This window comes from Corallococcus praedator (assembly GCF_003612125.1).
Classification (GTDB): Bacteria; Myxococcota; Myxococcia; order Myxococcales; family Myxococcaceae; genus Corallococcus; species Corallococcus praedator.
Genome location: NZ_RAWI01000036.1, coordinates 1 through 40,766, shown reverse-complemented (window position 1 = coordinate 40,766; position 40,766 = coordinate 1). Strand labels below are relative to the sequence as shown.

The following is a 40,766-nucleotide window of genomic DNA, read 5'->3' as shown; positions in this document are numbered from 1 at the left end:
CATCACCATTGTCCGCTCCCCACCCTTCCCCACCACACGCACACGGATGCCCGGGACACGTGATCCATCTCGGGCTGGCTCTAATCAAGTCTCGTGCCGTCGCGGGGCCGGAGGGGGCGCCCACCTGAAATCAAGGACTTGGCGCGGGCCTTGGCGGCCAAGTGAGCGCTGGAGGGAACCAGGGTGCCCTGGAGGGTGAAAGGTTTTTCCCGACCTTTTGCCAACCCTCACCCCCATCTTTTCAGGGGGGATACCGGACGTTTCCCGCGACGAAGGTCGCGATCGCATCGGCCACGGCCCGCGGCTGCTCCAGGTGGACGTGGTGGCCGCCCTGGAAAACCTGGGGAGGGCCCACCAGGGTGCGCAACGCGTCCAGGCGCCCCTGGAGGAGGGGCGGGGAAGGGGACAGGCCGTCGCTCCCACGCAGGACCTGGACGGGGCAGGTGACGGCGGCCTCCAGGGCCAGCCACTGGGCCTCGTCGAAGCCCTGGCCGAAGCGGCGGCGGTGGCGCGGATCGAAGGTGAAGGCCTGCTCGCCCTCGGGCGTGGGGTGGGTGCCGTGGCGGGCGAAGAGCAGGGCCGCGTCCGGGGACAGGGTGGGGTTCGCCTGGCGCAGGCGCTCCGCGGCGGCCTCCACGGTGGGGTAGCGCTTGCGGTTGGGTGGGCGGCGCGCGTCGTCCAGGAAGCCGCGCAGCCGCTGCACGGCCCCCTCCGGGGGACCGCCGGAGGGGCCCAGGCTCTCGATGAGGGTCAGGCTCTGGATGCGCTCGTGGCGCGCGGCGGCGTACGCCAGCGCGACGATGCCGCCCAGCGAGTGCCCCACGAGGTGCACGGAGGGCAGGGCCAGCCCGTCCAGGGTGGCCTCCACGTCCAGCAGGTGGTCGCTGAGGTGGTAGGCGGCGCCGGGCCCCACGTGGCCGCTCTCCCCCATGCCCCGGAAGTCGAGCAGCACCGTGCGCCAGTCGTTGGGCAGGTGTTCGCAGAGCGGGTCGAAGCTGTGCGAGTGGTCCAGCCAGCCGTGGAGGAACAGGACGGCGGTCGTTCCGCCCGGGTGGCGCTGGCGCACATGCAGCGGCAGGCCCTCGGCATCCAGGGTGAATGATTCGAAGGGGGCGGTGGGCATGAGGGTTCCTCATGCCCGTGTGTCAGCAACGGGGTGTGGGCCTCAAGGGGCCGCGCGTCCGCCCATGCGAGGTTGCCGAGCCCGTCAAGGCCGGGCGCGGCCGTGCGACAACGCTGGGTCGGCTCGGACCAGGGCGGCACGCATGGCCGCCCGTGGCGCGAACTCAGATGGCGGTGGTGGACGACGCGGCGGGGCGCGGCGGGCCCCCCGAATCCGGACGGCCGAGCACCAGCGCCAGCTGCCGGGCCTGGCTCTCCGTGGCGCAGCGGTACTCCTGGACCTTGCCGTTGGGCCGTTCAATCCGAATCACCCAGACGTCATTCTCCTTGGTCACCACAGGCGCTTGGGACATTGCTTCCCTCCTTGCCCGGACAGAAAGCATCCTTCGTGCCGACACCCAGGCTTGAGCCAAATGCCTGATTTCCGGCCGTCTCCCCGTCTGGCGGCGGAACGAGTGACAAAATTCGTTCAGCGAGCCGACAATTTTCGGGCGTCCGGGTCGCACTCCTTGCGTAGCCCCGCAGGGCAATCCGAAGTCGTTGGAATGACAAACATGCTTCAGGCCGGGTCAGGCCACTCCCAGGCGGAGCGGTAGCCGCCGTCCGTCTGGGTGCCTTCGATGAAGCGCGCGTAGAACGCGTGGCTGCTCAAGGTGGCGGAGTCGCCCACGACGAACAGGTGCCGGCGGGCGCGGGTGAGCGCGACGTTCATGCGACGCAGGTCGTTGAGGAAGCCCAACTGCCCCTCGCTGTTGGAGCGGGTGAGGCTGACCAGGATGGCGTCCTTCTCCCGGCCCTGGAACGCGTCCACGGTGTCCACCTCCACCTCCGGGTGGACGGCCTCCAGCGCCTCGCGAAGCTGGCGGGCCTGGGCGCTGTACGGGGCGATGACGGCCACCTCGCGCGGGGACAGGCCCAGCGCCAGCAACTGGCGCACGCGGGCGACCACGTAGTCCGCTTCACCCGGGTTGAAGAGGCTGTGCGTGGTGGGCTCCACCTCCTCGTCGAAGCCCTTGCCCGCCGTGTCCAGGAAGAGCACCGGCGGGGCGTCCACCTCCGCTCCGGGCGTCAGCACCTCCCCGAGCGTGCGCTCCGCCACGGACGGGTGGGCGCGCAATTCGTCGGCGTACATCTCCCGGGAGGGGAAGGCCATGATGGTGGCGTTCATCCGGTACTGCTCGCGCAGCATGCGCTTCACGTCGTCGCCGTGGTCCTTGAGCAGCCGCTCGAAGAGGCTCACGCCCAGGCCCGCCTTGGACGCCTCCTGCGACAGCACGGTGGGCGGCAACTGCTGCGGATCTCCAGCGAGCACCACCTTCGGCGCGCGCAGGAAGCCCAGCAGGGCCAGGGGTTCGGTGGCCTGCGTGGCTTCGTCCAACAGGGCCCGGTCGAACTCCTCGCCGGCGAGGATGCCGGAGCCCAGGCTCGCGAGCGTGACGCACACCACGTCCGAGCGCGCGAGCACCGCCCTCACGGCCTTCTTCTCCAGCTTGCGCGCCTCATCCATCAGGTCCTTCGCCTCCGCCGTGGAGGAGCGGGCGTTGGAGAAGCGCTCGCGGCTGCGGCCCTGGCTGCGCTGGCGGCGCGCGTAGCCGAACAGGTCGAAGGCTTCATCGAACAGGTCGCGGCTGATGATGCGGTCCGGGTGCTCCTCCACCACGATGTCCAGCGTGTGCTCCTGGAGCCGCGCGGCGACGCGGGCCGGGTGGCCCACGCGGATGGCCCTCAGACCCTTCTCCAGACACAGCTCCAGCAGGTGGTCCACGGCGGCGTTGCTGGCCGCGGTGCACAACAGGCGCTCCCCGCGTGCGACGGCCTGCGCCGCCACCTCCGCCAGCACGGTGGACTTGCCGGTGCCGGGCGGGCCGTGGACCAGGAAGAAGTCCTCCGCGGCCAGCGCGCGCTTCGTGGCGTCGAGCTGCTCCGGGTTGAGCGGGCGGCTCGGCGTGAAGTCCTTCGTGTTGTCGAAGCGCGGGGGCTCGTTGCCCAGCAGCACCTCGCGCTTGTGTCGCTCGGCGCCCTTGTCCAGGGCCTTCACGCGCTGGAGGCCCGCGCGCACGCGCTCATACGTGATGTCGTTGGGGACGACGTCCAGGCGCAAGAGCCCTTCGGAGATGTACGCGGGCGGGTCGCGGTCGAACGCGAGCTGGATGCGGGTGGAGGAGGCGCGCGACACGAGCGCCTTCGCCGGGTCCTTCACCTCCGCGCGGCGGGGGAGCACCGCCACGAAGTCGCCGTTGGACAGGCGCGTGGGCAGGCGCCCCCGGTCCGCGCGGGCGAGCGTGAGGAGGATGCGGCCGCCCAGGCCCACCTCCTCCTCGACGGTCTCCAGGTCCAGCACCGACAGGCCCTGCTCCTCGCGCTCACGCAGGGACAGCCCCTGCGCGAACGCGGCGGTGCGGGCCTTCTCGGCCTCGCGCTCCTGGGCGAGGAGCGAACCGAGCTTGTCGAAGAACGAGACGTCACGGGCCATGGGGCAGGTCATGCCACCACAGGCGCCCCGGCGGCCAGCGTGCCGTCACGGCCCGTGTCGGGCAGGGGCCCCTACTGGCAGGCGTACGTGTACGAGGCGGGGGTGCTCCAGGTGCCGTCCGCGTTGATGAGGCGCACGGTGTAGCCGCTCGTCGGGTAGGTGGTGCCCCAGCAGTCGCGGGCGCGCACGTCGTTGCGGAACGCGGTGCCCAGGCTCCAGTTGCCCACGCGGCGCTGCTTCTCATACGCGGCCACGCGGTCCACGGCCTCCGCCCAGGTGGCGTCCGCGGCGAGCACGTCCCGGCGCTTCTCCAGGAACTTCTGGAGCCAGGCGTTCTCCGTGATGCCGTTGTAGCCAATCACCGGCGCCACCTGCCCGCTGTTGCCCAGGGCCGTGTTGGCGCTGCGGATGATGGCCTTCACGCCGCTCTCGCCGTGGTTGATGGCCGCGTCGTACAGCGCCGCCTTGGTGAGCGCCTGGGTGAAGCCCCAGCGCGTGGCCTCGTTCATGATGGGCGTGTAGTAGAGCGCGTCGCTCACCTGGTCCTGGCACTGCTTGAAGTCCGCCTGCGTCGCGACGGTGTTGAAGCTGGCCGCCCAGTCCGCCGTCCAGTTGCCCACCGCGTCCAGCTCCGCCGTGGAGGCCTGGTCCTGGCCGGTGGACAGGAAGCGGTTGTTGATGACGTTGAGCGCGGACCAGTACTTCGCGAGGCGGTTGCCATTGGCCTCGGTGCGCAGCGCCCGGTAGCACTGCACGACCTGGATGGCGTCGCCGGTGCCGGTGCAGAAGCCCGCGCGCCCGTTGGTGTAGCCGCGCCCGTCCTGGATGTTCTCCGAGTAGGCGTAGTTGAGCGTGGGCGTGTCGTTCTCCCAGATGCTCGTCAGGGCCTCCGCGACCTTCTTCTGGTTCGCGGTGAGGCCGGAGCCGCCCGGGGACGTGGTGCCGCAGCTGTCGGACTGGACCTTCACGTTGGCCGCGGTGAACGACGTGTTGGAGGTGGTGGAGTAGTAGAACGTGTGTGACGCATTCACCGCCACCGTCAGCGCGGAGGTCCGCGTGAAGGTGCACGTGCGGTTCGACTGCGTGTGCGTCCAGCCGGGTTGATCATCGTCACACGTCACGCCCGACGGCACGTCGATGGAGATTTGAGGATTGGCGATGGCCACCGTGCCCGTGTTCTTGAACACGAGCGTGCCCCAGTAGTCCGCGCCCACGTACGTGTTCGTGGTGACCGAGTGCGTGCACGCGCCCAGCGCCTGCTCCACCGCGGCCGGTGCACCTCCGGCGTCGACTTCCTCCGCCGCACCACAGCCGACGGCCAGCGCCGCCAGCCCCGTGAGGACGAACAACCGACGGGCTCCACCCTGTGAACGCTTCGCTTCCATGTGCCTGCTCCCTGTCGTGGACGGTGAAGGCCGGTCGTGAGGCCGCATCCCCGCGAAAGCTGGAATATTGGAATTTACTGCAAAGTCCAAGTCCTCCCTGTGCGCGGGAACGCGAAGGCCGCGCCTACCCTGGCGCAGGCGCCGGAGCGTCCGGCAGCGGCAGCACCCGCCACAGTTGGGGCTTGTCGTACTGGGGCGGAATCATCCCCAGGGGCCAGCCGTCCGCGGTGAGCTCCGCGTACTGGTAGCCGCGTCCCCCGAAGGGGATGCGGGTGCCGGTGCCGGGCAGGCCCACGCCGATGGCCGCGTGCGCCAGCGCATCCGAGTACAGCATCACCGCGTCCACGCCCACCTGCCGCAGCAGCATCAGCGCCAGGACCGCCTTGGAGTCGCAGTCGCCGCGGTCCTGCGCGGGCACCAGCCCCGGCGGGACGATGCCGAACGGTTCGTCCCCGGGCAGCTCGTAGCGGATGCGGCGCACGAAGCCGAGGATGAGCTCGGTGGCCTGCGCCGCGTCCAGGTCGCGCTCGCGGATGGAGACGGCGAAGCGCTCGCCCAGCACGCGCACCGGCTCCGCGTTGCTGTGCATCAGCTCCGCGTAGATGCAGCGCATGTCCGTGCCGCACCCTGGCGGCGCCACGTACGTGAAGCGCTCCGGGCCCATGGAGCGGTAGCGCAGCCGCACGCTGTAGTCGCGGTGCGCCTCTTCCAGCCCGCGCTCCACCGACTCGCCCAGGCCATAGGCCACCAGTTGCCGCGCGGGTGCGAGCCCCTCCACGCGCCAGTCATACGCATGGGCCCGGTCCGGGGGCGTGTCCTCCGGCACCAGCACCGTGCCCAGGTTCAGCGTGGCCTCCACCGGGGCGCCCGTGCCTGCTTCCGTCGGCGCGGGCGCCGCGAGCCGGCCCGCCTTGCGCAGCTCCACGCGCCACACGGCGGTGATCAGCACCGCGCCCACCAGCGCCAACACCCACCATCGGATCCAGGAGCGCGGGGCCATGCGAACTCAGGCGGGCGCGCGCAGCATGCCGGTGGGAAGCTGCGGGAAGGGGATGAGGCCGTTGAGCGTGGCCTGCAGGCCGGGCGCGGTGAGCAGGGCGATGACGAGCAGGAAGGCGCACAGGATGAGCGCCGCGGCGATGTTGCCCTTGCGCACCTCCGCCAGCTCATCGATGCCCGGCGTCATCCGGTCGAACAGCCGCACGCCCAGCGCGAGCACCGCCACGCCCACCGCCAGCGACAGCGCGACGTGCACGAGCGACAGGCCCATCAACTGGAGCACCGCGATGGGCGGCACGGGCGGGTTCTGCACCGCGATGTCCACCGCGTCCCCGGTGGCCTTCAGCGCGTGCTGCACGAGCAGGCCCAGCGACACGAGGCTCGTCGCGTGCACCAGCCCCGCGGCCACGTTGCCCTGGCGCAGCTCCTCCACCGGGTGGCTGTCCAGCAGGCGGCCAAGGCCATGCATTCCCAGGCCGATGCCGAGCGCGGCCACGAGGCCACCGAAGACGACCTTCACGAGTCCGACGACGAAGAGGGTGAGGTCCATGGGGCGTGCGAGGGACTGTAGCGGAAGTCCCCCCCGCCGCCATGCCGGATGCTCACGCGTCGTGCTCGGTGCCCTTCTTCCGGCGGCTGAGCGTCCAGCCAAGGAGGAGCAGCGCCGCCCAGCCCGCGCCTGACGCCGGCCCGCTGCCCACAGAGCACCCCAGGCTGCGCGACATGTCCGACGTCGGGTCGTACTCCACGGCGACGTGGAAGTTGCACAGCGCCGCGTTGCCGGCCCGGTCCAGGGCGGTCACCTGCACCGAGTGCATCCCCGGCGCCAGCGGCGTCCCAAGCTCCGGGGTGTAGAGGATCTCCGCCGGGGACACGGTGTCCTCGGCGGTGGCCAGCGGGTAGTCGGCGCGGGTACCGGACATCACGGCGGTCTTGAGCGTGACGTCCTCCGGGCAGGTGAGGGCGGGCGGCCGGGAGTCGCGCACCTTCACCTGGATTTCACACGCGCGGCTGTTGCCCGCCTCATCGGTGCGGGTGAGCTGCACGCGGGTGATGCCCAGGGGGAACAGGTCGCCGGGCGAGTGCGTGCGGGAGGTGGTCGTCCGCGCGGAGACGTTGTCGCTGGCGTCAGCCTCCGGCCACCACGCGCGCGCGCCGTCAGGCCCTTCGGCCTCCACGCGTACCTCGGACACCTTGCACGCGGCCGCGGGCGGCTGGCCGTCGCGCACGGTGACGGGGAAGGCGCAGGTGGACGTGTTGCCCACGCGGTCGCGGGCCGTCATCGTCACCAGCGTCGTGCCCACGGGCAGGGTGCTGCCGTTCTCCGGGATGACGGAGGTGATGACGTCGCCGCCCGACTCCTCCGTCACCGTGAAGGGCGGGTAGTACACCGTGGCGCCCTGGGACGAACGGGTGTTGACGATGAGCTCCGACGGGCAGCCCTGGATGGTGGGCGGCGTCAGGTCGGCCACGGTGACGTCCATGGCGCACGCGGCGACGCGGCCCTGCGCGTCCTCGGCCTCGTAGTAGACGCCGAAGCCCATGGGCATGGACAGCGGTGTGCCCTCGGGATGGCTGGTGCGCACCGTCAGGGGCGCCTGTCCGCCGGTGAGCGTGGGCACCGGGAGGTGCATCTCCGTGCCCTGCGCATGCGTGGCGGGCACGTCCAGGTGGGCCGGGCAGTCCCGGAAGGCGGGCGCCGTGGCGTCGCGGTCCAGCCGCCACAGCGACAGGCCCTGGAAGTTGCTGTCATCCGGCACCAGCAGCGAGTCCCCGAAGGACACCACCGTCGACGGTGAGTAGGTCCGGCTCGACGGCACGCGGGCCAGGCGGTACGTGCCCTGGGCGGTGCCGTCGGTGCGCCACAACTCCGCGCCCCACTCATTCGGGGCGCGGTAGAAGACGAGCTCATCCCCCCAGGCGGCGAGGAAGCTCGGCACCCTCTGCTGACCCGCGTCCTCCAGCGGGACGACCGTGGTCTGCTCCGCCGTGCCGTCCGTCATCCACAGCTGGCGGCCGGAGCCCGTGCCCTGGGTGAGGTAGTAGACGCGCGCACCCGCACGGACGAGCGTGACCGTCCCGGTGATGTCCCTGGGAAGCGCCTTCACCGGCAGGGTGCCCGCCTCGGTGCCGTCCGTGCGCCAGAGGTCCACCTGCTGGCCGTCCTGCGCGAGGAACAGCAGGGTGTCACCCAGCGCGGTGAACTGGCTCAACGCCGGCTCGAAGCGGCCCGCGACGAGGTCGCTCACCAGGGCGGTGCCCTTCTCCGTCCCGTCCGTCTTCCACAGGGCCCGGCCGTGCTGGACGTCGTCCACGGTGAAGAAGCAGGTGGAGCCCATCGCGGTGATGGCGCTGGGATTCGAGGACCCTACGCCGGGATGGATGTCGCGCACGCGCCAGGTGCCCGCTTCGGTGCCATCCGTGCGCCACAGCTCGCGGCCCTCGGGACCGGCGGCGCTGAAGAGCATGGCGTCGCCACACCGCCCCAGGATGGAAGGGAAGGAACCCTGGGGGCCGGGCAGCACGTCCTTGATGCGCACGGTGCCCGCTTCGGTGCCGTCCGACTTCCAGAGCTCGCTGTCGCCCTCGCTGCCCTCCGCGACGAACAGCACGGAGTCGCCGAAGGCGACGGGCAGGTTGGGCGAGCGCACGCCGCTGGCCACCCCCGGTTGGATGTCGCGCACGACGTGGGTGCCCTGGGCGGTGCCGTCGCTCGTCCACAACTCGCGGCCGCTGGCCGAGTAGCTCCAGGCGGAGAAGAACAGGCGGCCGGGCACCGCGGCCAACGTCATAGGGTCCATGACGGCGGAGGCCGGCACCAGGTCCTGCACGGAGCGCGTGCCCTGGGCTGTGCCATCCGTCGCCCACAGCGTCAGGGGCCGGTGCTCGTAGGACTCCACGCGCGGGCCGGTGAAGAAATAGAGCTGCCCGTTCAGGAGGGCCCGGGGCTGGGACTCGAAGTTCGTGACCAGGCTGGAGAAGACGTTCTCGTCCGGCAGCTTCGACAGCTGACGCACGCTCACCGAATCCGGGCCGTCACCCGCCGCCAGCGCGGGGCCGCCGACCGCCACCAGTGCCAACGCCGAAAGCCACGCACGACCGCTGACAGTCATCATCCCGACCCCTCCCCGCCACAACGCCCGTGACACCGACTGCTTGGCGACCGCCGTCCGGTGGATCCACGCGGGACCCGCCTGACGTCACCCACACTGGGTGCGCACCGTCCGCACGGTCCGGCGGATCCACAACCCGGGGGCCGGCTGACTGTTCGCAAGCCATCGCTGGGAAGCGGTGTCACACCTGTTTCATGTGTTCACCACCGGCCGGCCGGGCCCGGATTCCCATTCGCTGAGACTGGCAACTGTCGCGCCCTGGAATCCCCCGGTAGAGTCCGCTCTGACGCATGGCGTCGTGCGTCTTCGGGTACGAGACAAGGTGCACCATGAGACAGCTTCAGGTCCGAGGCCTCTTCGAAGGGTATGGCATCGCGCCGGGCACCTGGGACGAGCTGTTGGGCACCGGGGAGTCACCGCGCGAGGACGTGCTGCGGCTGTTGGAGCGACTGGGTGCGCGCACTCCGGCGGAGTTCTCGCGGATGCAGGCGCTGGCGGAGCGGGCGCTGATGAACCAGGGCGTGACGTTCTCCGTGTACGCGGATCAGCGGGGCACGGAGCGCATCTTCCCCTTCTGCCTCATCCCCCGGCTGGTGTCGGCCTCCGACTGGGAGCACGTGGAGCGCGGGCTGGAGCAGCGCGTGCGCGCGCTGGGCCTGTTCCTGGATGACATCTACGGCGAGCAGCGCATCTTCGCCGGGCGGCCGGAGCTGCGGGACATGGTGCTGGGCACGCCGCAGTACCTGCCGAAGCTGCGGGGCGTGCGGCCCGCGGGCGGGGTGCGCATCCACATCGCGGGCATCGACCTCATCCGCGACGGGCAGGGCACCTTCCGGGTGCTGGAGGACAACCTGCGCACGCCCTCGGGCGTGTCGTACGTGCTGGAGGGCCGCGTGCTCTCCAAGCGCGTGCTGCCGGAGGTGCTGGAGCGCACGCGGGTGCGGCGCGTGGACCACTACCCGGCGAAGCTCGCGGAGACGCTGCGCGCGTCGTCCCCGGAGGACCCGGAGCGCTCCATCGCGGTGGTGCTGACGCCGGGCCCGTACAACTCCGCCTACTTCGAGCACAGCTTCCTCGCGCGCACCATGGGCGTGGAGCTGGTGCACGGCGCGGACCTCTTCGTGGACGACGACCGCGTCTGGCTGCGCACCACGCGCGGGCCCAAGCGCGTGCACGTCATCTACCGGAGAATCGACGACGCCTTCATCGACCCGGAGGCCTTCCGGCCCGACAGCATGCTGGGCGTGAGGGGCCTCTTGCGCGCCTGGGCGGCGGGCAACGTGGCGCTGGCCAACGCGCCGGGCAACGGCGTGGCGGATGACAAGGCGGTGTACGCGTTCGTGCCGGAGTTCATCCGCTTCTACCTGAACGAGACGCCCATCCTGGAGCAGGTGCCCACGTACGTGTGCGCGCGGGAGGCCGACCGCCGCTACGTGCTGGACCACCTGGAGGAGCTGGTGGTGAAGGCGGTGGACGAGGCGGGCGGCTACGGCATGTTGATGGGACCGCAGTCCACGAAGGAGGAGCGGGAGGACTTCCGCCAGCGCATCCTCGCGCAGCCCCGGCGCTACATCGCGCAGCCGCGCGTGGAGCTGTCCACCTGTCCCACGTGGGACGCGGCCTCCGGGACGGTCGTCGCCCGGCGGGTGGACCTGCGTCCGTACATCCTCACCACGCCGCAGGGTCCGTGGGTGCTGCCGGGCGGCTTGAGCCGCGTGGCGCTGCGCGCGGGCTCCTACGTGGTCAACTCCAGCCAGGGTGGCGGTTCCAAGGACACCTGGGTCCAGAAGGAGGATGCATGATTGCCCGCATCGCGGAGCACTGCTTCTGGTTGGGGCGCTACCTGGAGCGGCTGGAGAGCGTCGCGCGGGTGTTGCAGATGACGGATCAGCTCGCGCTGGACGCGGACCTGCCGGCGGACCAGTGCTGGGTGCCGGCGCTGGCCATCTTCGGGGAGCGGTCCACCTTCGCGGGGAAGCACGGCGTGAAGGCCGAGTCCGACGGCGAGGCGGTGCAGCACTTCCTCACCTGGGAGCAGGACAACGGCTCCAGCCTCGTGCACACGGTGCTGGCGGCGCGCGACAACGCGCGCACCATCCGCGAGGTGGTCAGCCGCGAGTGCTGGGAGGTGACGAACGAGCTGTACCACTTCCTCACCGGCGAGACGGGCCGGGCGGAGTACGCCGCGTCGCGCTTCGGCTTCTACCAGCACATCCGGCGCATGGTGCAGCTGTGCCTGGGCCTGCTGGACAGCACCATGCTGCACGACACGCCCCAGGAGTTCGTCTGGCTGGGCGTGATGCTGGAGCGGGCGGGGCAGACGTCGCGCCTGCTGGACGTGCACCACCACGTCTTCAGCGAGATGAAGCACGGGCACCGGGTGGTGGAGACGGCGCTGTGGCTGTCGCTGTTGCGCGCGTGCTCCGGCTTCGAGCCCTTCATGAAGAGCCACCAGGGCCGGGTGACAGGGGACGCGGTGGCGGCGTTCCTGCTGTTCGAGCCGCGCTTCCCGCGCTCGGTGCGCTTCTGCCTGGAGTCCGCGTACCGCTATCTGGGGCACCTGTGCCCGGTGGTGGCGAAGGGGCAGCCAGGAGAGGAGTGCCTGTCCCGGCTGGTGCCCCTGGTGGAGCAGCTGACGCCCCAGTCCCTGACGGACGAGGGTGACGCGGTGCACGCCCTGCTCACGCGCATGGTGGAGGGCACGGACGCGCTGTGCACGCTGATCTCCCGCGATTTTTTCGGACGGGCCCCCGTGCAGGTGGGCACCCAGGAGATGGCCGGGTAGAGTCCGCGCCCATGTTGAACCTGCTCGCGCTGTCCTTCGAGGGAGAGCTCGCCCCCGGTCTGGACCTGCGCTGCCTTGCCCCCGGACGCAAGCCGCCGGACGGCTGGGGCGTGGGCTACTACCCGGGTGGCGAGTTCGCGGCCACGGTGTTGAAGGAAGCCGCGCCCCAACTGCACAGCACCCGCAGCGAGCTGGTGCGCACGTGGGATCCGCTGGAGTCCTCGCTGATGCTGCTGCACCTGCGCACGGCGACGTGGGGGCCCATCACGGAGGCCAACACGCAGCCGTTCTGCCGCAGCGCCTGGGGCCGGGACTGGCTGCTCGCGCACAGCGGCAGCCTGGAGCAGCGGCTGAAGATGCCCGTCGGCGCGCGCTTTGAACCGGTGGGCTCCACGGACTCGGAGACGCTGTTCTGCCGCTTCCTGGACTGGATGCAGGACCAGGGCTGGCGAAGCCTGGGAGAGGTGGACGCGTTCCGGCTGCGCGCGTGGCTGGAGGAGCTGAACCAGCTGGGGCCGTTGACGCTGGTGGTGTCGGACGGCCGGGACCTGCTGCTGTACGCGGACTGCACCGGCGCGACGCAGGGCTGGGTGTGGCAGGTGTCGCCGCCCTACGAGCGGCTGGTGCTGGGCGACGAGGACGTGGAGTTGGATCTCACGCGCCGCGGGGCCAAGAGCCGCAAGGGCGTCATCGTCGCCACGCAGCCCTTGGACTCGCGCACGGACGTGCCGGCGAACTGGACGCAGCTCACGCCGGGAGGCCTGGTGCTGGTGCGCCAGGGGGCCATCCGCGTGGAGGCGCTGCCGCCGGGGGCGCAGGGCACGGTGGCGCCCGCGATGGCGGCGGAGTTCGAGGCGCGAAGCCGCCTGCGCCGTCCGCCGGAGACGCCGGTGCGGGTGATGGACGTGGTGCACCGCACCGTCTACCGCTACCAGAACCCGGTGGAGCGCAGCTCGCACCTGTTGCGGCTGACGCCCCTGCATGACCGGCTCCAGTCGCTCCTGTCGCACGACGTGACGCTGTCGGCGGGCGTGACGCGCTCGGAGTACGAGGACGTCTTCGGCAACCGGGTGCGCCGGGCGATGGTGGACATGCCCTACACGGAGCTGGTGATGGAGGCCCGCTCGCGCGTGGAGCTGCGCGACACGGATCCATTGGGTTACCGGCCCCTGCACGTGCGCTCGGTGCTGCCGCTGGTGTGGATGCCGTGGCAGGCGAACATGCTCCAGCCGTACCTGCTGCCGCCGGAGCTGCCGGACACGCAACTGGAGGAGCTGTCCGAGTACGCGATGAGCTTCGCGCGTCGCAACGACTTCGACCTCTTGGACACGCTGCTGGACATCAACTACTCCATCTTCAAGGAGTACCAGTACGCGCAGGGCACGACGACGCTGAACACCACGGCCTTCTCCGTGTATTCGGCGCGCAGGGGCGTCTGCCAGGACTTCGCCAACGTGTTCATCTGCCTGGCGCGCCTGTTGGGCGTGCCGGCGCGCTACGTGTGCGGCTACCTCTACACGGGGCCCAAGCACGCGAACACGGCGCAGGCGGAGGCGTCCCACGCGTGGGTGCAGGTGTATCTGCCGGAGGTGGGGTGGAAGGGGTTCGACCCGACCAACGGCATCCTCACGCAGACCGACCACGTGCGCGTGGCGGTGGGCCGGCAGTACTCGGACGCGACGCCGACCACGGGCACCATCTACCTGGGAGGCGGGGGCGAGCAGTTGGAGGTGTGGGTCCGCTGCGAGCCGGTGATGCCCGAAGGACAGTGATGTCTCACCCGTCCCGGGGTCGTGTTTCACGCAGACGGATCCGCGAATCCCTCGGGTCCTGATCCACCGGCGTCAGGGGTTGCCTCCCCCGGTCCTCGTATGGAGACAGGCCGGTTCCTAGACTGTCTTTCCCCCTCAGTTGGAGAAAGACAGACATGGAAGCCAATTCCAGCCCTCCCGCGCGCCGCGTGCGGGTGGAGTCGCCGGAAGCTGTTCCGTTCCTGCTCGTGCCCGAGTCCCTCCTCCCGGAAGTCGACCACCCGTGTCGCATCCCGGTGAAGAACGTGGAGGAGGCGGAGTTCCTGGCGGCGGCGCTCCAGGAGCACTGTGGCGTCTACCTGGGCGCGCGCGCCTCCGAACACCGTGGGCTCGCGGACTGGGCGGACGCCACGCCGGTGGGCGTCTGCGTGGGCGGTCCCTGGAAGAAGGATCCGCCCGCGAACCTCACCGAACTCCTGGGCCGCGTGCCGGTGAAGAACCCCATCTCCGAGGGCCGGCAGTTGTTCGGGGAAGGGGACACGCGGCCGATGGAGCGCACGGACGCGGTGCTCGTCCACAAGCGCGATCCGGCGAACGTGCTGCTCGCCAACGGCTGCCGGGTGGGCGCGCTGCACCAGTTCAACGCGTTCATGGAGTCGCCGGAGTTCCTCTTCGACCATCCCTCCGAGCACGTGCAGGGCATGCTCCTCACGGAGATCGCCCGCCAGGCGAGCCTCGCGAGCATCCACGGGGTGGGGCTGCCGTTCGACTGGGTCACCATCCTGACCCGGCTCACGTTGGAGTTTCAGCGCTTCGTGCGCCTCGACGCACCGCTGGTGATGCGCACCTTCGTCAGCTTCCGGCTGCCGGAGTGGGCGGGGCCGGTGCGGACCGAAGGCCGCAAGGGCCGCATGTGGATCGCCGTGCAGGGCTGGCAGGACGGGGTCTGCTGTTTCTCGGGGCTGCTCGGGGCCGTCAGCAAGGCGGCGTCATGAAGCACCTGCACCGGTGGATGCCCACCCTGCTGATGGTGACGGGGCTGGGGTTGCTCGTCCCGCTGGGCCTCCGGCAGCTTTCGCGCACGCCGGAGGACAGCCGCGTCGTGGCGGGCCTGATGCTCGCGGCCTACGTGGCGTGGATGTTGATTGAGAGCCGGGTGACGCTGCGTGAGACGAGCAAGCCCACCGCCGAGCGCGACGGCTCCACGCTCGAACTCTACGCCGTGGCGCGGCTGACCACGCTGCTGCTCGCGCAGGCGTTCCCCACGTTGGAGGTGGGCCCCGGGATTCGGGCCGGAGGGCTGGTCTGCTTCATCGGCGCGGTGGTGCTGCGGTTGACGGCCATCCGCACGCTGGGGCGGGCCTATTCGCACCGGGTGCGGCTGCCGGATGCGAGCCTGCTCGTCACGGGCGGCGTCTACCGGAAGCTCCGGCACCCGGCGTACACCGGCATGTTGCTGGCGCACGTGGGCTACCTGTTTGTCTTTCCCAGCGTGCCGGCCATCGCCGCGTTCACGGTGCTCTTCGTGCCGGCGGTGCTGCTGCGCATCCGGCACGAGGAGAAGCTGCTGCTGGGCTCCTTCCCGGGCTACGAGGCCTACGCGGCGACGCGCAAGCGGTTGGTCCCATGGCTCTGGTAACGGGCGGGGAGGACTTTGACGTCGTGCTGCTCGGTGCGACGGGCCTCATGGGGCAGGCCATCCTGCGCCAGCGCGGCGCGCATTCCGTGCACGCGCTGGTGCGCTCTCCGGATGGGCGCGCGTGGGGCGAAGGCGTCCACGTCCATCGCGGAGACCTGCACGCCATCCCGGAGGCGTTGTTCCCGTCGCACCCCTACGTGGTCCTGCACTTCGCCACGAAGCCCAGGGACACCGACGGCACGGGCTTCGAGCGGACCAACGTGGAGGGAACGCAGAATCTGCTGTCACGCCTCACCAAGGACTGCCGGGGCGTCATCCACGGCAGCTCCATGTCCGTCTATGGGCCGGGTCCGCACCTGGGCGTGACGGAAGCGCATCCGTTGAACCCCGTCACGCCCCTGGCCCGCTCCCGCGTGGCGTCCGAGGCGCTCATCACGAAGCACGCGGCCGCAGCCGGCATGGGCGCGGCGTTGCTGCGCACGCGCTTCCTCATCGGAGAGGGCGACCGGTTCGTCCTGCCCGCGATGGTGAAGATGCTGGAGCGCAGGCGCCAGCTCGGGGCGGACACGGTGGCCTGCTCGGTCATCGACGTGGATGACCATGCGCGCATCATCTGGAAGCTCGCACGCCGCATGATGGACACGCCCCGTCCCGAACAGCGGGCCTACAACGTGGCGTATTCGCGCCCGCTGGTGCGCTCGGAGTTCCTGGGCACGCTGGTGCAGGGGCTCGGGTTGCCCCCGCCGGTCGTGAAGGTGCGCGTCCCCGACCTGCTCCTGAACGCCCTGCGTGATGCCCCCAGTCGCCGTGCCCAGGCGCTGGCCGAACGTCTGGAGTTGCTCACCCGCTCGCAGTGCCTGGACGTCGCGCGGCTCAAGGCGGTGCCCGGCATGCGCGCACTCCTCGCACGGTCTCCGGTGGAGGCCCTGCGAGCCGCCCTCGACACCTTTCGTTCCTGAAGGAACCCCCGCCATGTCCGCCCCCCTTCCACTTGTGTCCATGACCGAGGCCGGAGACCCGAGCCACGTCGGTCAGAAGTTCGCGCGCCAGCAGCACCTGGCGCGGCACGGCTTCCCGGTTCCCGAGTTCTTCTGTCTCACCACCACGATGTTCCAGGAGGTCGCGAGCCCCATCCTCTCCGCCATCGAGCAGCTCACCTCCACGGTGGACCGTTCGTCCCAGCAGGACATCCGCCGCGTCGCGGAGGAGATTGAGCGGCTCTTCGTCGAAGTGCCCCTGAGCGCCGAGCGGGAGGCGTCCATCCTGGACGCGTTCGACCGGACCTTCGGATCCAACGCGGTGGTCGCGGTGCGCGCCTCCGTGGTGGGCCGCGCGCTGGGGGAGAGCGAGGACTCGGAGAGCGATCCATTCGCGGGGGTGAGCTCGACGTTCCTCTACGTGCGGCGCGACGCATTGCTCGAACGGATCCGCCGCTGCTGGGCGTCCGCCTATACGCCCGAAGGGCTCATCTACCGGCTGTCCCAGGGACGTGAGGTCCGGGGGCTCACCGTGGCGGTGGGCGTCCAGCGGATGGTGCCGGGGCGCCGCTCGTTCGTGCTCTTCACCTGCGACCCGAAGACGACCGAGCGCAAGACGCTGATTGTCGCGGGGCACGGGATTGGAGAGGGCGTCGTCCAGGAGAAGGTCGGCGTGGACCACTACTTCATCCACCCGCAGACGGGCCGTATCGACCGGGAGCTGGGCCACAAGGCGGAGATGCTGTGTGAGAACCCCGAGCCCGGCGGCGGGTTGCTGGAGCAGCCCGTGCCGGAGGCCCTGCGGGATGCACCCTGTCTCTCCGACGCGGAGCTCCAGCGGTTGGCCACGCTGGCGAAGGACATCGAGCGCACGTTCGGCGTGCCCCAGGACATCGAAGGCACGTTCACGGAGGACGGGACGCTGCACGTCCTGCAATCGCGGCCCATCGCCTTCGACTTCCGGAAGATTCGTGTCTGGGGTTGCGGCAATGTGTCGGAGAGCTTCCCAGGCGTCACCACGCCGCTGACGTATTCGCTCGCCAGCCACTTCTACGAGGTCATCTTCTATGACCTCCAGCGCCGCATGTGGGGCGCGGACGCGCGGACGCTCCACGACCACGGGCCCGCGTTCCAGAACATGCTGGGCTTCATCGACGGGCGCGTCTACCACTCGCTGTCGAACCTGATGCACGTCAATGGCATCAATCCCTTCCTCGCCATCACCTCCATGCGGGACCTGGAGGACGTGCTCCAGTTGGACGCCTCGCTGGTCATCCGACTGCCCGGCCACCGTGAGAGCTTCCCCAGCACCGCCAGCTACGCGTTCGCGCTGGGTCGCTCCGCGGCGGGAGCGCTGGCCGCCACCGTGTCGTTCCAGCGTGACTTCGAGAAGTACGCCGCATGGTGGAAACAGACGCTCGCGGGGCTGCGGACCCTGTCCTTGAGCCGGGAGGATCCGCTGGTCCTCATCCACCACTTCCGTCAGGTCTGGCGCGAAGTGGGGAACTGGTGGGGGCTGACCCTCATCAATCACTGGTACATCAATTCGTTCTACGGGCTGGCGAGCCGGTTCCTGCGCAAGTGGACCGGTGAGGACCCCAGCGTGCTGCTCGCGGGCCTGCTGTGCGGGGCCAAACCGGATGAGGGCAGCCACGCGCTCTTCTCCGCGGTGGCGCTCGCGGAGACCGTGCGCGCGGATGCTGCGCTGGCGAAGCTCTTCGCGGATGATGAGGCAGAGGCCGTGTGGAGCCGGATCGCCTCCGGTGAGGTGGCGCCCGCGTTCGCCCGGGCCTTCCGCGAGCACCTGAGCGAGTACGGCGACCGGGGCGTCCAGGAGCTGAACGTGGAGCGCCCGAACCTGCGGGACACGCCGTGGGAGCTGGTGCGCATCGTCCAGTCCTATGCGCGCACGTCCGTCACCCGGGCGGAGCTGCGGACCTCGGATGTGATGCGGCGCACGGAGGCCGAGACGCAGCTGGCGGTACTGCTGAAGGGACAACCGCTGCGGAAGCTCGTGGTTCAGCAGTTGCTGGAGAGGCTGCGCACGGTGATTGGCCTGCGTGAGGACAGCCGGTTCTGGCGCGGCCAGCTCTTCGGCTTCAGCAAGAGCGTGTTCGCGGCGCTGGGGCAGCGGATGGCGGAGCGTGGCGTGTTCGACTCACCGCTGGACGTGCACTACCTCACGATGAAGGAGGTGTTCGACCACTTCGAGGGCCGCAGCGTCACCCGGAACCTGGGGGAACTCGTGCGGCTGCGCCGGCGGGAGCAGCAGGACAACCAGGAGCGCCAGCCACCCCGCGACTTCACCACCGTGGGCAGCGTGGCGGACGGTGTCCCCAGGGCGGTGGAGGTCGCCAGCGATGACGCTTCCCTGCTCAAGGGGCTTGGTTCGAGCGCCGGCATCGTCGAGGGCTTCGCGCGCATCGTGAAGGACCCGGGAGCAGTGGGGTCGCTCTGCAAGGACGACATCCTCATCGCCAAGGAGACGGATCCAGGCTGGCTCTTCCTGATGCTGGCCTCGGGCGGCATCGTGGTGGAGCGTGGGAGCATGCTGTCGCATACGGCCATCGCGGGCCGGAAGTTCGGCATCCCCACGGTGGTGGGCGTGGCCCATGCGACGACGCGAATCCCCGACGGAGCGCGGATCCGCGTGGACGGTTCCACGGGCACGGTCACGGTGGTGTCGACATGAGCCGGACCGCGACGTCACGGATCCAGGCAGTGCTGCGCTATTCCTGGCAGCGCTACCCGCCGCTGTTCTATCTGGTGGTCGTCACGCTCTGGTCCCTGAGCCTGGACGGCATGCTGCGGACGCTCGGAGGAGGGCAGGGGCTGGCGTTGTCGTGGGACCTGCTGCACGTGGCGCTGAGCGTGTTCGGCGTGGGCTACTTCATGCGCATCGTGGATGAGCTGCGCGACTACGAATATGACCGGGTCCACAACCCGGAGCGGGGACTGGCGAAGGGCGACGTCAGCTTCCAGGACCTGTACGTCGCGCTCGCGGTGTGCGCCGCCATCCTGCTCGGCTCCAACCTGGCGGTGTCCTGGATGCGAGCCCTCATCCTGCTCGGCATCATGGTCTACAGCTTGTTCCTCTGGTGGCTGGAGCTGAACAGCACCACGTACCAGGGGAGCATGTTCCTGACCATCGCGGTCGCCATCCAGTTGCACGTAGGGCAGGGCGCCTACGTCTGGTTGGCGCAGGCGGAGCGAGCGGGACGGGCTCCGGAGGCGCAAGGGCTGCTCGTCGTGCTGGGGCTGGTGTTCATCTACCTGCACTGGGAAGTGATGCGGAAGACGGCGTGGCCGGGCTCCACGAAGCCGGGGGAGAAGCTGTACTCCGATGAGGTGGGGTCGGTGGCCAGCAGCCTCCTCGCCTTCGCGCTGGTCGTCGGGGCCTCGGGCCTGATGTTCCATCTGTCGCATGGAGCGGCCTGGCTCTTCCTGGCTCCCGTCGCGGTGGGCGTCCTGAACGTGGCCTTGTTCTTCAAGACCCGCAGTCCTCGCGGCCGGTCGGGGCGGTTGGCGGGGATCAGCTACTTCGCGTTCCTCTTCGCCATGCTCGTGCATGCCTTCGCGGGCAGGTACTCCTGAGAGGAAGTCTTCAATTGAGGGCGACCTCCGGGCCATGCGGCACCGGGCTTCGCTGCTTCAACAGCCTGCTAGGTTCCCTGCGATTTTTTTCCGAGGGGGACCCCATATGCACCATCCATCGTCACGAATGTTGTTGCCGTTGCTGCTCATCGGGCTCGCGTGCGGCGATGACGCTGTACCCACCACCAACACGCCCCCGACCCTCATCGGTCCGACAGCCCAGGCGACGCAGTCGACCGCGGGCGGCCCGGTGGCGTTGACGCTGCAGGCGTCGGACGCGGACGGTGACATGCTCACCTACGCCTGGACGCAGAGCCCTGCCTCCCCGGAGGGTGCGTTCGATGACGCCTCCCTGGCCAGTCCCACCTGGACCGCTCCGCAGGTGAACAGCAATCAGCGCTTCACGCTGACGGTGACGGTGAGCGACGGCCGGGGTGGCTCCGCGCAGGGTTCGGTGGCCGTGGATGTCACGCCGCCCGTGGCGGGGAACAACCCTCCGACGGTGACGGTGCCCACGGCCACGCCTTCCACGCTTGGCGAACATCAGTCCCTCGCCCTGGCGGTGAGTGCCTCCGACGCGGACAACGACACGCTCACGTATGCCTGGGCGCAGGTGACGCCCGCCACTCCCAAGGGGACCTTCAGCGCCCCTGCGTCCAGCAACCCCACCTGGACGGCCCCGGCTGTGACCTCCAGCGGGACGTACACGCTGCGCGTCACCGTCACGGATGGGAAGGGCGGCAGTGCGCAGGGCACGGTCGACGTCGTCGTCCAGAAGGTCAATCAGGCGCCCACCGTGACCGCGACCGTCTCCGGGCCCGCGGCGTTGGTGGCTGGCGCGACGGGCTCATTCTCCATCACCGCGAGCGACCCGGAGGGAGACCCGCTGACCTACGCGTGGTCGCAGACGTCCCCGGCGTCACAGGGCACCTGGGTGGGCGGGCGCACCGGCGCGAGCGCACAGTGGTACTCGCCCGCCGTGGGCACGCAGACGTCGTTCACCCTTTCCGTGAGCGTCACGGATGGGCAGAACCCACCCGTGGTCCGGACGCTCACCGTGCCCGTCTCGGTGCCCCGGTACGCCACGGATGTCCAGAGCGTGTGGAACTCCGTGCCGTGCACGAGCTGCCACGGCGCCAACGGGAGTGGTGGCCTCAACCTCTTGTCGGGGAGCAGCTACAGCAACCTGGTCAATGTCACCGCCAACGTCTGCGGTCCGACCACGCGTGTCGTTCCCGGCGACCCGGACAGCTCCGCGCTCGTCCAGAAGATGGAGGGCACGACGTGCGGGAGCCGCATGCCCAAGGGTGACACGGACTACTTCGATCAGAACCCGGGGCTGGTCGTCCGCGTCCGTTCGTGGATTCTCGCGGGCGCGGCCAACGACTGACCTGGGCTGCACTGGGATTGGAAGTGTCCAGCCTGTGTTCACTCGGAGTGTGTAAAACGTTGGGTTTCTCTGCGCATTCATGGTCCGCTGCTCCGCGTAAACCCATACGAGGAGTGGCTGCCCATGAAGCGCATCCTGCCGTTGATTCTCGCTGTGTTCGCCGTGGCCTGCTCGGGCCCGGACTCCCAAGAGGCGGAGGCCCCCGGCGACGCGGCGCTGGCGTCCAGTGAAGGGGCGGCCGCGGCGCAGACGATCGTTGTCTGTGGTCTGTGTCCCTCGGGCTACACGCGGGTGTCCTCGACGTGTTCCGACCGGTGCAACCCGGTGGAGTTCCCGTGTCTCCCCCGCCTGGGGAATGAGTCCACGTGCGTGCTGACCCCCTCTGGGACGGTCTCCGCGAACCCCACCACCGTGCGCATCAACACCAACGTCACCACGGTGGGCACGACGAATAGCCCCGGGCACGCCCCCGGACTCTCCGGGGGCGTGGATGCGGCGTTCTCAGTAGAAGCAGACGCAGACGTCGCCGGAGCACCGGCCGAGGTTGAACCCGTCGGCGATACAGTCGTTGACGCAGGTGCCGCCCTGGCTGCCCTGGCAGAAGGACAGCGGCTCCGCCGGACGGGAGTAGGCCGCCACGGTGGAGCCAAACGACACGGCCGCGCCCACGGCGACGGCGAGCATCAGCTTTCCAGCCTTCTTCACGGAGGAGTTCATCTCAACCTCTTGGGAGTAGGGGTTTGATACAGCAACCAAGGATAGAGAGGAGTCCACGGAAAGTCAGCCGAAGTGGAGCGCTCGGGTCACTCCTGCGCGCGCAGCCGCCACACCGTGAACGTGTGCAGCCTTCGGCCCCGGAAGTCGCCCGTGAGTTCCACCGGGCCTTCCACCGAACCGAAGCGCTGCACCAGTTCCTCGGGCGGGGGGGCGCCGTTCTCCGAACACCAGAGCACGTCCTGCCCGGGCTTCAGCTCCAGCGGAGGCCAGACGTCGTACTGGCTCTTGCGCCGGGCCGGGCCCACCGTGTCCGTCTCCACTCCCGCGTAGTACGCCACCTGCGAGGCGAGCTGGTACGTGGGTGCGTACACCGCGGTGCGTCCCGGCGTCATGCCGGCGAAGAGCTGCTCGGGCGCGGACAGCCGCTCCAGCGGACCCCAACCGTGCGTCCGTGACAGCAACACGTCTCGCTCGAAAGGCAGCACCGGGAACAGCAGGTGCGATGCCACCGCGAGCGAGATGAGCGCTCCGCTCCAGGCTGTCTCCCGCTGCCAATGCAGCTTCATGCCCGCGACGCCAATGCACGCCGCCAGGTACGCCGCCGCCGGCCAGTTGGCCTCGCCCCGTGTGCGCGCCGCCGCGTAGCCGAAGAACACCAGCGGCACCACCGCCGCCATGCGCAGTAGGAACTGCTCGCGTGGACCGCGCACCGCGTACAGCACCGCCAGCGGGAACAGCATCGGCCCGCCCATGGCCAACTGCCCCGCCACGAACTCCCCGAACGTCTTCCACCCGCCGGTGCCGCCCAGGCCGTGGTTCAACTGGAACGCGAAGCCCACCCACTCATGGCTCGCGTTCCACAGCACCACCGGCAGGAAGCACAGCAGCGCGATGCCCGCCGTGAGCCACGCCCCCGCGGGCAGCCTCCGCGCCCGCAGCGCCGCCAACATGAACGCGAGCCCCAGCAGCACGGACGGATACTTGGACAACAGCGCCAGTCCACACGTCAGGCCCGCCAGCACCCACTTCTCGCGGTACAGCGCCCACAACCCCAACGCCCAGAACAGCAGCATCGGCGAGTCGGGCGTGGCCCAGACCCCGGAGATGATGCCCACCGGCACCACGCTCCACAGGGCCAGCGCGCGCCACGCCACGTCCTTCGAACCGTACACGTCCCGCGCGAGCCCCCACACCGCCGCGCCCGTGCCCAGGCCGCACACGAGCGCGGTGCCCCGGATGCCCAGCCCAGCGATGAGCCACGCCACCAGCGGCGGGTGGTCGAAGTACCCCCACGCGAGGTGCCGCGCCCATTGCCAGTAATAGGTTTCGTCGAAGTAGACGTCCGTGCCCACCGCCAGGGCCAGCCGCAGCGCCACGCCCAGGGCCACCAGGGCGACACAGGCCCTCATTCCCAGGCCGGAGGTGGAGTCGGCGGACGCACGCACGCCCCTGGACAAAGCGCACCGGAAGGCCGTTGGCCAGCGGCGAGTGAGGCCATTTCGGCTTGCTCCCGAGCACCCAGGCTCACAATGTGATGGGTCGCGAATTCGCCGCCGCTCCGGGAGCCCTCCATGGCCGTACATCCCCCCTCTGGCTCCACCAACCGTCTGTCCCGGGAGCCTTCGCCCTACCTGCGCCAGCACGCCACCAATCCCGTGGACTGGCACCCGTGGGGCGACGAGGCCCTGGCCCTGGCCCGCACCCAGAACAAGCCCATCCTGCTCTCCGTGGGCTACTCCGCGTGCCACTGGTGCCACGTCATGGCGCACGAGTCCTTCGAGTCCCCCGACACCGCGCGCCTGATGAACGACGGCTTCATCAACATCAAGGTCGACCGCGAGGAGCGCCCGGACCTGGATCAAATCTACCAGGGCGTCGTGCAGCTCATGGGACAGGGCGGAGGCTGGCCCCTCACCGTCTTCCTCACGCCCGACCTGCGCCCCTTCTACGGCGGCACCTACTTCCCGCCCGAGGACCGCTACGGCCGGCCCGGCTTCCCCCGCCTGCTCACCGCGCTGCGCGACGCGTGGGACACCAAGGCCGACGAAATCGAGGAGCAGGCCCGCCGCTTCCAGGAGGGCCTGGGCGAGCTGTCCTCGCACGGCCTGGATGCAACTCCCGGCCACCTGTCCGCCGAGGACATCGTCGCCATGGGCCATGCCATGGCCAAGCGCATGGACCCGGTGAACGGCGGCTTCGGCGGCGCGCCCAAGTTCCCCAACCCGATGAACGTGGCGCTGCTGCTGCGCGCGTGGCGCCGGGGCGCCGGTGAGCCCCTGAAGGCAGCGGTGTTCCGCACGCTGGAGCGCATGGCGTTGGGCGGCCTCTACGACCAGCTGGGCGGCGGCTTCCATCGCTACTCGGTGGACGAGCGGTGGCTGGTGCCCCACTTCGAGAAGATGCTCTACGACAACGCCCAGCTCCTGCACCTGTACGCGGAAGCGGAGCAGGTGGAGTCGCGCCCCCTGTGGCGCAAGGTCGTGGAGGAGACCGTCGAATACGTGCGCCGCGAGATGACCGACCCGGCTGGCGGCTTCTACGCCACGCAGGACGCGGACAGCGAAGGCGAGGAGGGGAAGTTCTTCGTCTGGCGCCCGGAGGAGGTCCGCGCGGTGCTCTCCCCCAGCCAGGCCGACACCGTGCTGCGCCACTACGGCATCACCCCGCAGGGCAACTTCGAACACGGCGCCACCGTGCTGGAGGTCGTCACCCCCGTGGAGACGATCGCGACCGAGCAGGGCCGGCCCGTGGAGTCGGTGCAGCAGGAACTGGCCGAAGCCCGCCGCCTCCTCTTCGCCGCGCGCGAGCAGCGCGTGAAGCCGGGCCGCGACGACAAGATCCTCGCCGGGTGGAACGGGCTGATGATCCGTGGCCTCGCGCTCGCCGCGCGCGTCTTCGACCGGCCGGACTGGGCGAAGCTCGCGGCGAACGCGGCGGACTTCGTGCTCGCGAACCAGTGGGACGGCACGCGGCTGCTCCGCTCGCACCAGGACGGCAAGGGCCGCATCGACGGCTTCCTGGAGGACTACGGCGACCTGGCCGCCGGCCTCACCGCGCTCTATCAGGCGACGTTCGACGCGAAGTACCTGGACGCGGCGGATGCGATTGCACACCGCGCGGTGGCGCTCTTCTGGGACGAGGAGAAGCACGCGTACCTGTCGGCACCCCGGGGGCAGAAGGACCTGGTGGTGGCGGCCTACTCCCTCTTCGACAACGCCTTCCCCTCCGGTGCCTCCACGCTGACGGAGGCGCAGGTGGCGCTCGCGGCGCTCACGGGCGACGTGGCCCACCTGGACCACCCGGAGCACTACGTGGCCAAGCTGAGAGATCAGCTCGTGCGCAACCCGCTGGGCTACGGGCACCTGGGGCTCGCGGCGGACTCGCTGCTGGACGGCGCGTCCGGCGTCACCTTCGCGGGCACGCGTGACGCCGTGGCGCCGCTGCTGGCCGCCGCGAACCGCACCTACGCCCCCGCGTTCTCCTTCGGGTGGAACGACACTTCCGCCCCGCCGCCCGCGCGCCTCCAGGAACTCTTCGAGGGGCGCGATCCGGTGGAAGGGCGGGGCGCGGCGTACCTGTGCCGCGGCTTCGTCTGCGAGCGGCCGCTGACGGACGCGGCCACGCTCGCGGAACGACTGGTGGCGCCCCCGGGCCACTGAAGAGGGCCCGGGACGCCGCCGACGCCTACTTCACGTCGGTGACCTGGAGCGAACCGATGAGGGGCGTGATTTCAGCGTTCCCCTCGTAGCCCACGGCGAAGTGCGTGGCGTCCGCGACGGGCTGGTTGAAGGTGGGGTCCAACTGGGTCCACTCGCCCACCCAGGCCTCCACCCACTCGTGCCAGTACAGCGCGGGCACGCCGTCGGAGTTCACCATGTAGATGACGCCGTCCACGCGCCGCGCGGGGATGCCGGACGCGCGCAGCATCGCCACCGTGAGCAGCGAGTGCTCCGTGCAGTCGCCCTTCTTCTGGCGCAGCACGTCCGTGGCCCGGTCCGCGCTGGCGCCGTAGTCCTTCTGCAGGTTGCTGTACACCCACGCGGACAGCATCCGCGCCGCCGTGTACGCGTCCTTCTCCTCCCGGATGATGCTCTTGGCCTGCGCGACGATGGCCGGCGCCTCGGACTCCACCGCGAGCGTGGACTTGAGGTTCTCCCCGCCGTCGGGGTCGGCCACCGGCCGGGGCTTGCGGCCCCTGGGCGCGGGCGGCGCCGCCATCAGCGTCACCTCCACGCGCCCGTCCGGCAGCGGCTTGTACTTCTGCCGGTACGTGTCCTGCTGGAACTTCGCCGGCAGGTTCTTCATCACCAGCGTCACCTGCCCGGGCACCTCGCGCGCCTTCGCGGGCAGCGGCTTGGGCAGCACCACGCGCGTGAGGCCGAACACCTCCACCAGGTCCATGCGCTTGGCCACGCTCTCGGACTCTGCGCGAGCCTGCATCGTCTGCCCGAAGTCCACGCGCACCATCTTCCCGTCCGTCGTCAGGAAGGCCGCCACCGGCACCTTCTCCTTGTCGGACAGCGTGCTCACGCGCGCGAGCTTCACCTTCACGCCGCCCAGCACCTGCTCCTCCGGAGCCTCCACCGTCGTGACGGTGCGGTAGCCCTCCAGGTCGGTGCCATCCAGCAGCACGCCCTCCACCTTCTTGCCGCGCAGCAGCGCCACGCGCGCCTGGTCGGCGTCGTCCACCGTCTCCTTGGGCGCGGGCATGGGCTTGAGCACTTCCTCCGGCTGGCCCGGGCGCTTGCGCACCACTCGCAGCCCGTCCGCCGTCACCGTGCCCACCAATTCATTGTCCCCGCCGTCCCCGCGCTGGCTGACGGTGAAGGACAGCAGGCGCCCACCCGGCTTCGCTTCGTAGACGCGCACCTCGCGGTGCACGCGCTCCGACACGCGCGTGCCCACCTGCGCCTTGAAGATGAGCTCGTTGACGCTCTGCACCTTCCCGCCCGGCAGCGCCGTCAGGTCGGTGAAGAACCAGCCCACCTTCTTGTCCATCAGGTACAGGCCGAAGTACTCGCCGCCCTTGGGGCGGGGGGCCTTCAGCGCGTCGGAGACCTCCTGCGCCTGCGGGGCGGGGGACTCCTGGGTCTTCGCCTGGGCCTTGGCCGCCGCGGCCTTCGCCTGGGACTTCAGCGCGGAGGTGGAGGGGGCCTGGGCCCAGGCCGGGGAGGGTGCCCCCGTCAGCAGGGCGAGCAGGCTCAACAATCCCAGACGGGTGCGTCGCATCGGTCGGTTCATGGAAGGCATCTGCCCCCTCCTGACGGGGACCCGGGCGGCGTCTTCACGCCCAGGGGTGGTCCGCTACGGACTGCCAGCTACAGGCGCTTGGTCAGGATGATGAGGTCGTCGCCCTGCTTGTAGAAATCCCGCAGGCGCGCCTCCTCACCGTACTTCATGGACGCGTAGAAGCCGCGCGTGGGGCCGTAGGCCTCCGTGGCGCTCGTCTCCACGCGGATGATGCGCGCACGGCGGCGGCGCAGGTCGCCTTCCATCGCGGACACCAGCGCCGCGCCCACGCCCTGGCCCCGGACGCGCTGCGCGGAGGCGATCCAGTACAGGTCGAAGGCGTTCTCCGTCATCGGCGTCGGGCCGTAGCACGCGTACCCGACCAGCCCGCCCTCCTCCGGACCGCGGTCCGCCACGAGGATGGAATAGTCCCGGTTGCCCGCGGTGAGCGCGATGTCAACCAGCTCGATGGCGCAGTCCTTCTCCTCCTGCGAGAAGGTTTCGATTTCCCGGATCAGCGCGGCGAGCGGTTCCCGGTCCTTTCTTTCGAGTGTGCGGATTTCCATGGGTTCTTTCGAGAGCGACCTCCACCAGTCGTGAGGCCAGGGTCGCGTAATCCATCCCAGCGGCTTGCGCCGCCTTCGCGAACCCCGCGCCCGGGTGAAGGTCGCAGTTGGGGTTGATGTCGATGACGTACGGCACACCCTCGGGCGACACCCGAAGGTCCACGCGTCCATAGTCCTGGCAGTCCAGCGCTGCAAATGCTTCCAGCGCCGTCTGGATGCAACGGGCTTCCTGCACTGCGTCGAGCTTGCACGGCCCGGAGGTCGAGTCCCGGTACTCCGGCGACTCCACCTCCCACTTGGCCCGGTACGACACGATGTTCGGACGGTTGTCGAACGCGTGGCCGAAGTGGATCTCCGTGAGCGGCAGCGCCTGTCGCGGGGTGTTGCCCAGCAGCGGCACGTACACCTCGCGGCCCGGGATGTACTGCTCCACCAGCGCGGGCTGGTGGAAGGTCTTGAGCACCGCCTCGCACGCACGCACCAGCGCCGAGCGCTCCGTCACCACGGAGTCGAAGTCCATGCCCACGCTCGCATCCTCGCGCGCGGGCTTCACGATGAGGGGCCAGGGCAGGTCCACCGCCAGGGCGTCCTCGAGGCGGCGCACCACGCAGGAGGCGGGCGTGGACACGCCGTTGGCGCGCAAGAGCTCCTTCGCCTTGGGCTTGTGCAGCGCCAGGCCCAGCGACAGGGCGGACGAGCCGGTGTACGGCAGGCCCAGCGCGTCCAGGAGGCACGGGACGGCCATCTCCCCGCGGCTGTCGGCGGCCAGCGACTCGCAGAGGTTCACCACGAGGTCGGGCTGGAGGAAGCGCAGGGCCTCCACGAAGTCCAGCCGGTCCCCCTCGATGGCGAGCGGCTCGGCGTTCACGCCGTCCCGGCTCAGCGCCTGGGCCAGGCCTTCAGCCACCCGGACCACGTCCTCGCGGGCTTCTCGCCCCGGGTCTTCTTCAAGCAGCTCGTGGTCGCGATTGTGCAGCAGGATGATGTGCATTCGGAGTGGGTGAAGGGTTAGCACGTCCCCAGGGACCTTCCCAGCTTGAGACACGGTGGCTGGTCGGCCCCTCACAGGGCTACCGCCCGCCAGGGTCTGCGGTACGGTAGGTGACCTCCAAGGTGGGCGACCGCCTGGAGGAGGTCCGGGATTCCCGAAGCCCGGCAAGGACGACATGCGGATTCGCGACCCCATTCACGGCGTCATCCCGGTGAGCGACCCGGAGAAGGCCGTCATCGACAGCCGCTTCTACCAGCGGCTGCGCTACGTGCGGCAGCTGGGCTTCGGGGACATGGCCTTCCCGGGCGCCACCCACACCCGCCACGCCCACAGCCTGGGCGCCATGTTCGTCGCCTCGCGCGTCTTCAGCGCCGTGGCCAGCCGGTCCGACCTGCCGGACGATGTGCGTGAACATTTCTGCGAAGCCGTGAGATTGGCGGTGCTGTGTCATGACCTGGGGCACATGCCGCTGTCGCATGCGTCGGAGCGCATCGCGCCCCGGCGGTCGCTGCTGCGGCTGCCCGGCTGGCTGGATTCCGTGGCGGAAGGGGAGCAGGCGAACCACGAGGACTTCACCGCCAAGCTCATCCTGGACAGCTCCCTGACGGAGGTCATCCAGCGCGAGTTCAGCCCCCGGGGCATCACCCCCATGGCGACGGTGGCGCTCATCTCCGGCGCGAAGCCGCCCAAGGACCCGGGCTTCACCCACAAGGGCGTGGACTGGACGCCGCTGTTGCGCGCCATCGTCTCCGGGGAGCTGGACGCGGACCGGATGGACTACCTGTTGCGCGACTCGTTCTACACGGGCGTGAACTACGGCCGGTACGACCTGGATTGGATCGTCTCCAACCTGAACCCGGCGGTGAAGGACGGCAAGGCGGTGCTGGCCCTGTCGCGCGCGGCGGCGTTCGCGTTCGAGGACTTCCTGCTCAGCCGCTACCACATGTTCGTGTCGGTGTACCTGCACCACACGTCGGTGAACTTCGACCACATGCTGCGCCGGTACTACGAGGAGACGCCCGGCGAGTTCGAGATCCCCGCGGACCCGGAGGCCTTCCTCCTCTGTGACGACGCGGCGCTCTGGTACACGCTGCGCCGTTCGAAGAACCGGTGGGCGGAGCGCATCAGCCGCCGGCAGGGCTTCAAGCTGCTGGCGCAGTTCACGGAGCGCGACACCGGCTACGACCTGGAGGTGCTCAACAGCGCGCTCACCAGCGAGGGCTTCGAGCACTACACCGTCCAGTCCAAGGGCGCGCTCAGCAAGTACGTGGGGGCGGCCGGGGGCAACCCGGGCCTGTTCATCCTGGATGTCTCCACGGGCCGGCTCACGGAGGTGGCGCGGTACACGCCGCTGTACCAGCGCTACAGTGGCGCGGTGCGACTGACGCGGCTCTATGTCCGGCCAGACCAGGCGGAGCGGGCGCGCGAGATGATGGGCCGGCTGCTCGGCCAGACGACGCAGTCCTGAAGGATGGTGCAACCATGAGCGAGCCCCTTCCCGGCATGGGCCTCTTCGCGCCCTACGCCCCCGTCGAACCCCGGGCCTCCTCGGTGGTCATCCTCTACCGCCGCGCCCGCGATGGCGTGGGCGTGGAGGTGTTCTGGGTGAAGCGCGAGCGGGCGCTGGCCTTCGCTGGCGGCTTCTACGCCTTCCCCGGCGGGAAGCTGGACCGCGACGACGCGGACGTGCCCGTGCAGGGCGCGCAGGGCGAAGAGGCCGCGCTGCGTTCGGCGGCGGCGCGCGAGCTGTTCGAGGAGGCGGGCGTGCTGGTGGCGGAGGGGGCGCGGGCCCTGTCTCCGGAGGCGCTGGCGGAGGCTCGGACCGCGCTGCTCGCCGGGTCGCTGAAGTGGAGCGAGTGGCTTTCGCGCCACGCCCTCTTACTGCGCGCGGAGGACCTGAAGCCCGCGGGCCGGTGGATCACCCCGCCTTCGATTCCCGTTCGCTTCGACACGCGCTTCTACCTGGTGGAGCTGCCGGAGACCGCGACCGCGAGCATCGTCCCCGGCGAGCTGTCCGAGGGCGCGTGGATCCGTCCGGAGGACGCGCTGTCGCGCTGGAGTGACGGCACGGCGCTCCTGCACCCGCCCGCGCAGCACGCGTTGCAGGTGCTGTCGGAGTTCAAGGACGAAGCGGACGCGCGCGCCCGGCTGAACACGCCGCCGTACTGCCCGGGCTACGTGGCCCAGCGCATCGAGTTCCAGCGCGGCGTGCGCGTGGTGGCGCTGGAGACGCCCACGCTGCCGCCCGCGACGCACACCAACGCGTACGTGCTGGGCACGGGCGACCTGCTCATCGTGGACCCCGGGTCGTCGGACGTGAAGCAGTACGCGAAGCTGCTGTCGCTGGTGTCCAGCCTGAAGGCGGAGGGGATGCGGCCCCTGGCGGTGGTGCTCACCCACCACCACGGCGACCACGTGGGCGGGGCGCTCGCGGTGAAGGAGCGGCTGGGGATTCCGCTCTGGTGCCACGCGCGCACGGCGGACCGGCTGGACTTCCAGGCGGAGCGGCTGCTGGAGGACGGCGAGGTGCTGGAGCTGGGCGGCCCGCTGCCGCAGCGCTGGCGCGTGTTGCACACGCCGGGGCACGCGCAGGGGCACCTGTGCCTGGTGGACTCGCGCAGCAAGGCGGCGGTGGTGGGGGACATGGTGGCCAGCGTGGGCTCCATCGTCATCGATCCGCCGGAGGGCAACATGGTGGACTACCTCACGCAGCTGCGAAGGCTGCGCGACTGGCCCGTCACCACGCTGTACCCCGCGCACGGCGCGCCGGTGCCGGACGGCCCGGGCAAGCTGGACGAGTACCTGCGCCACCGCGCCCAGCGCGAGGCCATCATCCTGGAGGCGGTGCCGTCGACGGGCGCCACGCTGGCGGAGGTGGTGGCGACGGCCTACGCGGACACGCCGCCGCTGCTGCATCCGGTGGCGGAGCGCAGCGCCCTGGCCACGCTGGAGAAGCTGGTGGCGGAGGGCCGCGTGCGCGAGGAGTCCTTCAGCTGGTTCCGCGTGGGGGCCTGACGCGGTTAGGCTGGGAGGTGCTCATGAGCACCTCCTCTCCTGGCGGACCCGTCACGGTCATCGTCCACCGGCGCGTGAAGCCCGGCACCGAGGTCCGCTTCGAAGCGTGGCTGCACGGCGTCACCGCCGAGGCCATGCGCTTTCCCGGCAACCTCGGCGTCAACGTCCTGCGTCCTCCGAGCGCCGCCACCGGGGACTACGTCCTCATCTTCCGTTTCGACTCGTATCCCCACCTCCAGGCCTGGGAGGAGTCGCCTGTCCGCGCCGAGTGGCTGGCGCGGGCCCTCGAGTTCACCGTGGGCGAGGTGCGCATCCGCAAGGAGACGGGGCTCGAGTACTGGTTCGACGCTCCCGGCCAGTCCCGTCCTCCGCCGCGTCACAAGATGGTCCTCGTGACGGTGCTCGGCATCTACCCGCTGCTCATCCTCGTCATGCCGCTGCTGCGCAGCGTGTTCCGCGGCCTGCCGGAGCTGCTCGCGGCGCTGATGTCGGCGGTGGTGCTGGTGTCCCTGATGACGTACGCCATGATGCCGCTGCTCACCCGGCTGCTGGCCCCCTGGCTGTTCCCCAGCGCCCCCAAGGCAGCCCCTGAACCCAGGCCCTGAAGGCCTTGAGCGAAGTGGCTTCGAGGGACGCGGACCTGGCCTCCACGGACCTGCCTGACGCGGGTCAGAAGCTGCCCAGCAGGCCCAGGTGCGGGCCCTTCGCGCCGTAGGTGGCCACGGGCATCAGGCGCACACCCCGTGGCGCCTGGGACTCGCGCGAGGCCTCTTCCAGCCGGAGGGCGCTGCTGTGGGTCAGCTCGTAGCCCACGCTCGCGCCCACCACCGGGAGGATGAAGAGCGCGGCGTTCACGGCCGGGGGCGCGTCGGAGCCGCCGCTGTTCACCAGCGAGAGGCCCAGCAGCGTCGCGCCCCAGCCCACCATGCTCCCGGCCACCGTGGGGCCCAGCCTGCCGCGCCCGTTCATGAACCGGCCGCCCGCGTACGTGCCCACCGGGATGCCGATGAGCGCCCCGGCCGCGGCGCCCGCGACGGCCACCACCAGGCACTCGTCGCAGCCCACCGTGGCGGAGCCCAGCAGGTAGCCGAAGGAGCCCAGCACCGTGGCGCCCACGACGCCGCCCGCCGCGCCGCCCAGCACCTCCACCGCCACGCGCGGCACGGGGTCCTTCGACGGCGGGGGGCGCGCTTCCGGCAGGGCCCCGGCGGTGACGGAGGGACGCGACCCGGCGGGCTCATCCCCGGGGGGGGCGACTTCCGGCGGCGGCGGCACGTCCTCTTCCGCCGCGCCCACCAGGGGCGGCGGTGTGAGGTTCCCGGTCGGAGCCGTGGCCGGCTCGGCGGGGGCTTCCTGGGCGGAGGCCAGGCCCGACACGAGCAGCAGGGCGAGGAGTGGGAACAGTCGGGAGCGCTTCACCACGTTCCACGCTACCGCAAGGGCGGCGGCTGCGTCGCCCCGTCCCCGGCCCCGGCCGCATCCACGCGCGCCCGCCGGCGCATGACGGCCCGGTAGAGCAGCGGCGCCACGGCCAGCAACACCTGCGGCACCAACGACAGCGCGTCCGGGTACAGGCCCAGCATGTCCACGGTGATGAAGCGCACCGGCACCAGCGGCAGCGCGCCGACCTCCTGCAGCGAATGGATGCCCTTGCCCAGCAGCATCACCGCCGTCACCACCAGCACCACGGTGGAGAGGTTGAAGAGCGCCTTCATGGGCAGCCGGTAGCCCATGCGGTTGATGAAGAGCACCAGCACCGCCAGCGCCGCGATGCCCGCTGCCACGCCCCAGGCCACGCCCGCGGCGGAGTCCACCGCGAGCCCCTGCAGGAAGATGGCCGTCTCGAAGCTCTCGCGCAGCACCGACGTGAAGGCGATGGCGAACAGGCCGAAGGTGCTCCCCCGGCCCAGCGCGCCCTGCATGCGCTGGCGCAGCTCCCCCATGAAGTGGCTCACGTTGGCGCGCGCGTTGAGCCACAGCGCCGCGTACAGCAGCATGCCCACGGCGACGAGCGCGGTGACGCCCTCCATCCACTCGCGCTGTGCCCCGGCCAGCAGCTTGCGGCCCAGCACGTAGGCCAGCGCGCCGACGATGAGCGCGGACACCCAGCCCGTGTGCACCACGCGCACCTGGTCCATGGCCTTCATCTTCTTGAGCGCCGCCAGCAGGGCCGTGACGATGATGGTCGCCTCGAAGCCCTCGCGCAGCAGGATGAGCAGCGTCAGCCACATCACGGACAGCATGTCCGTCGTGCCGCCGTTCGCCTTGCGCGCCTGGTCGAGCAGCGACAGCAGCTCCCGTCCCTCGTCCTGGAGGTGCGGGCTCTTGCGCTCGGCGGCGAGCCGCGCCTGCATGAAGGCCTCCTCCAGCTTCTGGGTGAGGACCGGGTCGCGTCCGCGCAGCTTGGGCTCCACCGGCTCCAGGCCGTTGAGGTACGCGTCCAGCAGCTCCGTCTTCGCGCCGAGGTAGTCGCCCGCGGCGGCCATGCGCATCGCGTTGCCCACCGACTGCCGCGCGGCGAGCAGGGCCTTCTCCTCGTCCTCGTCCGGCATGTCCTGGCGGAGGCACGCGACCTTGTCCGCGCCGTACTCCTTCGCGAGCTCCGCGTCGGTGGCGGTGGCCAGGCGCTCCAGCGATGCGCGCGGCGGCTCGCCCTGGCACGGCGGCTGGCGCAGCGTGAAGACGAAGAAGGCGAGCGACCAGCGGTCGTCCTCGGAGAGGGTGGGGTAGGCCGGCATCGCGGTGCCGGGCACGCCGAAGCTGGTGGTGTTGAACGCCTTGTAGGGCGTCAGGCCCTCCTCCATCAGCTCCGGATCCTGGAAGTTCGCCGGAGCGGGCTCCATGGTGGCCGCGATGGCCACCGCCGCCTTGCCGTCCACCCCGTGGCAGGCCGCGCAGTTCGCCTGGAACAGCTTCGCGCCATGCTCCAGGTCCGGCGTCTTGCGGGGACTGCGCGCCAGCCCCCCCGCCAGCACCAGGCTCTCCACCAGCTCACCGCAGTCGCGGCTCACGCCTTCGGGATCGATGGACTGGTCCACGCGCGCCTGGATGGCCTGCACCCGCGGCACGAAGGTGGCCGCCGCCGGGCCCAGGTCCTTCGCCGCGTCCAGCGCCTCCGCCGCGAAGCTCTTCTGCTCCGTCAGCTCGAACTCCGAGCGCGACGACACCGCCGCCGGATAGTCCGCCTGGAGGTACTGGAGGATGCCCACCAGCCGGTGCCAGGTGCGCCCCTCGTCGGACGCGGGCGCTTCAGCCCGGACGGTGGAGGACAGCGCGAGCAGCAGGCACAGCGTGACGGAGGCGGCGCGATTCACGCCCGACTTCTACCAACGCCCCCTGGGGCGTTCAATTCTGAGAATCAATATCAGGAGACAGCGCCCCTTCGGTGACGCATGCGTGCTCCTTGGGGGTGAGGAACGCGCAAGGTGCGTCATCCGAAAAACACCCGGAGTCAGGGCCATCCCTGGCGCTCGTAGGTGAGGAAACGGAAGGGGAGGTCTGCTTCCGGGTGGGGTTCCTCCTCCACGAGACTCCACGCGGACAGGTCCACGGGCGGGAAGCAGGCGTCGCCCGGGAAGTCGCGCGCGATGAGCGTGAGGTAGAGCCGGTGCCACCGGTCCGCGGTCTGTTCGTACAGGTCCGCGCCGCCCGCGATGAAGACCTCGGTGTCGGCCCGGGCCTGCTCCAGCGCCTCGTCCACGGAGCGCGCCACCTGGACGCCGGGCGGGGCGGCCCAGTCCGGCTGGCGGGTGAGGACCACGGTGGTGCGGCCGGGCAGGGGCCTTCCGATGGACTCGTACGTCTTGCGGCCCATGACGAGGGTGTGGCCCATCGTCAGGCGCTTGAAGCGGGCCAGGTCCTGCGGCAGGCGCCAGGGCAGGGTGTTGCCCTGGCCGATGGTCCGGTTCGCCGCCATGGCGACGATGGCGGACAGGCGCGGTGTCATACGGCCACGGGCGCCTTGATGGCGGGGTGCGGGTCGTAGCCTTCCAGCGTGAAGTCCTCGTAGCGGAAGGCGAACAGGTCCTTCACTTCCGGGTTGATGCGCATGCGCGGCAGGGCGCGGGGCTCGCGCTTCAACTGCTCCCGGGCCTGCTCCACGTGGTTCAGGTACAGGTGCGCGTCGCCCAGCGTGTGGATGAACTCGTGCGCGACCAGGCCGGTGGCCTGCGCCACCATCATCGTCAGCAGCGAGTACGACGCGATGTTGAAGGGCAGCCCCAGGAAGATGTCCGCGCTGCGCTGGTAGAGCTGGCAGGACAGGCGGCCGTCGGCCACGTAGAACTGGAACATCACGTGGCAGGGCGGCAGCTTCATGGCGGGCAGGTCCGCCACGTTCCACGCGCTCACCAGGTGCCGGCGCGAGTCCGGGTTCTTCTTGAGCCCGTCCACCAGTTGCCGCATCTGGTCCACGGGCGTGCCGTCCGGCGTGCTCCACGAGCGCCACTGGTGGCCGTACACGGGGCCCAGGCTTCCGTCGGCGTTGGCCCACTCGTCCCAGATGGTGACGCCGTGCTCCTGGAGCGAGCGCACGCTCGTGTCCCCCCGGAGCATCCACAGGAGTTCGTGGAGGATGGACTTCACGTGCAGCTTCTTCGTCGTCACCAGCGGAAAGCCCTGGGCGAGGTCGAAGCGGAGCTGATGGCCGAAGAGGCTCAGGGTCCCCGTGCCGGTCCGGTCACCTTTCTTCGTACCGTGGTGCAGGACATGGTCCAGCAGACTCAGGTATTGCTGCATGGGCCCCTTATGAATCGGTCCGGTGGGGCAGGCAATGCCAACTTCCTGCCCGTCGTTAAGAGGATGAAATGAAGATCTACACGAAGACCGGCGACGCGGGAGAGACAGGCCTGTTCGGTGGTGGACGCGTCGCGAAGGATGACGCGCTGGTGGACGCCTACGGGGAGGTGGACGAGCTCAACGCCACGCTGGGCCTCGCGCGGACCTTCTCGCTGCCCGCGGACCTGGACCACTTCCTCCAGCGCCTGCAGGACCAGCTCTTCACCGTGGGCGCGGTGCTGGCCACGCCGCCGCACACCAAGGCGGCGGCGCACATTCCGGAGTTGAAGCTGGAGTGGGTGGAGGAGATGGAGCGCCACATCGACCGGTACGAGGAGGAGCTGCCGAAGATGACGCACTTCATCCTGCCCGGTGGCGCGCCCGCGGCGGCGGCGCTGCACCTGTCGCGCACGGTGTGCCGCCGGGCCGAGCGCCGGGTCGTGACGCTGCTGCGCGAGGACAAGGCCCCGCCCGCGGTGGCCATGTACCTCAACCGCCTGTCGGACCTGCTCTTCGTCGTGGCGCGGCTGGTGAACTTCCGCGCCGGCCTGCCCGACGTGAAGTGGATCCCCGAGAAGCCCTCGAAGTAGCCGTGACCCCGCTGCCTACCGCCCGGCTCCGGGACCTCGCCCAGCAGGTGGGCTTCGACCTCATCGGCTTCGCTCGCGCGGAGCCCATCCCCCCGTCGTCGCTGCTGTCGTGGCTGGAGGCCGGCTACGACGCGGACATGGACTGGATGGGGTCGCGCGCGGAGGAGCGGCTCGACGTGTCGGTGCTGCTGCCGGGCGCGAAGACGGTGCTGTCCTTCGCGAACAACTACTACCGGGACGACGCGCCGTCGCAGGGCTCGCCCATCGCTCGGTACGCGCGGGGCCGGGACTACCACTCCACGCTGCGCGACCGGATGAAGGCGTTCCGCAAGACGATCAACGAATGGTACCCGGGGCTGGGCACCTACGGCGGCGTGGACAGCGGGCCCATGATGGAGAAGGTCTGGGCCGCGCGCGGAGGCCTGGGGTACGTGGGCAAGAACGGCTGCCTCATCACCGAGTCCCACGGTTCCTGGGTGCTGCTGGCCACGCTCATCCTGGACGCGGCGGTGGACGAATACCCGCCAGGTCCCGTGGCGGACCGCTGCGGTTCCTGCCGACGGTGTCTCATGGCGTGTCCCACGGGCGCGCTGGTGGGCAACCGGCAGGTGGATGCGCGGGCGTGCCTGTCGTACCAGACCATCGAGAACCGCGACCGCGACGTGCCGGAGGCGTTCCGGTTCAAGTTCGACAACCTCATCTTCGGCTGCGACATCTGCCAGCAGGTGTGCCCCCTCAACCGCAAGCCGGTGCACGCGGAGGACGCGCGCTTCACGCCCCGCGCGGTGGCGTCGCTGGGCACGGCGGAGCTGGCGGCCCTGACACCCGAGCAATACAAGGAACTCATCCCTGGCACCGCGCTGGCCCGCGCGCGCTACGACGGTTTGAGGCGCAACGCTGTCTATGCGCTGGGGGTGGCACGGCAGACGCAAGCCCGGCCGCTGCTCGAAAAACTCAGCGACGACTCCAGCGAACTGGTACGCAGCGCCGCGAAATGGGCGCTTCTCCAACTGGAGTCGTGACACCGGGTGCCGTCGCTGCGCCGCTCGGGCGGGTGTACGCGGCGCTCGGGTTGCAGGTGCTGATCAGCGCGGGCACGTACCTGGCGGCCAAGCGCGCGATGACGGAGCTGTCGCCGTTCACCGTGGTGCTGTGGCGCTTCCTGGTGTGCGGCGTCGCGTTCACGCTGTTGCTCGCGCTGACGCCGGGGCCGAAGCTGCCACCGCGCAGTGCGTGGAAGCGCGTGGCGCTGCTGGGGCTGATGGGCGGGCCGGTGAACCAGACGCTGTTCTTCTCCGGGCTGTCTCGCTCCACGTCGGCGCACGCGGCGCTGCTCTACGCGCTGACGCCGTTGGGGGTGTACGTGGCCAGCCTCGTGCTGGGCCGCGAGCGGGCCTCCCGCCGGGCGACGCTGGGCATCCTCACCGCGCTGGTGGGGGTGGTGGTGCTGCTGTTGGGCCGGGGGCTCGCGAGCGCGCAAGGTTCGCTCCAGGGCGACCTGCTCATCCTCATGGCGGTGGTGGCGTGGGTCATCTACACGACGGAGGGACGGCCGCTGGCCTCCGAGTACGGAGCGCTGCGCGCCACGGCGTGGACGATGACGGTGGCGACGGCGCTGCAACTGCCGCTCATCCCGTTCGTGCTGGAGCCCGCGCAGGTGTGGGCCGCGAGCTTCGCGGCGAAGGCCGCCATCGTGTACCTGGGGCTGATGACGTCGGTGGTGGCGTACCTGCTCTGGTACTACGCGCTGTCGAAGGTGCCCGCGTCGAAGGTGGCCATCTTCTCCAACCTGCAACCGGCGGCGACGGCGCTCGCGGCCTGGGCCTTCCTGGACGAAGCGCTGCACTGGGAGCTCGCGCTGGGCGGCGCGCTGGTGCTCCTGGGGGTGCGGCTGACGCAGGCCGCGCCGGTGAAGCCTGCTCCGGTGGTGGTGCGCGCGGGTTGAGGTCGTGGCCTCCGTCCTCGCGTCAGGAGCCGCAGCTCCGTGCATCCGTCCGGACGAAGACGCGGACCGGTCCCGGGTCCGCCACCTCCTCGAACCGTGAATCGCGCACGAGTGTGTCGAGGAACGCCTCCCGTGAGGCGGCTCCCAGCAGGTGGGGCTCCACGTGCGGGGGAACGAGCACGACCTGGGCCCGCTCATGGTGGTGCAAGAGGAAGCGGTCGTAGCCGTTGGGCACGAAGACGACCGAGCGGAAGTCCGTGGCCACCGCCCGCCGTGAGGCACAGGCCTGGACATGGCGCGCGAAGGCCTGGCGGAAGTCGTCATCCACCGGGGGCATGGGACGCAGGGGCGGGGACCCCACGGTCCGGTCGAAGCGCGCGACCTGGATGAGCGCGAGCCCGGCGAGCAGCAGCGCGGGCGCCATCGCGGCGCGGGCGGGGACCCACCCGCGTGCGAGCACGCCCCGCCAGAGCACGGCGAGCTGACCGAAGCCCGCCGCCGCGCACACGCCCAGCCCGGGCAGCAGGAAGGCGGAGTTGTAGAACCAGAGCAGGCGCTTGTCCGGCGCATCCGCCATGAAGAAGAAGGTGCCCGGCAGGGTGCTGAGGAGCGCGGCCGCGGGCGCGAGGAGCTGGATCCACAGGAAGCTTCGCTGGAACACAAGCAGCCCGCTGGTGGACACGTCGTGCACCACCCGCCCGGGGTCGCCCATCGCGGTGAGGGCCACCTGCCCCCAGGTGTCGCCGTAGTGCGACCAGAACCGCGTGCCGGAAGGTGTCCCGAGCGCCGGCAGCACCACCGCGACACAGAGGGCAAGGTAGCCGAGCGACAGCGCGGACACCCCGAGCGCCCTGCGCGTGAGCTGCGAGCGCGGCGGACGGGCCACGGCTGGCAGCAGCAGCAGCGCCGCCGACTGGAAGGCGAGGAACAGGCCTCCATCCGGGCGCACGCCCAGCGCGAGCAGCGCGATGAGCACGATCCACCGCATCCGGGCACCCCGGAGCAGGAGCACGAGCACCGCCGTGGCGCCCAACTGGAAGAAGACCTCGAAGTGCGCGGAGAGCGCGACCGTCTTCACGAAGGGGTTGAGCCCCAGGTACACCGCGAAGGCGACACAGGCCCAGGGCCGCCACGCGGCGGGAAGCAGCTCCCGCTCCTCGAACATGCGCTCGAAGCACCAGACCTGGAGCGCGACCGCCCCATACAGCGCCACCAGTCCCAGCACGACGAACAGGAACTGCGAGTCACTGAGCAGGAACAGCGGCGTGAGCAGCAGCAGCGTCGGGGTGAAGTGGATGGTGAGGTGGTTGAGGTCCGCGTCCGTCACCCAGAAGGGACGGCCCCGGTGCACCGCGTTCGCGAACAGGTCGTTCAGCAGGCCGAGGTCGTGGAACGCGAACACCCCGCCCCGGAAGGCGCTCCAGACGCAGACGAGCGTATAGACAAACAGGGCTCCGAGCACGAAATGCCAGGCGCGGACCCGATGCGCGAACGTGAAGGAAGGCAAGCGGCGGGACTCTGCCACACGCTCGCGGGGAGGACACGGCTTGAAGTGGCCCGGCGCGGGGACGCGATGGCGCCCCGCGCGCGCGGATGCACGGACTTGCTAGTCGCCGTTCGGATCCCAGTCGGAGATGTCCTTCTTCGGCTCCGGCGGCGGCTTCGGGCGCGGCGCCTCCACGGGACGGGGCGGGGGCGCCTTCTTCTCC

The 40,766-nt window shown here is 70.4% G+C and carries 33 protein-coding genes; 16 read left to right on the top strand and 17 right to left on the bottom strand.

Annotated features, from left to right (window positions below):
- Positions 1-241: 241 nt before the first annotated feature.
- From D7Y13_RS07330 to D7Y13_RS07300, 7 genes are all read right to left on the bottom strand, one after another.
- Complete coding sequence (locus tag D7Y13_RS07330; protein ID WP_120630649.1) at positions 242-1,123, bottom strand: alpha/beta fold hydrolase; 882 nt, start codon at positions 1,121-1,123, stop codon at positions 242-244.
- A gap of 163 nt (positions 1,124-1,286) precedes the next feature.
- Positions 1,287-1,475: a hypothetical protein gene (locus tag D7Y13_RS07325; protein WP_120531949.1), complete on the bottom strand. Its 189-nt coding sequence runs from the start codon at positions 1,473-1,475 to the stop codon at positions 1,287-1,289.
- 206 nt (positions 1,476-1,681) lie between these two features.
- A complete protein-coding gene (locus D7Y13_RS07320; RefSeq protein WP_120531948.1) occupies positions 1,682-3,595 on the bottom strand; it encodes an AAA domain-containing protein in 1,914 nt (637 codons plus the stop codon).
- 71 nt (positions 3,596-3,666) lie between these two features.
- Entirely contained in the window at positions 3,667-4,980 is a 1,314-nt protein-coding gene (locus D7Y13_RS07315) for a chitosanase (protein ID WP_120583402.1), read from the bottom strand.
- 124 nt (positions 4,981-5,104) lie between these two features.
- On the bottom strand, positions 5,105-5,980 hold the full coding sequence (locus D7Y13_RS07310; RefSeq protein WP_120583401.1) for a hypothetical protein: 876 nt from the start codon (positions 5,978-5,980) through the stop codon (positions 5,105-5,107).
- Positions 5,981-5,986: 6 nt separating this feature from the next.
- Positions 5,987-6,529, bottom strand: a complete 543-nt coding sequence (locus D7Y13_RS07305) for a DUF350 domain-containing protein (protein ID WP_120531945.1) — start codon at positions 6,527-6,529, stop codon at positions 5,987-5,989.
- 52 nt (positions 6,530-6,581) lie between these two features.
- Entirely contained in the window at positions 6,582-9,095 is a 2,514-nt protein-coding gene (locus D7Y13_RS07300) for an HYR domain-containing protein (protein ID WP_120583400.1), read from the bottom strand.
- A 326-nt stretch (positions 9,096-9,421) separates the two neighbouring features.
- On the opposite strand from D7Y13_RS07300, the gene D7Y13_RS07295 reads away from it, so the two are divergent.
- The 9 genes from D7Y13_RS07295 (at position 9,422) to D7Y13_RS07255 (ending at position 21,228) form a co-directional block, all read left to right on the top strand.
- Positions 9,422-10,894: a circularly permuted type 2 ATP-grasp protein gene (locus D7Y13_RS07295; RefSeq protein WP_120583399.1), complete on the top strand. Its 1,473-nt coding sequence runs from the start codon at positions 9,422-9,424 to the stop codon at positions 10,892-10,894.
- Positions 10,891-11,877 carry an alpha-E domain-containing protein gene (locus D7Y13_RS07290; RefSeq protein WP_120583398.1) on the top strand — a complete coding sequence of 329 codons (987 nt, stop codon included), beginning with the start codon at positions 10,891-10,893 and terminating at the stop codon, positions 11,875-11,877. Before D7Y13_RS07295 ends, D7Y13_RS07290 begins: the two co-directional genes overlap by 4 nt.
- Before the next feature lie 11 nt (positions 11,878-11,888).
- Positions 11,889-13,649 (top strand): class II glutamine amidotransferase, encoded by a 1,761-nt coding sequence (locus D7Y13_RS07285; protein WP_120531941.1) that lies wholly within the window; start codon positions 11,889-11,891, stop codon positions 13,647-13,649.
- A gap of 155 nt (positions 13,650-13,804) precedes the next feature.
- Positions 13,805-14,623: an AfsA-related hotdog domain-containing protein gene (locus D7Y13_RS07280; RefSeq protein ID WP_120583397.1), complete on the top strand. Its 819-nt coding sequence runs from the start codon at positions 13,805-13,807 to the stop codon at positions 14,621-14,623.
- Positions 14,620-15,267, top strand: coding sequence for a methyltransferase family protein (locus tag D7Y13_RS07275; protein ID WP_120583396.1), 648 nt, complete (start codon positions 14,620-14,622; stop codon positions 15,265-15,267). The genes D7Y13_RS07280 and D7Y13_RS07275 overlap by 4 nt, the downstream gene beginning before the upstream one ends.
- Positions 15,255-16,226, top strand: a complete 972-nt coding sequence (locus tag D7Y13_RS07270) for an NAD-dependent epimerase/dehydratase family protein (RefSeq protein ID WP_120583395.1) — start codon at positions 15,255-15,257, stop codon at positions 16,224-16,226. Before D7Y13_RS07275 ends, D7Y13_RS07270 begins: the two co-directional genes overlap by 13 nt.
- A gap of 13 nt (positions 16,227-16,239) precedes the next feature.
- Positions 16,240-18,936, top strand: coding sequence for a PEP/pyruvate-binding domain-containing protein (locus D7Y13_RS07265; protein WP_120583394.1), 2,697 nt, complete (start codon positions 16,240-16,242; stop codon positions 18,934-18,936).
- Positions 18,933-19,838 carry a UbiA prenyltransferase family protein gene (locus D7Y13_RS07260; RefSeq protein ID WP_233595504.1) on the top strand — a complete coding sequence of 302 codons (906 nt, stop codon included), beginning with the start codon at positions 18,933-18,935 and terminating at the stop codon, positions 19,836-19,838. Before D7Y13_RS07265 ends, D7Y13_RS07260 begins: the two co-directional genes overlap by 4 nt.
- Before the next feature lie 106 nt (positions 19,839-19,944).
- Entirely contained in the window at positions 19,945-21,228 is a 1,284-nt protein-coding gene (locus D7Y13_RS07255; RefSeq protein WP_147444278.1) for an Ig-like domain-containing protein, read from the top strand.
- Positions 21,229-21,729: 501 nt separating this feature from the next.
- On the opposite strand, the gene D7Y13_RS07250 is transcribed toward D7Y13_RS07255, so the two are convergent.
- Positions 21,730-21,945: a hypothetical protein gene (locus tag D7Y13_RS07250; protein WP_120531934.1), complete on the bottom strand. Its 216-nt coding sequence runs from the start codon at positions 21,943-21,945 to the stop codon at positions 21,730-21,732.
- Positions 21,946-22,031: 86 nt separating this feature from the next.
- Complete coding sequence (locus tag D7Y13_RS07245; protein WP_233595503.1) at positions 22,032-23,390, bottom strand: ArnT family glycosyltransferase; 1,359 nt, start codon at positions 23,388-23,390, stop codon at positions 22,032-22,034.
- A gap of 126 nt (positions 23,391-23,516) precedes the next feature.
- Between D7Y13_RS07245 and D7Y13_RS07240 the strand changes: the two genes are divergently transcribed.
- Entirely contained in the window at positions 23,517-25,604 is a 2,088-nt protein-coding gene (locus tag D7Y13_RS07240; protein WP_120583392.1) for a thioredoxin domain-containing protein, read from the top strand.
- 25 nt (positions 25,605-25,629) lie between these two features.
- Here the strand turns inward: D7Y13_RS07240 and D7Y13_RS07235 are convergent, their stop codons facing one another.
- The 3 genes from D7Y13_RS07235 to D7Y13_RS07225 all read right to left on the bottom strand — a co-directional run bounded on the left by D7Y13_RS07235 (position 25,630) and on the right by D7Y13_RS07225 (position 28,731).
- Positions 25,630-27,174 (bottom strand): transglutaminase-like domain-containing protein, encoded by a 1,545-nt coding sequence (locus D7Y13_RS07235; RefSeq protein ID WP_233595502.1) that lies wholly within the window; start codon positions 27,172-27,174, stop codon positions 25,630-25,632.
- An 89-nt stretch (positions 27,175-27,263) separates the two neighbouring features.
- Positions 27,264-27,740, bottom strand: a complete 477-nt coding sequence (locus D7Y13_RS07230; RefSeq protein WP_120531960.1) for a GNAT family N-acetyltransferase — start codon at positions 27,738-27,740, stop codon at positions 27,264-27,266.
- Complete coding sequence (locus tag D7Y13_RS07225) at positions 27,631-28,731, bottom strand: D-alanine--D-alanine ligase family protein (RefSeq protein WP_120531931.1); 1,101 nt, start codon at positions 28,729-28,731, stop codon at positions 27,631-27,633. The genes D7Y13_RS07230 and D7Y13_RS07225 overlap by 110 nt, the downstream gene beginning before the upstream one ends.
- A 175-nt stretch (positions 28,732-28,906) precedes the next feature.
- Here D7Y13_RS07225 and D7Y13_RS07220 point away from each other — a divergent pair, with 175 nt between their 5' ends.
- The 3 genes from D7Y13_RS07220 to D7Y13_RS07210 are packed head-to-tail and all read left to right on the top strand — an operon-like array spanning position 28,907 to position 32,351.
- Positions 28,907-30,199 (top strand): HD domain-containing protein, encoded by a 1,293-nt coding sequence (locus D7Y13_RS07220; RefSeq protein WP_120583390.1) that lies wholly within the window; start codon positions 28,907-28,909, stop codon positions 30,197-30,199.
- 14 nt (positions 30,200-30,213) lie between these two features.
- Positions 30,214-31,746, top strand: a complete 1,533-nt coding sequence (locus D7Y13_RS07215) for an MBL fold metallo-hydrolase (protein WP_120583389.1) — start codon at positions 30,214-30,216, stop codon at positions 31,744-31,746.
- Positions 31,747-31,769: 23 nt separating this feature from the next.
- Positions 31,770-32,351, top strand: coding sequence for an antibiotic biosynthesis monooxygenase (locus tag D7Y13_RS07210; RefSeq protein ID WP_120583388.1), 582 nt, complete (start codon positions 31,770-31,772; stop codon positions 32,349-32,351).
- A gap of 64 nt (positions 32,352-32,415) precedes the next feature.
- On the opposite strand, the gene D7Y13_RS07205 is transcribed toward D7Y13_RS07210, so the two are convergent.
- From D7Y13_RS07205 to D7Y13_RS07190, 4 genes are all read right to left on the bottom strand, one after another.
- Positions 32,416-33,165: a GlsB/YeaQ/YmgE family stress response membrane protein gene (locus D7Y13_RS07205; RefSeq protein WP_120583387.1), complete on the bottom strand. Its 750-nt coding sequence runs from the start codon at positions 33,163-33,165 to the stop codon at positions 32,416-32,418.
- A gap of 11 nt (positions 33,166-33,176) precedes the next feature.
- On the bottom strand, positions 33,177-35,060 hold the full coding sequence (locus D7Y13_RS07200) for an FTR1 family protein (RefSeq protein WP_120583386.1): 1,884 nt from the start codon (positions 35,058-35,060) through the stop codon (positions 33,177-33,179).
- Between the two features lie 137 nt (positions 35,061-35,197).
- The gene (locus D7Y13_RS07195; RefSeq protein ID WP_120583385.1) at positions 35,198-35,692 is read right to left on the bottom strand and encodes a dihydrofolate reductase; all 495 of its coding nucleotides are present in this window, start codon (positions 35,690-35,692) and stop codon (positions 35,198-35,200) included.
- Positions 35,689-36,483 carry a thymidylate synthase gene (locus D7Y13_RS07190; RefSeq protein ID WP_120583384.1) on the bottom strand — a complete coding sequence of 265 codons (795 nt, stop codon included), beginning with the start codon at positions 36,481-36,483 and terminating at the stop codon, positions 35,689-35,691. The genes D7Y13_RS07195 and D7Y13_RS07190 overlap by 4 nt, the downstream gene beginning before the upstream one ends.
- Before the next feature lie 68 nt (positions 36,484-36,551).
- On the opposite strand from D7Y13_RS07190, the gene D7Y13_RS07185 reads away from it, so the two are divergent.
- From D7Y13_RS07185 to D7Y13_RS07175, 3 genes are read left to right on the top strand one after another with little or no spacing between them, the layout of a single operon-like run.
- Positions 36,552-37,112: a cob(I)yrinic acid a,c-diamide adenosyltransferase gene (locus tag D7Y13_RS07185; protein ID WP_120531923.1), complete on the top strand. Its 561-nt coding sequence runs from the start codon at positions 36,552-36,554 to the stop codon at positions 37,110-37,112.
- Positions 37,113-37,114: 2 nt separating this feature from the next.
- Positions 37,115-38,134, top strand: coding sequence for a tRNA epoxyqueuosine(34) reductase QueG (queG, locus tag D7Y13_RS07180; protein WP_120531922.1), 1,020 nt, complete (start codon positions 37,115-37,117; stop codon positions 38,132-38,134).
- Positions 38,107-39,057 (top strand): DMT family transporter, encoded by a 951-nt coding sequence (locus D7Y13_RS07175; protein ID WP_120583383.1) that lies wholly within the window; start codon positions 38,107-38,109, stop codon positions 39,055-39,057. Before queG ends, D7Y13_RS07175 begins: the two co-directional genes overlap by 28 nt.
- Positions 39,058-39,079: 22 nt before the next feature.
- Here the strand turns inward: D7Y13_RS07175 and D7Y13_RS07170 are convergent, their stop codons facing one another.
- Positions 39,080-40,564, bottom strand: coding sequence for a DUF2079 domain-containing protein (locus tag D7Y13_RS07170; protein ID WP_158620351.1), 1,485 nt, complete (start codon positions 40,562-40,564; stop codon positions 39,080-39,082).
- Between the last annotated feature and the right edge of the window lie 202 nt (positions 40,565-40,766).

Bases quoted from the DNA above. Each gene is read 5' to 3' on its own strand.
- D7Y13_RS07330 (WP_120630649.1), bottom strand. From the start codon at position 1,123: ATGCCCACCGCCCCCTTCGAATCATTCACCCTGGATGCCGAGGGCCTG.
- D7Y13_RS07325 (WP_120531949.1), bottom strand. From the start codon at position 1,475: ATGTCCCAAGCGCCTGTGGTGACCAAGGAGAATGACGTCTGGGTGATT.
- D7Y13_RS07320 (WP_120531948.1), bottom strand. From the start codon at position 3,595: ATGGCCCGTGACGTCTCGTTCTTCGACAAGCTCGGTTCGCTCCTCGCC.
- D7Y13_RS07315 (WP_120583402.1), bottom strand. From the start codon at position 4,980: ATGGAAGCGAAGCGTTCACAGGGTGGAGCCCGTCGGTTGTTCGTCCTC.
- D7Y13_RS07310 (WP_120583401.1), bottom strand. From the start codon at position 5,980: ATGGCCCCGCGCTCCTGGATCCGATGGTGGGTGTTGGCGCTGGTGGGC.
- D7Y13_RS07305 (WP_120531945.1), bottom strand. From the start codon at position 6,529: ATGGACCTCACCCTCTTCGTCGTCGGACTCGTGAAGGTCGTCTTCGGT.
- D7Y13_RS07300 (WP_120583400.1), bottom strand. From the start codon at position 9,095: ATGATGACTGTCAGCGGTCGTGCGTGGCTTTCGGCGTTGGCACTGGTG.
- D7Y13_RS07295 (WP_120583399.1), top strand. From the start codon at position 9,422: ATGAGACAGCTTCAGGTCCGAGGCCTCTTCGAAGGGTATGGCATCGCG.
- D7Y13_RS07290 (WP_120583398.1), top strand. From the start codon at position 10,891: ATGATTGCCCGCATCGCGGAGCACTGCTTCTGGTTGGGGCGCTACCTG.
- D7Y13_RS07285 (WP_120531941.1), top strand. From the start codon at position 11,889: ATGTTGAACCTGCTCGCGCTGTCCTTCGAGGGAGAGCTCGCCCCCGGT.
- D7Y13_RS07280 (WP_120583397.1), top strand. From the start codon at position 13,805: ATGGAAGCCAATTCCAGCCCTCCCGCGCGCCGCGTGCGGGTGGAGTCG.
- D7Y13_RS07275 (WP_120583396.1), top strand. From the start codon at position 14,620: ATGAAGCACCTGCACCGGTGGATGCCCACCCTGCTGATGGTGACGGGG.
- D7Y13_RS07270 (WP_120583395.1), top strand. From the start codon at position 15,255: ATGGCTCTGGTAACGGGCGGGGAGGACTTTGACGTCGTGCTGCTCGGT.
- D7Y13_RS07265 (WP_120583394.1), top strand. From the start codon at position 16,240: ATGTCCGCCCCCCTTCCACTTGTGTCCATGACCGAGGCCGGAGACCCG.
- D7Y13_RS07260 (WP_233595504.1), top strand. From the start codon at position 18,933: ATGAGCCGGACCGCGACGTCACGGATCCAGGCAGTGCTGCGCTATTCC.
- D7Y13_RS07255 (WP_147444278.1), top strand. From the start codon at position 19,945: ATGCACCATCCATCGTCACGAATGTTGTTGCCGTTGCTGCTCATCGGG.
- D7Y13_RS07250 (WP_120531934.1), bottom strand. From the start codon at position 21,945: ATGAACTCCTCCGTGAAGAAGGCTGGAAAGCTGATGCTCGCCGTCGCC.
- D7Y13_RS07240 (WP_120583392.1), top strand. From the start codon at position 23,517: ATGGCCGTACATCCCCCCTCTGGCTCCACCAACCGTCTGTCCCGGGAG.
- D7Y13_RS07235 (WP_233595502.1), bottom strand. From the start codon at position 27,174: ATGCGACGCACCCGTCTGGGATTGTTGAGCCTGCTCGCCCTGCTGACG.
- D7Y13_RS07230 (WP_120531960.1), bottom strand. From the start codon at position 27,740: ATGGAAATCCGCACACTCGAAAGAAAGGACCGGGAACCGCTCGCCGCG.
- D7Y13_RS07225 (WP_120531931.1), bottom strand. From the start codon at position 28,731: ATGCACATCATCCTGCTGCACAATCGCGACCACGAGCTGCTTGAAGAA.
- D7Y13_RS07220 (WP_120583390.1), top strand. From the start codon at position 28,907: ATGCGGATTCGCGACCCCATTCACGGCGTCATCCCGGTGAGCGACCCG.
- D7Y13_RS07215 (WP_120583389.1), top strand. From the start codon at position 30,214: ATGAGCGAGCCCCTTCCCGGCATGGGCCTCTTCGCGCCCTACGCCCCC.
- D7Y13_RS07210 (WP_120583388.1), top strand. From the start codon at position 31,770: ATGAGCACCTCCTCTCCTGGCGGACCCGTCACGGTCATCGTCCACCGG.
- D7Y13_RS07195 (WP_120583385.1), bottom strand. From the start codon at position 35,692: ATGACACCGCGCCTGTCCGCCATCGTCGCCATGGCGGCGAACCGGACC.
- D7Y13_RS07190 (WP_120583384.1), bottom strand. From the start codon at position 36,483: ATGCAGCAATACCTGAGTCTGCTGGACCATGTCCTGCACCACGGTACG.
- D7Y13_RS07185 (WP_120531923.1), top strand. From the start codon at position 36,552: ATGAAGATCTACACGAAGACCGGCGACGCGGGAGAGACAGGCCTGTTC.
- D7Y13_RS07175 (WP_120583383.1), top strand. From the start codon at position 38,107: ATGGGCGCTTCTCCAACTGGAGTCGTGACACCGGGTGCCGTCGCTGCG.